Below are 52,762 nucleotides of genomic sequence, written 5' to 3' on the forward strand. Positions count from 1 at the left end.
TTGATAGGCATCAGTTTTAGCAGTCGCTCGACGTACCGGATTAGTCGATTGGTCTGGCGAGCATGAGGCTCCAGCCAGGAGAGACTCTCAGTGACCACGCCACAATTAGGACAGCGGAGTCGGCGCAGTGGTACAGACAGCAAAGTCTGGAAACCGAAAGCCTCACGCTCCTGAATCGTGCGGGGAGTGACATCGTGAATCTGACTGACAACTTGGCCACAGCGACATCGACCAGGGCTCGTGGGGGTTAAATGGATAGTAAGGGTATCGTGGTGGAGCTCGGTGTGGGTGGGGGAAAACCCTTCCCACGGTGAGATAGGCAAGGTAAGCTTCGGCATTGAGAACGGCTGGTGGTTATGGTGTTTGTTTGGCGACTACACAATAACCTTTCCAGCCGTTTTCGTATCTAGTTCCCGCTAATGTGCGAAGAACCAAAAAAGAGCCCTGCTGAAAAGCAGGGCTCTTGCGCTAGCAAAAACGGGTCAGGCTTACGCCTTTTCCACTCTTACTGGAATGCCTTGACGGCAGTTGGTGCCGGCGTAGTAGTCATTGAGCATGGAGACCTTGCCGGGACGGGTCGGATCGGCGGGGATCATCTGATTCACCGCAGTACCGCCGCCACGGCGGGCGATGCCTTCGATGACCTTGCCGTCGATTATGCGGGTGTCTGCACCATAGGCTTTCTTGTGACCGAAGCAGTGGGACACACACACGGAGCCTTTGGCCACGCCGGAGTCCGCCTGCAGCACGCCTTCGGCTGGGGTGCCGTTGCCGGAGACCACCCGAACCTTGTCACCATCGGTCAGCCCCATCTCGGCGGCGGTGTCGATGTTCATGTAGACGAAGTTCTGCGGTGTTACCTCGGCGCAGCGATCAAACGCGGCGGAGTAGTTGGAGCGCAGGGTCGGCTTGTAGTTGGAGAACAGCAGCGGGAACTCCTTCTCAGGCCAGTGCTGCTCCCAGGTGTCGCCGTTCCAGAAGCGTTTGGCTTCGTAGGAGGGCACGCCAGGATAACGCTCGCCAGAGTGGCAGTGGCGCAGCTGAGCCATGTCGGCGTTGTAGATCTGCAGGAACTTGCCGCCGCCGCCATTGATGAAGTCGCCGTCGTATCGCTCGGCCTCCTCATAGTAGCCACCGCGGGAGAGCAGGGCTTCCACCTTGGCCACTTCCTCGCCGGTCAGGCGGGGACGCAGAGGCGCCATGGAGTACTCCAGGGCCGCCCACTCACGGTCCTCATCGGATACCTCAGGCAGCTTGCTGCACTGGCCGGCGATGTTGGCCAGGTAGCGCGAATGCCAGTCTTCGAAGGTCAGCAGGTCCACCTTGCGACCGTCGGCGGCGGGGATGGCCCCCTTACCGAAGCCGGGCAAGTCCATGGCCATGGCCATATCGATCATGAACTGCTCCATGCAGATATGCTGGCCCTTGGCGTTCTTGGGGGTACGCGGGGTCACCAGAGGCGCACCGGCGACCACACCCAGCTTGAACGCACCCCACATGCGGTCGGCGGCGTACTCTTCGTACATCACGCGATCCGGGATGAAGTAGTCGGCGTAGCGGTTGGTTTCGTTCATGTAGCAGTCGATGGCGACAAACAGCGGCAGTTTGTCGGTGTCCACCAGTGCCTTCTCCACATCGTTGCTGATGGAGGCGGCGCTGTACAGGGCGTTGCTGCGCCAGTTGAACAGGGCCTTGGCGGTGTAGGGGTTGGCGTTGGTGTGGGCGGTCAGTGCCTCGGCGGCGTTGAAAGAGGCATAGCCTGCCACCAGGTTGTGCCACATGTCGCTGGCGGGGTAGGGGTTTTCACCCTTGGCCACCTTCTGCTTGTACTCGGTGGAGTCCTCATAGGCACCGGAGCGGCAGATGTTGATGTCTGCGCTGACATCCAGCTCACCATCGAAACCGCCCAGGTTGTAGTTGCCTTCGAAGCCCCAGTAGGCGCCGTTGGCATACAGGGTTCCGCCCTTGGCGTCGTGGGAGCCGATCAGGGTGTTCATGGTGGACACCAGCCAGCCGACCATGATGGCGTCGCCACTGTTGGCACCGGAGTTGGTGACCACGGTGGCTTTGCGGCCATGGTGAGTCAGGTCCCTGGCGGCCTGCTTGATCTGGGACTGCTGGATACCGCAGTCGGCAGACAGCGAGGCCAGAGGCGCCTGGTTGGCCTGGGCCTTGAGCAGGGCCAGGGAGGAGGTGAGCTGAACCTGATTGCCGTTGACGTCGGTGAACAGGCCGTCGACGAACAGATCGGCTTTCTTCGCCAGGTTGGCGGAAACCAGTTTGCCGTTCTCAACCACCATGGCTTCGTCGCCGCCCACGCCGAAGTCGGAGGCTTTGGCGAACAGGGTGTGGTCCTTGTGCTTGGCGTCGGTGACCACCAGGTGGCTGGCGTTGCTGTGGTTCACTTCACCGGCAGCCTTGGCGGCGTCGGCGTTGGGAATCGCCAGGAACTCGGCGTTAAACCAGTTCTCGGCGAACATCACCTGCATCAGCGCCATCATAAAGGCGGCGTCGCGGCCGGGGCGAATGGGCAGCCACTGGGCACGGGTGTCGTTGGCCACCTCGGTGCGCAGCAGGGGATCGACGCTGGTGTACTTGAGGTTACGCTCGACACGGGCGTCTGCCAGGTTGCGGCCCAGCAGGTTGAGACTGGCGCCGGAGGCGCTTGGGGCGGTACCCAGGAACATGGCGTATTCGACGTTATCCCAGTCGATGTCACCCAGTCCGGGCTCCAGGCCGGGAGCCAGGCCAATGCCATAGCCGATGCCGGTTGGCGCACCACAGTAGGCGTGCTTGGTCACCAGGTTCACGGTGCCGTAGGCCTGACGCATGAAGCGGGCGTAGAGGCTGCCACGCAGGGTATCCTCTTCACCGAAGGTGGCCAGCAGGCGGTTGGCGGCGGAGCCGAACTCCGGATAGCCGGGCACTGCGGGCTTATCCAGCTGACGAATTGCCTTGAGGCCATCCACGTGGCCTTCACCGAACAGGTCGCCCCCTTCGAGGATCTCGGTCAGGGCCTGCTCATAGCTGATGCTTTTCCATTTGCCTTCGCCGCGCTTGCCCACACGCTTGAGCACCTGGGTGACACGGCGTGGATCGTCCACACAGCCAACGCCACTGGCGCCTTTACCACAGGTGGTGGCGCGGTTTTCCAGGCCGGTGTTGCCTGCCAGAGCGGCATAGCTGTCACGAACCGGCATGCTCAGGGGCAGGGGAGAGCCAGAGTTCATCTCGCAGTAGGGGTTACCGCCTACCTTGAGCACCTTGTCGCTGGCTTCGTCGATGCGCACCCGCAGGCCACACATGTTGTTGCAGGTGAAGCAACGGGTGTACATGGTGCGGATGCCTGGGGTCTTGTGCAGCTTGCCGTTGGCACCCAACTGGGCTTCCGTAGGCAGGGGGTTACCAAAGCGGGTGTTGCTCTTGGCCACGTTCAATGGCGCTGGCTCGCCTCCCTTGGGGGTGGAGCTGCAGGCGGTGCCGGTGGCGGCCGCAGCGGTGACGATGCCGGCGCGGGTGATAAAGCTTCTTCTGTCCATCGTCATCTCCTATCGTTGCCATTCCAGGTGGTTGAGTTTCAGGATCTTCTTGTCATCGCTGGGCTGTGGCAGGCCGATGTAGAGGATGCTGGGCAGGTTGCCGGACTCGGGCAGCATGCCGTAAACCTTGTTGTCGCGAACCAGCTTGGCTACTTCGCTGTTGGGATCGTTCAGATCGCCAAATACCCGGGCTTCGCCGATGCAGGTCTCCACACAGGCGGGCAGCAGGCCCTGTTCCAGACGGTGCACACAGAAGTTACATTTCTCGGGAGCGGTCTTGTATTTGGGATCCTTGCGGCGGGCGCCGTAGGGACAGGCTTTAACACAGCGCTGACAGTGGATGCACTTGTCGTAGTCGATGACCACGATGCCATCTTCGGGGCGCTTGTAGGTGGCGTTCTTGGGACACACCTCGACGCAGGAGGGTTTCTCACAGTGGTTACACTGGTTGGGCACCGCCAGGGTGGCCACGCCGTCAGCGGTCTCCACAGAGGATTGGGTCACCCGGGTACGGGCTCGGCCTTCGGGTACCTGGTTTTCGATGGAGCAGGATACGCTGCAGGAGAGGCAACCGGTACAACGGCGAACGTCGAACACCATGGCCATGCGCTTACCCTGGGTCTGGGCCAGCAGGCTGGTGCTGGGGATCAGGGTCAGAGCCGCACTCCCTGCCGCCATCTTGAGTAATGAACGTCTGTCTAACATAAGAGGTCCTTTAATATGCCCGGCCAACTTGGCAAGGCGGAATAAAGAGAAACTGGGCAGGGAATAAAATAGTTGAAACGGAATTAAGAGGGGAGCATTAGCTATATTTTAAGCGTTGTATTGTAGGGGTGCTCCCATCTTTCCAATAGTGAAAATCGTGTCTTGCGGATAGTGCAATGTAATCTATTTCCGTTTGGTGTTAATGAAAGGTTGCCTTGCTCGGCCCCGGCTTATGCGGTTTTGCGCGTGTCTTGGCGGAAACCCCACCAGTTTGAGCACTTGACTTAAGGTGAGTTAATTTTCACAAGGGAGAAAATTTAACTTCTGAAACTCAATATATAGCTTGGCTGATATTATCCATAATAGAAAAAACTAAATCTGGATATAAATACCGTGACTGGACTCAATAAAATCTTTCTGCGAGACAAATATAAATTCTATTAATTTCGTCGTTTTCATCGGTTTGGTGTACGTAGTGAGACCGGGTGAGACACAGCACCTTAAATTCTGAAACACTTTTATAACAACTCCCGGGGGCGGTGCCAGTATACTTGAGCGAAAAATTTTCGGACCATGGCGATGAACCTCTCCCGCTCCTCACTGAAAAATCCTGCCGCCGTGCTGGTTATCGTGGCGCTGATCTCCCTGTTTGGCATCCTGGCGATGTTGAAGCTGCCGATTCAGCTGACCCCGGATATTGAGCAGCCGCAGATCACCATCTCCACCGGCTGGCGCAGCGCCGCCCCGGAGGAGTTGGAATCGGTGATCATCGAGCCCCAGGAGAATGTGGTTAAGAACACCCGCGGGGTGGTGGATGTGACCACCACCATCAACAGTGGTTTTGGCAACATCACCCTCACCTTCGACGTCGGCACCGACATGCAGCAGGCAATGCTGGATGTGATCAACAACCTCAATCAGGCACCGCCCCTACCGCTGGACGCGTTCGAGCCCAGGGTGGCGGTGGGCGGTGGTCGCGATGGCCCCAATGCCGCGTCCCTGCTGGTGAAGATCCTGCCGGACAATCCGGTGCAGGAGATTGACCATTATCAGAAGCTGATTGAGGATGTGGTTGAGCCCAGGCTGGCCCGCATCCAGGGGATCAGCCAGGTTAACCTCAACTCCCAACGTCCCAGGGAGCTGAGGATCAGTTTCGACCCCTTCGCGGCCGCCGCCATGGGGATTCAGGTTGGCCAGATCAGCCAGACCATCGCCCGGGCCTCGGACGTATCCGGCGGCTTTGCCGATGTGGGGCGTCGTCAGTACACGGTGCGTTTTGCCGGTCAGTATGACGTACAAAACCTCAGTGAGATGATTGTCGGTTATCAGAACGACCGGCCCATCTACCTGCAGGACATCGCCACCGTTGAAGATACTCTGGTGGACCGCTTTGGCTTTACCCTGAGAAACGGCTCGCCAGCCTACTACATCACCCTGAGCCGGGCCAACGACGCCAACACCGTTACCCTGCTGGATGAGGTGAACCGGGCCATCGATGAACTCAATGCCGGCCCCCTGGCCGAGGCGGGACTGGCCATCGATCTTAGTTTCGATTCCTCGGTGCACATTCGTAACGCCCTGATCCTGGTGAAGAGCAACCTGGGCCTGGGGGTGTTGCTTGCCCTGGGGATCCTGTGGCTGTTCTTAAGGGGCATCAGGACCACACTGATCATCGCCACCACCATTCCCATCTCCATCATGGTGGCTTTCCTGGGGCTCAGCCTGTTTGATCGCAGCCTCAATGTGATCTCTCTGGCCGGTCTGGCGTTCTCAGTGGGACTGGTGTTGGATGCGGCGATCATCGTTCAGGAGAACATCGTCCGCCTGCGCAACGAGGGGATGGCCAGCCATAAGGCGGTACTCAGGGGGGCGGTGCAGGTGACCGGTGCCCTGTTTGCCTCCACCGCCACCAGCGTGGCCATCTTCCTGCCCATACTCTTCATGGAGGGGATAGAGGGGCAGCTGTTCTCCGATCTGGCTCTGACCCTCTCCATTGCGGTGTTGGCCTCCCTGATTACCGCCATCACCGTTTTGCCCATTGCCAGCAAATACTGGCTGGCGGGGGTCAGTGACAACGACCCCTTCCAGGGTTACTGGCACAGGCTCACCGCTCTGGTGATGACCCTGACCCGCACACCGCTGCGACGCACCCTGTGGATTGCCGGCCTGCTGGGCGGCTCGGCGGCAGTGACCCTGCTGTTGATACCCAGGACCGACTTTATGCCCAGGGCCCCCATCGACGGCTTCTTCTTCAACATCAGCCTGCCACCGGGAGGCAACCTGGAGTATGTAGACCGGGAGATGGCCCAGTTGGTGCGTGAGCGGATTCAGCCCCACCTCAGCGGTGAGCGCCAGCCCGCCATCAAGAGCTACAACTTCTACTCCTTCGGGGCCGGGTTCAGCGGCGGCTTTATCTATTCGGCGGACCCCACCCATGTGGAGGAGCTGATGGCGGTGGTGCAGGAGGAGATCCTGGCAGGGCTGCCCGACACCCAGGTGTTCCTATTCCGTGGCTCGATGATCAACGTCAGTGGCGGCGGCAATGGCCGCTCCATCAGCGTCAATATTCAGGGACCGGAGCTGGAGCAACTGATTGATACGGCCCAGGCGGGGCTGGCAGCGATTCAGGCCAACATGCCCGGGGTCAGCGCCCGACCGGTGCCCGGACTGGCCATTGCCGAGCCAGAGTTGCAGTTGATCCCCAACGATCGGCGCATCACCCAGGCGGGTCTGAGCCGGGCCGATGTGGCCAACACGGTGCGCGCTTACACCGATGGCCTGTTTATCAGTGAGTATTTCGATGGTAACGACAGGATGAACGTCATCCTGCGGGGCAGCGAATGGCGTACCCCGGAGGAACTGGCGGCGCTGCCGGTGCACACTCCATTGGCAGGTTTGCAGACCCTCGGAGAGCTGGCGGACGTTCGGCGTACCGTGGGGCCGACCCAGCTCAGAAGGGTGGACGGTAAGCGCACCATCAGTCTGGAGATCTCCCCACCGGAGGATATGTCCATAGAGGAGGCCCTGGCCAAGCTCAATGACAGTGTGCTACCCGAGATGCGTCAGATTCTGCCGGCCAATGCCACCATCAAACTCAGCGGCAACGCCAACAAAATGGCCGAAGCCATCGATGAGATGCTGATGAACTTTGCCCTGGCGCTGGTGATTCTGTTCCTGTTGATGACCGCGCTGTTCAAATCTGCCAAGGATAGCCTGCTGGTGCTGCTGGTGATGCCCCTGGCTACCGGCGGAGGGGTGATCGCCCTGGCTCTGCTTAATCTGGTGACCTTCCAGTCTCTGGATCTGCTGACCATGATCGGCTTTATCATCCTGTTGGGATTGGTGGTCAACAACGCCATTTTGCTGGTGGACCAGACCCGCCGGGGTGAGGCCGAGGGGCTTACCCGTCAAGAAGCGGTGGCCCAGGCTGTACGTATCCGGGCTCGCCCTGTCTATATGAGCACCCTGACCAGCCTGTTTGGCATGTTGCCACTGATGCTGATGCCAGGAGTTGGATCGGAGATCTACCGGGGCCTGGCCACGGTCATCGTCGGAGGCATGGCCATCAGTGCCCTGTTTACCCTGATTTTGCTTCCCGCCCTGCTGAGAATGGGGGAGGGACACTCTAAACAAGAAAGTGACGAGGGCCAGCCAGTGGCGGCGCCTCTGGAGGCGAGAGGATGAAACACCTGAAACTACTGCTGCTGGCCCTGCTCAGCTTTGGGGTTGTGGCCAATGAGCCGCCTGCGACACCGGTCGAGGTGGCCGAGGTGCGCCATACCGACCTGTCTCCCACCGCCAAGTTGCTGGGAACGGTACACAGTCGCCATAACATCGCCATTACCGCCGGAGTCAGTGGCCAGCTGACCTGGGTGGTGGAGCCCGGCACCCTGGTCAGCCAGGGTGAGCTGCTGGTGAAGATGGACACCCTGCCCCTGGAACTGGCCAAGCTGGAGCAGGAGGCGCGTATTCGTCGCGCCCAGATCAACCTGCGTTACCTGAAGCGGGAGCTGGAACGCTTGGTGACCCTGCAAGCTCAGAATAATGCCGCTGAGTTTCAGCTGGATGAAAACCGCAGCCGCTATGAGTTGGCCAATGCGGATCTGGAGATTGCTCAGCTTAAGCTCAAGCAGGTGAATGACCAGCTGGCCCGGGCCAATGTCCGCGCGCCCTTTGATGGGGTGATCACTGAGCGACTGCAGCGGGAGGGCACCGATGTAAACCGCGCCGATCTGTTGCTGAGGATGATGGACACCAGCAACCTGGAGGTGCATCTGCATGTGCCGGTGAAGTACATGAACAACATCGACAAGGGGCGCCCGCTGCAGGTACTGAGTGACAGCAGGCTGACCCAGGCCACCATCCGCGCCATCATTCCGGCGGCGGATCCCCGTTCCCAGACCATTGAGCTGAGAATGACCCTACCGGCAGACAGTGCTCATTATCTGACGGCGGGTGAACTGGTGAAGGTGGCGATTCCGGTGCAGCAGGCCCGCCAGACGCTGGCGGTGCATCGTGATGCCCTGATTCTGCGTCGTCAGGGTTCCTACGTGATGATGATCGATCAGGATAACGTGGCGCATCGCCGACTGGTCGAGGTGGGGCATGGCGATGGTGACTGGGTGGCGGTTGAGGGGGAACTGGCCCCGGGTGATCAGGTGGCCGTGCGCGGCGCCGAGCGCCTGCGTGAGGGGCAGAAGGTGCGGGTACAGGCTAGCCGCAGCTGAGTATCTGGAGGGAAGATACCCTGCAGTTCGCCTTTGTTCTTTCTAAGAATCGAGGTGTTACCTGGGGGAGCACCCGTTCAACGTGCGCCCTGCGCATCTGATTGGCTTAACGGAGGCTCCAAGGGGGCCAGGGATCAGTTCAGGAGAGGAGGACTGTTGGTGTCTTCCTGGGCCTCTTCGCCAATTCTTTCATAGCCTTGTTCACTGAGGTGTTGGGTAACGTCGTCCAACGTCAGTGGTTTTGATAGGTAGTACCCTTGCAGGCGGTTGCAGCCCAGGGCCCTGAGCCTGGTGAATTGAGTCTCTGTTTCCACCCCTTCGGCGACCGTATCCAGATTAAAGATACAGCCGAGTTCAAGCAGTATCTCCGCCAGGGGGCGAGTGTGCCCATCGCCCCTATCCAGTTCGCCGATGAAGCTGCGATCGATCTTGAGGGTACTGACAGAGTGTTTGAAAAGCTGCTTGAAGCCGGTAAAGCCGGTGCCAAAATCATCAAGCGCTACGCCAATACCCATCGCTTTGAGCTCACTCAGTAACTGTTCTGTGGTCTCGTCCCAATCAACCAGCATGGTTTCGGTGATCTCCAACTCCACCCTATTGGGAGCAATGGTGTGTCGAGTGAGGAGCCCATTCAGTTTCAACAGTAACTCCCGGTTTTGAAGCTCAATGGCAGAGAGGTTGATGCTCATGGAACCGTCAAAACCGTAAGACTCCCGAAGCATTGCTAACGTCTTGAGCCCCTCCTCCATGACCCAGTTGTCAATCTGGCGAATCAGCCCATTGGACTCGGCTACCGGGATGTATTCATCCGGCCCAATCTCCTGAAGATCGGGGTGGGAGCAGCGAATCAGGGCTTCAAAGCCGGAAAGCTGCATGTTGCGGCTGAAATAGATCGGCTGGAACATGAGGTAGAACTGTTTCTGTTCCAGCGCCTCCTGCAGAGCCTGCTCGATGCGCAGACGAGTCTGTTGCTGCTGGGCGAGGTTTGGATTGTACACAATGCATTGGCCTTTTCCTTTTGCCTTGGCCTGATACATGGCTGTGTCGGCGCAGTGCATTAAGGCGATAAGATCCTGGCCATCTCTGGGGGCCAGGGCGACACCCAGGCTGACATGAACTCGGTGCTTGACCTGGTCGATCACCAAACCATCTTTGGTCAGCCCCAGAATTCGCCGGGCAATGGCGACGGCATTTCCCGGTTTTCTCAGTCCTCCAAGCACCAGAGCGAACTCATCACCCGCCAGTCGTGCCAGCATCAGTTTCTTGGGCGAAGGGAGAACAAGATCCGAGGTACGAACCACCTCCTGGAGTCGCAGGGCGTACTCCTTGAGCAACTCATCGCCGGTTTCATGGCCGTAGTTGTCGTTGACCCTTTTGAAGTTATCCAGATCGATGAACAGCAATGCCGTCAGTAAACCGGCTTCGCCGTCTTTATCCAGAATCTGTTGAGAGGTTTTTTGAAAGTTGCGGCGATTTGCCAATCCTGTCAAAGGATCATAACTGGCCAGTTGATTCACATTGGAGAGCAGAGAAACGTAGGCATTGTTGAGCTGAGAGATCTCGTCGCGACCCGGCGACATTTGTAAAGGGTGTCCCAGCTTTTTATGCCGCTTTACTTGACCTGCCAGGGTCAGGACAGGAGCGATAACGTAGTGGTGAATCAGACCTCTGAGCAGCGCATAGGTGAGCAGCAGAGAGCAGAAGAAAAGCAGTAATTCGTATTTTACGATCTGCTGGCTGTCCCGCCAGGCTACCCCATCTTCGGTAATCAAATGGACGGTATAGATGGGAGTGCGGCTGAAGGCCGTGTCTTTGTCTTGAGAGATCTCTCCTTGGAAAAGGGTGGAGAGAGGTTGGTCGCCGCTGGTGACCCAGGTGTCAGGGGCTGTAGGGGCAATATCAACCGATAGCGTGGATGAAGGCTCACGGATGGTTCCCTGCAACGTCAGAGATTGATCCAGTTTCAGTGTCATCACCGCATAGAACCGGGATTCTGGAGAAAGCTGGCGGCTGTTTCGGATATTAGTCAGACCGGGCACAAATCCTTTGAGCATCACAAGGTAGTGTTCACTCTCTGATCCTCGGTAGAGGTAGAATGCTGTGTTCTCTTGCGGACTGAGCCCGCTGCCCCGCCACCACTGCAAATGTTCCGGGATTTGAAGTTGATAGGGCTGGGCGAATGGATCCCGGTTGTCTGCCGACACCAACAGTTGCCCCTTGGGTGAGTAGAGCTGAACAACTTCCAGATTAGGCAGTATCTGGCTCAGGCCAGAGTGAAACTGCTGAACCAGGTACTGCAGGGAAAGGCTGCCGGTCCGACTGATGTTGGATTCTCGCAAAGACCTGACAACTTGATAGCTGAGGAGAAGCCTCAGGCTGTTGTCCATCAGGGTGGCTTGCTCAACCAGGCGCTTCTGATAATTTTCCAGCTCCAGCGCCAGACTGCGTTCTATGTAGGCTTCAGAGTTGTTGACCGTCTGATTGACCGTCAACAGCGCGGCCAGCACAAATACCGCGGTGATCACCGGGAGTAGGGTCCAGTTAAGCCTTTGGTTCAGTCGCATACCCGCCTTCCTACTCCTTGATGGTGGCGACCATCTTGGCCCTGAGGTCGATGGCTGCTTTCGGCAGGTTCTGGTACACGTCGCTGCGACTCGTTATGGTTTCCGTCGGGTAGAGCTCCTTGTCTTCTCTGTGCTCCCTGGAGGTTAATGCCTTGGCGCTGGAGATGGGGGTTGGCATCCAGGTGGTCTCTGCGTTTAGGGCGGCGATCTCTGGCTGATTGATAAAGTTAAGAAAAGCCAGAGTCGCAGGTTTGATAGGGTGGCTGGCAGGGGCTGTCCAGCAATCGACCCAGAGCATGGTTCCCTCGTCGGGAACCCGGTACACCCAGTCTTGTTGTCCGGTGCTCTCGATGATCTCCTCGACATCCGCCGAGTAGGCCATGGTCATGGCCATCTGGCTACTCTGTTGTCTGCTGATGGCGTAAGAGAGGCCATAGTCGTATTCCAGGACATACTGTTGCTGCGCTTGCATCAGTGCGTAGGCCGCTTGCAGTTCGCTGCGTTCTGCGCTGTTGGGGTTGAAACCCGCCGCGATCAGGGCCACGGCGGTGAAGTCGTGGATGTCTGCCATCATCACCACCCGCCCTCTGAGGGGAGGGGGCGGTGAAAACAGCTGCTTCCAGCTGTTGATGCCAGGGACCAGGGAGCTGCGGTAGGCAATTCCGAGTGTGCCCCAACTGTATGCCAGGCCATAATCTCCACAGGCCTGTTGCCACCTTTGGTCGATGTGTCCGGCGTTGGGAACCTTATTGCCAAGAGGTTGGATCAGCCCATCCTGGGCGTAGGCTCGGGTTGCATTACTGTCCGTCATCACCAGGTCAAACAGCAAGCCTCCGTCCGTCGCCAGCATGGCGTTGCGCTCAGTATCGCTGCTGATGAAGACCTGATGAATACTGTGTCCTGTGTGTTGGGCAAAGGCGGCAATCACCTCCTTTGACAGGTAGGCTTCCCAGGTGAGCAGTCTCACCTCGTCTGAGATGGCCAAAGGGGGTGCCAGAAACAGGGTTGCACTCAGGGGGAGAGACATTCTATGCATAACCTATCCTTGGTCGCTTAAGAGGAGCCTCTTGCTATCAAAATAAGCAAAAGTCTTTGAAAAATTCGCCCTTTTTGAGCTTAGTTGTTCTGTCGATTTCTGTACACATGTGATTGGTGTTCAAGGTCCGAAAAACGGCGTGTGAAGGGTGCCTGGTAGAGTGGGACACTGTCTGGCGTCATCAGGCGCTGTGCTTAATACAGTGCACAGCTAGAAAACAAGTAATTGATATGTAGCCAATTAATTTCTAGCCAATTGAGGTGGCATCTTTGAGTGCTATATGGGAGCGGAACATCTCAGTGGTTATCATCTCATACAATAAATGAAACAAATTGCTCCAATGATCGCCTCCGTGGCTGACCAAGTCGGCTGAGGCTGTTTATCTGTAGGGGTGAATACCCTCCAGATCGCCCGCCTTTATCTGGTCCATTAAGGTGGTGTCACCCAGGGGGTGCTGCCCCACTTTGAGCAGAATTAGGGAGAAACTCTTAGCCATGGCGCTCTCCTGGGAACGAATGGCATCAGGGTCGCCCATGGCCAGGACGGAGTGGTATTGCCAGGTCAGGCTCTTAGGCAGTTCGGTTTCAAACCTCAGTCCCAAACCATTTCTCAGGTGGTACTGCCCATCTTTGCCGTGACAGGCTACGCACTCCACCTTTTGAAGCCTCAGTTGCTGCTTCATGGCGTCGGCAAACACTGGGTGACCGCTGGCCTTCGCACAGAGCAGCAGGGAAAGCAGCAGAAGGGTAGAGATCCTGTTCATCGCGCCCCCACATTTCAGGGATAACCTGAAGTTATTATATGTATAAGTGATTTAGGGTCGACGACTTTTTAATCAGGGGGTGTGATCAGCCTATCAGAACACTCACCAGGCTGTGCGGAACAGAGGGTCTGAAAGCGGGTTACTGATTCTTGAGGTTGTCGATGACCTCCGAGATACGGCGTTCAGCTTCTTCAGGCCTGTCATGGAGCAGAACGCTTCTCTTCATGACGTCGGTGCCAGGATAGAGTTCGGTATCCCCCTTGTGAGCGTCCGAGGTGAGTTTCCTGGCGGCACCGATAGGTGTGGGGAACCAGGCCTGTTCAGCATTGAGGGCGGCAATCTCGGGGCGGTTTATGAACTCCAGGAAGTCCAGGGTGGCCTTATTGACGGCACGGCCTGAGGGGATCACCCAACAGTCGACCCACAGGAGAGTTCCTTCGTTGGGAACCACATAGGTCCAGTCTTTCTGCCCAGTGGCGCTGATGATCTCTTCCACATCGGCGGAGTAGGCCAGTGCCATGGCCATCTCGCTCTCCTTTTGCCAACTGAGGGCATAGGAGACCCCATAGTCATAGGCCAAAACATGTTGTCTCTGAGCCCGCATCAACTCGAAGGCACGCTGGAGTTCCCGAGGATCCGAACTGTTGGGGCTGAAACTGTGAGCCATCAGGGCGGCGGCAGTAAACTCTTTGGAGTCGGTCATTGTCACCACCTTTCCCTGGAAGGGGGCTGGAGGTACAAACAGTTGTTGCCAGGAGTCAATCTGTATTCCAAAGGATTGGCGGTAGGCTATCCCCAGGGTTCCCCAGCTGTAGGCTGCGCCAAACTCACCACAAGCCTGTTGCCAGTCTGCGTCGATGTGAGCCAGGCTGGGAACCATCCCGGTCATCTTTTGAATGAGCCCTTGTTTGGCGTATGCCTGGGTAGCCCCATTGTCGGCCATGACCAGATCAAACAGGGTGGCACCGCCTGCATCGAACATGGCATTACGCTCTGAGTCGGAGCTGATGAAAAACTGCTCAACCCGGTGGCCGGTTTCCAGGCGAAAGGCATGAACCACCTTATCCGAGAGGTAGGCTTCCCAAGTCAGCAACTTCACTTCACCTGAATAGGCGAGGGCGGGAAGCAGCGCCAGGGTGAGCACTGGAAGAGTTCGATTAAGCATAACCTCGACTTGGTTTTGGTCTGACAGGGACGGTGTCTCTGCATAGGGCGTGTCAAACAGAAAATTATACCTTGAACTAAGAGTATTATCGAAAACTTTGAAATGGATTCAGTGGTGGAAGGAAGTCCCGATGAGAAGCCACCAGGCGGGCGAGGCTCATGCTTACTAAGGTATTGAATCGGAATCTAATAGGCATTAGGTTAACTTCGGCTGTAACGGTAATGTTGAATTCACTAAAGGTCTAATGGCCGGAATCGGTGAATCCGATACACTTTGACTAATCTGTTACGCCATGGATAGGTGCACCGGCGCCTGGGGTATCCAACGTAATCTGCCTGCCTTTGGGCGAGGTGGCATGAGTGCACCCACAAGGACGCCATATGTTTCAACCGGAAAAAATAATCATTGCCGACGATCACCCGCTGTTTCGTCAGGCCCTTCTCTCTGTTCTGGAGAAACAGTTTCCCAATTCCCAAGTGCTGGAGGGGGAGTCGGTGCGCCAGTTGAAGGGGTTGTTGGCGCAGCATGGTGATACAGACCTGCTTTTGCTCGACCTCAACATTCCTGATGCCCATGGTTTCAATACCCTGGTGCAGATTCGCTCTGAATACCCCGAGCTTGGAGTGATCATCATTTCGGGCCAGGAGGATAATCGCACCATCGCCCAGAGCGTTCGCTGCGGAGCCGCTGCCTTCGTGCCTAAATCTCAACCTGTTCCCAGAATGATAGAGGCGGTGGAAGCGGTGATGTCCGGTCAGCAGTGGTTGCCCGAGGGGACGGACCTGAGCGATGGCGCCAGTGATGGCGTCGAGGAGAAGATCGCCAGTCTCTCCCCCCGCCAGCACAAGATTCTGATGATGTTTGCCGATGGTTTGCTCAACAAGCAGATTGCCCAGGAGCTGGGCCTTTCCGAAGCCACCATCAAGGCCCACGCCAGTGCGATCTTTCTCAAGCTGGGGGTGCGAACCCGCACTCAGGCGGTGATTGCCATGAAGCAACTGCAACCGGGGGCGGTCAGCTGACCAGATGCTCGCCCGGGACTTAGCTGTTCTGGGTATCCAGCTCCTGACCATAGTTCTGTTGCAGCTCCCTGACCAGGGTGGCACTCATCAGTGCCCGCAGGGCAACTGGCTTCACCAGCTTGCGCAGGAACCCGAAGCCCGCCTCTTTGGCCCGGTTGACCACCCCTTCGTCTGTGGTGGCACTGATCAGGATGCCGGGCAGGGGCCGGGCACTGAGCTGCTGCATCCGCTGCATCACCGAGATGCCGTCCTCATCGTTGTTCAGCTGGTAATCCACCAGCATGATGTCCATCTCGCCATGGCGGCTCTCAAGCAGGGCCTCGGCGCTGGCTAGACTGTCGGCGACAAAGACGCTGCATTGCCAGCTGTTGAGCAGGTTCTCCATGCCGGCGAGTACCGCCGGATCGTTATCGATGCACAGTACCCGAACCCCTTGCAGGGTGAAGGCGCTGGTCTTGGTGGGAGCGGCCTGAGCCTGAGGGCGGGCGGGCGGCAGTGCCAGGGAGAAGCAGCAGCCCTGGCCAGCTTCAGAGTCCAGAGACAAGGTGTGTCCCAGCAGCTGGCTCAGCCCCTGGGCGATATTGAGTCCCAGTCCCAGGCCATTGGGGCCGCCACTCTCCAGGCGGGTAAATTGCTCGAACACCAGCCGCTGCTTCTCTGCGGGAATGCCGGGACCATTGTCCAGCACCTGGATCTCCAGTTGTTCACCGCGGCGGCAGCCCAGCAGCACCTTGCCGCCACTGGCGTACCTGAGTGCATTGGAGAGCAGGTTTTGCAGAATCCGCCGGAGCAGTTGTTTGTCGCTGTGCACCCAGGCACTGCAGGGCACCGCCCGCAAGGTGACCTGATAGCGGGGGGCCAGGGCGCCGAATTCGCCGACCAGGGAGTCCAGCAGGGATTGTAGGGGGAAGGACTCCAGTTTGGGCACTATGGTGCCACTTTCAATCTTGGTGATGGCGTTAAGATCCAGCAGCAGCTCATTGGCTACCTGCAAGGAGCGGTCGATCTGCTCCAGGCCTGCTCTCTGGTTGGGAGAGAGGCCGCCCTCCTCCATCAGGGTGGAGGAGAACAGCCGGGCTGCGGACAGCGGCTGCAGCAGGTCGTGGCTGCAGGCTTTGAGGTACTGACTTTTCTGGCGATGGGCGGATTCCGCTTGCTCCCGGGCAGCGTCCAGTTTGGCGTTGGAGCGGGCCAACTGCTCATTGGCCATGGCCAGCTTGTTGGTGCGCTCAGACACCAGGGATTCCAGATCCAGATTCTTCTCGGTCAGCAGCGCTTCCGCTTCCCGGTAGACGGTGATGTCGGAGAACAGCATCACAAAGCCGCCGCCTGGCATGGGGTTGCCCTCGATGCGAATCACAGTGCCATCGGGGAGCTGCCGCTCTGAGCTGTGGCGGCTACCCTGACGAAGGTAGCGAAGGCGCCGGGCAACCTGATGTGCAACCTCCTCATCGTCATCTATGAGCTGGCTCAGATTGTAGTGAATCAGGTCTTCCACGGGGCAGCCCGGATAGACCAGGCCTTCCGGGTAGTTGAACAGGCTGAGGTAGCGGCGGTTCCAGGCCACCAGTTTATGGTTGTTGTCGGTGACCGAAATCCCTTCCGAGGCGTTTTCAATGGCGCTCTGCAGCAGCTCCCGGCTCAGGGCAGTGCGCTGGCTGGTGGCTTCATCCATCAACTGGGCCACCTCATCCAGGGCGATATCCCGTCCCTGCAGGGCACAGGAGATCACCAGCCGCGCCGAGGCCGAGCCCATTACCGTGGCCAGCAGGTTTTCCGTGTAGAGCACCAGCTCCTGGTCCGCATTTTGTCGCCCCTCTCTGAACCTGGGGTGGTTGCGGTAGTAAAGGTCGAAACCCTGAGTGGCTTTGTCGTGACCGACAAACCGGGCGGCCAGAAGCTCCAGCTCCTTGGGATCGATGCGCCCCGCCTTGATGGGCAGACGTTCATGGATGTCCGGCCGGGCAAAGAACAGCTCCATCTGCATCTGCTCCTTGACCGTCTGTCGGCTCAGGGCGGAGATCAGCCAGATCATCCCCATGTTCACCACCAGTCCCAACAAGGTAGCCATGGTGGTCGCTCCAAAAGGCGAACCCTCCATGGGGTGAGCATAGAGCCCCAGCTGTGGGGCCAGGTTGAACAGCAGCCAGATGCCGAATCCGGCGCCGATGCCGGAGACCACACCGGCCAGACTCACCTTGCGCCACCAGAAGGCGGCGAACAGCGCAGGGCCAATCTGGGCGATGGCACCAAAGGCGACTTCTCCAAGGGAGGAGAGGGTATGTGGCGGGGCCACCAGGAACATGGCGAACGCCAGGGAGATCACCACCAGCACCAGGCCTTTGCGCACCATCAGCAGTCTGGCCCTGAATCTGAGGAAATCGGTCTCCTCCAGGGCACTGCGGCGGAATAGGGCGGGGAACACCACTTCGTTGCTGAGCATGATGCTCAGCGCCATGGTGGAGATGATCACCATGGCGCTGGCGGCGGAGATGGCCCCGAGGAAACTGAGCAGGCTCAGCCAGAGATGACCGTGATAGGCAGGCAGGAACAACACATAGGCGTCCGGTGCCATGGAGTCGCCGTACAGCAGGGCGCCGGCCTGGCCCAGAGGGGCGGCGAAAAAGGCAAATACCAGTACATAGAGGGGAAACAGCCAGCGGCTGATCTTGGCTTGTTCCGGGTCTTTCAGCTCCACCATGGTGACCTGAAACTGCCGGGGCAGGCAGAGGAAGGCACACACCACGATCACCGTCAGCCCCAACATGGACACCAGGCTGTTGCCGGTGAATGCGGGCTGGGCCGCCGCTGCGGTGGCCCGCTGCCAGATCTCCGCAGGGGAGTCGAAGGCCACAAAGGAAACAAACAGCCCCACCACCAGAAAGGCGATGAGCTTGATCAGTGACTCAAAGGCGATGGCCACCATTACCCCAGGGTGGCGTTCGGTGACGTCGATGGCCCTGACCCCAAAGATGATGGTAAAGCCCGCCAGTACCAGGGTGACCAGCAGCCCCAACTGCCAGGAGGACAGGGTCATGGTCTCCCGCAGGATCTCGTAGGAGTTGACGATCGCTTTAAGCTGCAGGGCGATGTAGGGCAGGGTGCCAAACAGGGCCACCAGGGTCACCAGCACCGCCAGTTTCTGAGACTTGCCGAAGCGGGCCGCCAGCAGATCGGCGATGGAGGTGATGTTCAGTCTCAGACAGACCCGGATGATGCGCTGAATAAAGGGCCAGCCAATGACGAACAGCAGGATAGGGGCGATGTACACCGGCAGGTAGGAGAAGTCGCCGCGGGAGGCCTGACCGGCGGTGCCCAGGAATCCCCAGGAGGTGCAGTAGACCCCGAGCGACAGGGCGTAGATCAGACTGTGCTGATGGGCGGCCAGTTTGTGGCGGTAGCGATCCCCGAGGAAGGCGATGACAAACAGCAGGCCGATGTAGCCCAGGCTGACCAGCACCAGGAGCCAGTTTGGAAACATGTACTATCCCTATTGTTTTTGTGTGCCTGAAACTCCGCAGGCCTGTTTCAGCTTCAGTGTAACGACAGCTTTGAGAAGGACATAGGGCTTGTTGCCCTTTGGTGGTTAGAATTTGGCTGAGAATGATGGCCATCAATCAAGGCGTTCGAATGCAGGCATAGTGGTCCTATGTCAAATTCGAACAACGCAGAGTGGTGGTCGTCAGGTCAGCCCCGCAGGGCGCCTTGAAGTACCCGGACTGACTGCAATCTCAAGCAGACACAAGTTGTTTTTTACTCATCATCGTCAAGTGCTGGCGCAAAAACAATCAGCAAAGGTCAACAAGCCCTAATACTTTCGTATTAATACCTCCGACCTAATACCTATTCCCAATTGTGAGATAGGTCGCCTTTCACGATGTTTAAGGCACCACTACAACAAGGGATGAAGATGATGAAACACTCAGTCAAACTCGCAGTAGCCGGCTCTCTGCTGGCCTTTTCCGGCAGTGCACTGTCCGGTTACGAGATTGAATTGTCAGAGAACGACAAGCTGATTTTCGGCGGATATATCAAGGTGGATGCCCGATACGTCGACGGGGATGTGGCTTATAAGGATTTCTGGACCGGCGGTGGTACTCCACTTGAGGAGAGCGCGTCCCAGTTCCGCATTTTTGCCAACGAGACCCGTTTCAACACCAAGTACATCCATGGAGATGTGACCGGTTTCATCGAGATGGATTTCTTCGGTACCGGTGGCAACCAGGTGATTTCCAACTCCACCAGCCCCCGTATCCGTCACGCCTTCGTGAGCTACAAAGGTATCCTGGCCGGCCAAACCTGGACCACCTTCATGAACACCAGCGCCATTCCTGAGTCTGCCGACTTCGCCGGTGCCCTGGTGGGCCTCTCTTTTGTGCGGCAGGGACAAATTCGCTATTCCGCTGGCGGCTTCCAGGTTTCGGTGGAGAACCCCGAGACCTTCGGTGGCGACACCTCCAACGATTCCATGCCGGACGTGATCGGTAAGTACACCTTCAAAGGTGACTGGGGTAACGTCAACGTCTCCGTGCTGGGTCGTGAGCTGAATACCCTGGGTGGTAGCAGCGAAACCGCTTTCGGCGCTTCTATTGCGGGTAAGATCAACACCTTCGGTAAAGACGACTTCCGCTTCCAGTACCACCAGGGTGAGCTGGGCCGCTACATCTCCGGCGGCGCCGCCATGGACGTGGTGGGTGAAGAGGTGGAAGACACCACCGCCTGGCTGGCGGCCTATCGCCACTACTGGACCGACACCCTGCGCTCTACCGCGCTTTATGGTTGGGTAGAGACCGATGTTACCGAGGTTGAGCGCAGCCAGTGGGGCGTCAACCTGTTCCAGAACCTCACTAAGGAGCTGGCCATCGGTTTCGAGGTGGGCCAGTTCAAGATGGAGGAGGTCGACAAAGACTCCTTCTATGGTCAGTTCTCCATGCGTTACGCCCTGTAACGCCCTCCGGCGGCGGGGCCTCCCGCCGCCGCACTACTGCATTACCCCAATCGGGCAGTGGATGCCCCTACCCAAGAATCAGGAGTTTGGGAATGACAGATTCCATCCTCAAAGTCGAGCACGTCTCTCTCGCCTTCGGCGGAGTGAAGGCGCTGACCGACGTCAGTTTTGAAGTGCCCCGGGGATCGGTGTTTTCCATCATCGGCCCCAACGGTGCGGGCAAGACCTCCATGCTGAACTGCATCTCCGGTCGTTACCGTCCCCAGAAGGGAGCCATCCATTTTGACGGTCGTGAGGTAACCAACTTGCGACCTAACGACCGTGCCGATCTGGGCATAGGGCGCACCTTCCAGAACCTGGCCCTGTTTGGTCACATGACGGTGCTGGAGAACATCATGGTGGGTCGTCACCACCTGATGAAGAACAACTGGGTGACCGGTCCTCTCTACTGGTTCTCTCCGGCAGAGAAGGAGGAGCTGGCCCACCGCCGCGAGGTGGAGCAGATCATCGACTTTCTCGACATCACCCACGTGCGTAAATCGGTGGCGGGCACCCTCTCTTACGGTTTGCGCAAGCGGGTGGAGCTGGCCCGGGCCATGGCTCTCAAACCCAAACTGATTCTTCTGGATGAACCCATGGCGGGGATGAACCTGGAGGAGAAGGAGGATATGGCCCGCTACATACTCGACCTCAACGAGGAGTTCGGCATCACCGTGGTGATGATCGAGCACGACATGGGTGTGGTGATGGACATCTCCCACGAGGTGATGGTGCTGGACTTCGGTAAGAAGCTGATCAGCGGCCTTCCTGAGCAGGTGATGGCGGATGAGCACGTCAAACGCGCCTATCTGGGGCTGGAAGACGGTGACGAGATGCAGGAGGCAGGCTGATGAGTCAGGCATTTAACGCGGCCGATCACGGCTTTGAGATGGGCGAGCTCAATACCTTTCCCAAGATTTTGCGCCACAACGGCCAGCACTGGCCCAACGATGTGGCGATGCGGGAGAAGGAGTTCGGCATCTGGAACGAGTTCACCTGGGCCGACTATCTGGACCGGGTAAAGTGGATGGCCCTGGCTTTGAACAAGCTGGGAATCCAATCCAAGGACACTATCGCCCTGCTGGGGGACAATCGCCCCGAGTGGGTATGGGGTGAGTTGGCGGCACACACCCTGGGCTGTTACTCGGTGGGGATCTACCAGGATTCTCTCCACGAAGAGGTGGCCTATCTCATCAACCTCTCCGGCACCTCCGTGGTGATCGCCGAGGATGAGGAGCAGTGCGACAAGCTGCTGGAGCTGGAGGATCAGATCCCCGGCGTGAAATACATCGTCTACTGCGATCCCAGGGGGATGCGAAAATATGACGACGAGCGCCTGGTGGATGTGGAGGATCTCTACCGCATCGGCCGTGAACAGGAGAACACGGACTCCAAGCGCTTTGACCAGATGGTGGACGCCACCCACCCGGATGAGGTGGCCATCTACTGCACCACCTCGGGCACCACCTCCAAGCCCAAGATTGCCTTGCTCAAGGGGGGCAACTTCATCAAGCACTGCAGCGCCTATCTGAGGGCCGACCCCCGCAGCGCTGGTGACAACTATGTGTCGGTGCTGCCTCTGCCCTGGATCATGGAGCAGGTGTACGCCGTGGGCCAGGCGCTTATCGCCCGTCAGATCGTCAACTTCGTCGAAGAGCAGGAGACCATGATGGCCGACCTGCGGGAGATTGGCCCCAGCTTCGTGTTGCTGGCACCACGGGTGTGGGAACAGATCCTGGCGGACGTGCAGGCACGGATGATGGACTCCACGCCTCTTAAGCAGAAACTGTATGACTTTGCCATGACCCGGGCTGAGAAGGCCCTGGATCAGGGCAAGAAGTCCACCCTGGCGGACTGGTTGCTGATGAAAGCGCTGCGCGATCGCCTGGGCTTCTCCTTCCTCAAGTCCGCCGCCACCGGTGGCGCCGCTATGGGTCCGGATACCTTCCGATTCTTCCAGTCCATCGGTGTGCCTCTGCGTCAGCTCTACGGTCAGACCGAGATGTGTGGTGCCTACACCATCCATCATGCGGATGACGTGGACTACGACAGCGTCGGGGTGGCATTCGACAACGCCGAGGTGAAGGTGATCGACGCCGATGCCGAAGGGCTGGGCGAAGTGGTGGCCAAGACCGAAGGGATGTTCTGCGGCTATCTGGGCAACCAGGCGGCCTTTGATGAGGACGTTCGCGACGGCTGGATGCACACCGGCGACGCCGGCTACTTCAAGGAGTCCGGCCATCTGGTGGTGATTGATCGCATTAAGGACCTGGCCCACACCAGCACCGGCATTCAGTACTCCCCCCAGTACATCGAAAACAAGCTGAAGTTCTCCAGCTTCATCGGTGAGGCGGTGATCCTCGGCAAGAACCGCCCCTACCTGTCCGCCATCCTCTGCATCCGCTTCTCCATTGTGGCCAAGTGGGCAGAGCAGCAGGGCCTGGCGTTCACCAACTACATCAACCTGGCCAGTCTGCCCGAGGTGTACGCCAAGCTGGCCCAAGAGGTGGAGAGGGTCAACGCCACTCTGCCCCCGGCGCAGAAGATCGCCAAGTTCGTGTTGCTTTACAAGGAGCTGGATGCGGACGACGGCGAACTGACCCGGACCCGTAAGGTGCGCCGCGGCGTGGTTGCCGAGAAGTATGGCGACATCATCGACGCCATCTACAACGACGAGCCTCAGGTGGACATCGACACGGTGATCACCTTCCAGGATGGCTCCAAGACCCGGGTTCAGACCCAGTTGGAGGTGGCCACCCTGATTGCGCAGCCCACAGGGCAGGATCAGGACGCCGAGCAAAGGAGAGCATCATGAATTTCGAGCTGTTACTACAACTGGTGGTCAACGGACTGATCGTTGGCCTGTTGTACGGTGTGGTGGGGATGTGTTTCGTACTGGTGTACAAGTCCACCCAGATTGTGAACTTCGCCCAGGGTGAGTTCCTGCTGGTAGGCGCCTGGACCTGCTGGGCTCTGCTGGTCTATCTGCAGCTGCCGTTCTTTGTCGGCTTCCTGCTGAGCCTGGCCTTTATGGCGGTATTCGGGGTGGCGTTGCAGATGATTGTGTTAAGGCCAATGATTGGCGAGCCCATCATCTCGGTGATCATGGTGACCATCGGCCTGTCCATCTTCTTCCAGTCCCTGACTAAGTGGATCTTCGGTGTGGCGCCGGAGAGCTACCCCAAGGTGTTCGATACCCAGAGCATCAACCTGTTTGGCCTGAACATCGAGCTGGCATACCTGATGAGTACTGGCATCGCCATCCTCATCATGGTGGGCTTCTACCTGTTCTTTACCCACTCCAAGCATGGCCTGGCAATGCGCGCCACCGCCTTCGACCAGCAGGTGGCCCAGTCTCTGGGGATCTCGGTCAAGCAGGTGTTCGCCATGAGCTGGGGCATCGCCGCCACGGTGTCGGCCACCGCCGGTGTGGTGATTGGCATGGTGAACGGCGTCTCCGACTCCCTGTCGGTGATGGGGATCAAGGTGTTCCCGGCGGTGATCCTCGGTGGCCTGGACTCCATCGTCGGCGCCATCGTCGGCGGCATTACCATTGGTGTGCTGGAGAACCTGGCGGAGTTCGTCGACAGCCAGTATCTGCACATTGGCAACATGTACGACATTGCACCCTTCTATGTGCTCTTGGTGATTCTGTGGTTCAAGCCCTATGGCCTGTTCGGCACCAAAGACATTGAGCGGATTTAAAAGGAAGTAACCATGAGTTTTATTGTGAAAGGAGTGCGCCATGTCTAGCCCGGCCATGCGTCCATGCGGCGATTTTCGCACCAGCTATAAGCAGGACAACACCATCTTCGAGACCCGCACCATCCATTGGTTGATGGTGGCGGGGATCGCCCTGGCCTGTCTGGCGCCCTTCGTACTGGACGCTTACTATCTGACCCTGTTCATTCAGATCTCCTATCTGGGGATCGCGGCTCTGGGTCTGAACATCCTGGTGGGCTACACCGGGCAGATCTCCCTGGGACACGGCGCCTTCTTCGGCTTCGGCGCTTTTGCCTCCGCCTGGCTCAACACCAGCTTTGGCATTCCGGTGTTCCTCTGCATTCCTCTGGCGGGTTACCTGACCATGGGCGTGGGCATGTTGTTCGGCATGCCGGCGGCGCGGATTAAGGGGCTGTATCTGGCCATCGCCACCCTGGCGGCCCAGTTCATCATCGAGGATTTCTTCGGCCGCGCCGAGTGGTTTTCCGGTGGCAGCGCCGGATCCATGGCGGAGCCGGTGAACCTGTTTGGTTTCGTGTTCGACACCGATGAGACCTTCTTCTACATCGCCCTGTTCGCCCTGGTGTTCATGTACCTGTGGGGCTGCAACCTGATGCGCAGTCGAGATGGTCGCGCCTTCGTGGCGGTGCGGGATCACTATCTGTCCGCGGAGATCATGGGGGTCAAGCTGAACAAGTATCGCCTGCTCTCCTTTGGCATCTCCTCTTTCTATGCGGGCATCGGCGGTGCCCTGTACGCCCATTATCTGGGCTATGTGTCCGCAGAGGGCTTTACCATTTTCATGTCGGTGCAGTTCCTGGCCATGGTGATCATCGGTGGCCTGGGTTCGGTGAAGGGTACCTTGCTGGGCTGCATCTTCATGGTGCTGCTGCCCGAAGCCCTGGAGGGAGGCGTTGGCCTGCTGAAGATGACCGATTGGGGCAACATTCCCATGGTGGTGGACGGACTGGCCTACATCAAGGAGATGGCCATCGGCCTGGTGATCATCCTGTTCCTGATTTTCGAACCTCAGGGACTGGCCCACCGCTGGCAGCAGGTGAAGAACTACTGGAAATTCTACCCCTTCGCTTATTAAGGGGAGTGTAATCCTTCCCCCCGCTAGGCCGGGGGGAGCGCGGGGATGCCGGGCGGTCGGGCACCCCCAACAACGGAAAACGGGCCTGTGGCGCCCGCAAACAAGGGATGAAAACTATGTACAAGAAATCTGCGATCTTCGCCGCCACCGCGGCCATGATGATGGGCGCCAATGCCCAGGCCCAGGACTCGGTGTTCGTTGGCCATCTGGCGGACATGTCCGGCCCCACCGCCTTTGTGGGCAAGGTGTACGCCGACGGTGTGCGCGATGCCATGACTTACATCAATGCCAATGGCGGCATCAGCGGCACCAAGCTGGAGTTTGAGACCATCGATTACGCCTACAAGGTGCCCCAGGCGATCGCTTCTTACAAGAAGTGGAAGTCCCGCAAAGGCATGGTGGCCATGCAGGGGTGGGGCACCGCCGACACTGAAGCGCTGATCTCCTTCGTGGCCAAGGACGAGATTCCGGTCTACTCAGCGTCCTATTCCGGCCACTTGACCGATCCCATGGGCAAGAACCCCAAGACCTCCAAGCCGGCCCCCTACAACTTCTTCTACGGCGCGTCTTACTCCGACGCCTGCCGTGGCTTGGTGCAGTGGGCCGCCGAGGACTGGAAGGCCAAGGGCAATGCTGGCAAGCCCAAGTTCACCCACATCGGTGCTAATCACCCCTATCCCAATGCCCCCAAGGAGGCCTGCGCCATTTACGCCAAAGAGCTGGGTTTTGAGGTGATGCCGCCTGTAGTGATCTCCATGAAGCCCGGTGACTTCAAGGCCCAGTGCCTGAGCCTGAAGAGTTCCGGCACTAATTATGGCTACATCGGTAACCTGGGTGGGTCGGTGCTCTCTCTGGTGAAGTCCTGCAACACCGTAGGCACTGACATCCAGTTCATGTCCAACATCTGGGGCGGTGACAAGAAGGTGTTCGAGGCCGCCGGTGAGGGGATCAAGGATTACATCTTCCCCACCATGACCCCCTTCTGGACCGACGAAGTACCCGGCATGAAGCTGGTGCATGAAATCTCCAAGGTCTCCGACCCTTCAGGTAAGGAGGAGCGCCTGCACCACTACATCCGTGGGGTGTGCTCTGCCTACTACATGAAGGAAGCGATGGAGTGGGCCAAGGCCAATGGCGGCATCACCGGCGAGAACATCAAGAAGGGGATGTACGCCCGCGAAAACTGGGTGCCTGCCGGCTTGGAAGGGGTTTGCCTGGCGGCCAACTGGAGTGCTGAGGATCACCGCGGCATCAACCAGGTGAACATCTACAAGGGCAACTACAACGACGGCAACGTTCAGATTGAGCGTGTCAGCCAGATGACTCTGGAGCGCCGTGACGACTGGCTGGGCTTCTGATCCCAGCGAAGCAAGAGATAAAGGGGGCACCCCGGTGCCCCCGGTCAAGGAATAAAGGAGTCCCCATGACAGAAGCTGCAGTTCAGATTCAGACCGAGGAGCCGGTACTGGCGGTCAACAATATCGAGGTGGTGTACGACGAAGTGATTCAGGTTCTTCGCGGTGTCAGCATCGAAGTACCCAAGGGTAAGATCGTCACCCTGCTGGGGCCTAACGGTGCCGGTAAGTCCACCACCCTCAAGGCGATCTCCGGCCTGCTGAAGACCGAGGATGGCGAGGTGACCCGGGGGGACATCCACTTTATGGGCAAGCGCATCGATACCGCCCATGCGGAGGAGATTGTCCGTGCCGGCATCTTCCAGGTGATGGAGGGACGCCGTATCGTCGAAGATATGACGGTGATTGAGAATCTTAAGCTGGGGGCTTACACCCGCAGCGACAACGAGGTGGCCGACGACATCGAGATGGTGTTCGAATACTTCCCCCGCCTCAAGGAACGTACCGGCCTGGCCGGTTACCTCTCCGGTGGTGAACAGCAGATGCTGGCCATCGGCCGGGCCCTGATGGCCCGACCCAAGATGATTCTGTTGGATGAGCCCTCCATGGGCTTGTCACCCCTGCTGGTAAAAGAGGTGTTCGGCATCATCGAGAAGATCAACCGCGAGCAGGGGATCACCATGCTGCTGGTGGAACAGAACGCCAACTACGCCCTCAAGGCAGCCCATTACGGCTATATCATGGAGTCGGGCAAGATTGTGCTCGACGGCACCCGGGAACAACTGCTGAACAACGAGGATGTGAAGGAGTTCTATCTGGGCGGGGGCAACGAAGAGCGCAAGAGCTTTAAGAACCTCAAGTCCTATAAGCGGCGGAAGCGCTGGCTCTAAGGAGACTGGTATGTGCGAGTTTTTCGACGACAAGGAGTGCCTGGACCCGCAGGAGCGGGAAGCTGGGCTGCTGGCGCAACTGGATGGTTTTATCGAATTCGCCCGAGGCAACTGCCCCTATTTCGGGGCGCTGTTGGCGGAGCTTGGTGGCCCTGTGGCCAGCCGGGAGGCCCTCGCCAGCCTGCCGGTGACCCGTAAATCTCAGTTGATTGAGCTGCAGGAGGAGCGAGGTCCCTTCGGTGGGCTCAACCCGGAAGGGGGCAGGGTGGAGCGACTGTTCCAATCTCCCGGTCCCATCAACGAACCGGAGAACACCGGCAACGACTGGTGGCGCATGGGCCGGGCATTCTATGCCGCCGGTTTTCGTCCCGGCCAACTGGTGCAGAACTGCCTCTCTTATCACCTGAGCCCCGGCGGCTTCATCCTGGATTCCGGTGCCCGCGCCTGCGGTTGTACTGTGATTCCTGCTGGCCCGGGTCAGACCGAGTTGCAGCTGGAGATCAACGCCAGCCTGAAGCCTCAGGGCTACTGTGGTACGCCGTCGTTTTTGAAGATTCTATTGGACAGGGCGGCGGAGAGGGGTCAAACCCTCTCCTTCACCCATGCCCTGGTGACCGGCGAGGCCCTGCCCGGCGCGTTGCGCCAGGTGTTCCAGGACGCGGGCATCGAGGTGCGTCAGGCCTATGCCACCGCCGACATCGGCCTGATTGCCTTTGAGAGTGAGCCGGATCAGGGGCTGGTGCTGGCGGAAGACATACTGGTGGAAATCGTCCGCCCCGGCAGCGGCGAACCCGTGGCTCAAGGGGAGGTGGGTGAGGTGGTGGTCACAAGCTTCAACCGCGACTATCCGCTGATTCGGTTCGCCACCGGTGATCTCTCCGCCATGATGGATGGCCCCAGTGCCTGTGGCCGCAGCAACGGCCGCATCAAGGGTTGGATGGGCCGGGCGGATCAGACCACCAAGGTGAAGGGGATGTTTGTCCACCCGGTACAGCTGGAGCGCCTGCGCAGCCGGGTGGCGGGCATGAGCCGCATCCGCGCCCTGGTGGAGCGTCAGGCCCACAATGACCAGCTCACTCTGCTGTGTGAGCCTCAGGCGGAGCCGCCTTTGCCAGAGTCGGAAGTGGCCACCCTGGCTCGCGCCCTGCTCAAGCTGGGCGCCGAGGTGAACTGGGTGGAGCCCGGCAGCCTGCCCAGAGACGGCATCGTCATCGAGGATCGCCGACCCTCGCCTTCATAGTTTCCCTAGTAACCTTTGACTGTAGTGGTTTGCCGGTGCATCTGCACCGGCTTTTTTATGAGTTAAAAGAGGTACCGCTCTATGGAATATCTGCTGATCAATTGTTGGATGGTTTGAAATTCCATAAAGCGCCGAGAAACCCGATAAAGGAACCCAAGGCTAAAAACAGCACACAAAAGAGCTTGGCGGACTCTTCAAAGATGGCAGAAACAACGGTTCTGGGTTCATGGGTTGCATCTATGAAGGTATGGGCCACATAGAAGGCGAAACCTATAATAAAAAGCTCAAGCAGCATTTTACATCGGACTATGCTCGGAAGAATTGAGGCCATGATAAGCAGGGCCACAACGCCATAGAGAATGACAATGACATCGTTCCAGTTTCTGAATATGCCCGAGTCTACATATTGACCCAGTACAGTTCCGAAGCGTTCATGAAACTGAAGTAACTCATCCAGCGCGAGAATGCCAAATCCCAGAGTCATGATCACCCAGGGCCAGACATTGGGATCTTTGGCGCGAACGGTGATCGCAACTGAGCCGATGGAGAAGGCACTTGCCATGGCAAGATAGATGGCAGACAGGGCGGTAATGGCGCCATCTTCGTTGACAAAGTGATAATCTGGCAATTCTCCCGATGGGATGGCAAATATCGCCAATACGATATAGGCGAGGGTAGATAGGGTAACAAAGGCAATAAGAAGGTTGACGTTGGGAAGGTTCGTCTGCTTTCGATAGGCTACCGCGTCCCGTAATCTGTAACTGAAGCTGTTGCTCATATCTGCACCCGCTGATAGAAATGAATTAGTCTTGTTTGCTTGTTACACCGCTTTGATTTCGCTTGATTTAGTATTTTAGAACAGAAAAAAACTGCTGCTGGAATCAGGCAGTTGTCTCAGGCTGATATGAATAAGCGAAAGGAAGCTTTGCCTGCATTTTTTGAGATAACTTGCTATAAATCAGCATATTAATCGCATGTTGAAGAAGGACATGGCTCTGGTTGTTTGGTGTCACTTTCTGTTGAGAAACGACTGCTTGGGGGCCGCCTGGGATCGCGGCCTGCCTTTGTCACAAGAGGGGATGCAAAACAATAAGCTTCTGATAGAAAAGAGTAATTTAGATCAACAAAGTCGTAGATGGTGTGTGGCACTTTAAGGGAACAGGGCTAACCCGCCTAATCAGGAGATCGCCAAGCTTCATGACTTCCCTATCTTTCGACGAGTTAAAACGAAGGCATCGCAGTGAGCGAGAGGCTTACCCGGAAGGATTGAATCTGAGAGTCCATCGGGCGCTCAGTTGGCTAAAGCGTGCGGAAAGCTGTGAGGACGACGACAGCAAGCTGATCTTTCTATGGATCGCCTTTAACGCGGCCTATGCGTGTGACATCCCCATTGAGTACCGGCCCGGTGAGCAGCACGTCTTCGGCGACTTCATCAGCCGCTTGAACGCTCATGATAGGCAGGAGCGTCTGTCGCAGCTGGTGTGGCAGAGCTTTACCGGGCCCATCCGAGTTTTGCTGGATAATCAGTTTGTGTTTCAGCCTTACTGGGACCACCTGAACGGCAAGGTCAGCGAAGAGGCGTGGAAAGCCAGCTTTATTCGTGCCAAAGGGGCGGCGTCGAAGGCGCTGAGCAACAATGACACCCCCAAGCTGCTTTCCATCGTATTGGCACGAGTCTATACCTTACGAAATCAGCTGGTCCATGGCGGAGCGACCTGGAACAGCGCCGTCAATCGGAATCAGGTCAGGGACTGCACACACCTGATGCAGGAGCTGGTGCCCAGCATCATCACCATAATGATGGACGCGGCGCAGTCCCATTGGGGGGACCCCTACTATCCCGTCATTAGTGACTCCTAGGCGGGGGCTTGTGCCCGTTCCGCCTGAGAGTAGTCTCTGACGACATTGGCTACGCGGATGTGGTAGGAGTCGAACAGCTCGTTCCTCCCGAGTTGTTGCGCCAGCATATGGTCCATCTGATTGCGCCATCGGGTGATGGCCTCTTCGCTCTCCCAGAATGAGAGGCTGAGCAACTTGTTGTCCTGGGTCAGGCTCTGAAAGCGTTCGATGGAGATGAAACCCTCAAGCCCACCGAGCTTTTCCTTAAGTCCAGCGGCTAAGTCCAAATATTGGTGTTGACCCGCCGCCCGCGGCGTCACTTCAAAAATTACTGCGTACATGTTTCTTTCCTTAAGCGCTTAGGCTGTATGGCCCGAGGTGTCTGTGATGTAATTCAGGCTAATTCAATTCAAAGATGCACACTTCGTTGCTGGTCTAACTATGGAATCCGATGATCTTCACTTGTGGTTGGCTCAATTGGCCGGACTCTTTGGCGACCCAACCCGAGCCAAGATGTTGACCGCCCTGATGGCGGGTAAGGCGTTGACTGCCACCGAACTGGCGGCCCTGGCCGATGTGACGCCGCCAACAGCCAGTAGTCACCTGACAAAGCTGGAAAGAGGGTAGCTGATTGTTGTGCGTAAGCAGGGTCGGCATAAGTATTTCCAACTGAGAGGCCAGGAGGTCGCTCAGTTGATGGAACAGATGTTCAATCTGACTGCCCGGCAAAGGGTGGCCGTCAATACTGGCCCAGCCAACTCGGATCTGTGTCGCTCCCGGATCTGCTACGACCACCTGGCGGGGGAGTTGGGGGTTGCCCTCTATGATGCCTTGGTCGATAGGGGGCACATCGAAGACCGGGGCGAGGAGACAGTGTTGACCACGTCGGGCGCCGAGTTCTTCGAAGGGTTGGGTGCGAACCTGGGTCAGGGCCGAAGTCGCCGTCCCCTGTGCCGCTCCTGTCTTGATTGGAGTGAACGTCGCAATCATCTGGCCGGCCGTCTGGGGCAATGGGTGCTGGAGGATCTGCTGGAGCGAGGTTGGGCTTCGCGGGATCTGGACTCACGTATCCTGCGGTTTAGTGACCCGGGGCTGGTTAGGTTTCGCCGGCGTTATGGCTTGAAATAATGGAGGATGGCTTAAGCCATCCTCTTACTTTCTTCTTCAGACTTTTCTATCTGTAGAGCAACTCAGACTCCGGACCTTGGCGAGTGCCGCGGATCGGATAGTGGTTATCCGGGTCTCGAATCCAGCGCAGACCGTTGACCAGTGCTTGCAGTTCCGGGCGGACGAAGGGGTTGTTGGAGATGTCCACCACATGCAGGTTGCCCTCTTCGTTCACCACAAACAGGCCGGGTTCGGCAAAATTATGATCGGTTTCCTGTTCTGATCGCGGCAGGGAGACGTAGACGCCGAGCTGGTCCATCTGTGCCTGAGTCAGGCCATAGGCGATTGGAAACTCCACATTCAGCCGGGAGCGATGCTCTCTGAGCTGCGCTTCGGAGTCAGCGGATACCGCCAGAATGTCCACGCCAATCTCTTTAAGCTCTTCGCGAAACTCTTCCAGCTGGTTTAAATAACGGGTGCAGAGGGGGCAGTGACGACCGCGATAGACGACGACCATTTGCCAATTAGCGCCTGTCTCTGGGCGCGGCTGTCCCAGGCGCACCTGTTGGCCGTCTGAGGTGATTGCGGTCAATTCTGGAAAGGTTTGGCCTGCGGCCAGTTTGGGGCTATGGATGGTGCTCATGGTTATCTCTTCCTTTAAAGAACCTGGTCAATGTGTTGTTGGAACCGAATCAAATCGGATTCAATCTGGGGGTTTTTCATCACATCAAATGCGGCGAACGTGGGAAGAGGCTCCATACCGAAGAACTTGAAGTTCATGTGCATTGGGAAGATCAGGTCGTCCACACTCTTACCTTGAAACAGCTGTTGATTTGGGTCATCAAACGCGTCGGCAGGCGCGTTAAATGTCAGGGAAAGCAGATAACGGCTGGTGAGTTTGCCTCCGCTGCCGTACTGAAGCGTAGCATCTTTGCGACTGCGGCCATCTCCATCACATAAAGCACCCATCATTCCAGTGGTGTACACCTCATCCATGTATTTCTTAAAGCTCCAAGGGACGCCCATCCAATTGACCGGGATCTGCACTATGACCAGATCGGCCCAAAGATGCTTGTCGATCTCTTCCTGAATGTCATAGGGCTCCGTCATGGCGGTGGTCTTCACGCTATGACCTTTTCCTTGAGCGATCTCTTGTGCGAGATAGACCATGGCCGAGCTCAGTTTGCCCTCGGAAAACGGGTAGGGCTGATGGGTGTTGATGATGAGTAGGTTCATGCCTTTTGGCTCCGGGTGGACAATGGTTTAAGGCCATTTTGGTACCCGGGGGTAACCAGAGTCAATCAGTATACTTTTGGTAACCTTGGTGTGGTTGCAGGCGGCGCTGTGCGACCAAAGCTGAGCAAATCCTAAGAGATCTTGAGGGACCTATTCGGTTTTGTGCGGTAACGAGTGTTTTAGCCATCTAGTTGATAATTAGCAATTTATATCTGGGTAACCCTGGGGTAGAGTGAGTCCCCTATTGCAGGTGAGAGAGCAATGATTGCGTCGGGCAACAGAGGAGAGCTGAATCGGATCCGATAAATGCATAACATCTCTATTCGTAACAAGATAGCCATTTTGGCTGCCATCTGTCTGATCCTGGCCCTTGGGACCATGGTCAGTTTTTTCCTGTACGACTCCAGCCAGTCCCAGGCGCTGATTCGTCAGCAGACCTCGGACAACCTTCGCCAGTCGGCCCGTGACTATGTGGGTGCCCTGGCCTCCGATCAGGCATCTCAGGTTCGCAGTGTCATCGAGCGCCACCTGTTCCGGGTTGAGGTCATCGCCGAGTCTGTGCTGAGCATGCGTGCCGATGCTCTGGAACAAAACGGTGATGTGGCCAACCTGCGCCGGCATCTGAAGGAGTATGTTCACCATCTGGTGGAAGCGCACAGTGACATCAAAGGCATCTTCCTGGTGATGCGCCCAGGCGGCCTGGATGAGCAGGATTACCTGTTCCACGACAACTTTGCCCTGGCCTCAAATGAGCAGGGGCGGTTTGCTCCCTATTGGTATCGAGATGCCAGCGGCAAGCCGGTGTTGCAGGTGGTCAGTGAGCATGATGTCAGCAACAGCAACCCGACCAAGCAAGGCATGCCGCAAAACCAGTGGTTCAGTTGCCCGGTAGAGCGTGGTCGCGCCTGTGTACTGAACCCCTATGTGGATGAGGTGGGCAGCGATCGGGAGCTGATCACTTCGGTTACCGTGCCCCTTATCTCCCAGGGGCAGATTATCGGGGTGGTGGGTATCGATCTGTCCGTCGCAGCCATGCAACCACTGATTGAGCAGGTCGACAGCCAGCTGGTGTCCGGTGAGGGGCTGGTGGCACTGGTCAGTCAGGATGGGTTTGTGGTGGCGAATGACACCGATGCCACCCTGCTGGGGCAAGCTAAAACCACCTTGCCTTCGGCCATTCAGGCGGCCCTGGAACAGTTGCCGGGAAGCTGTGAGTGGAGCGATGATCTGGCGACTCTGTATGCGGTGCAGAGCATACCTTTCAGTGGAACAGACAACAGCTGGATTATGGCTTTCAGCGCCCCAGCCGAGCAGGTGCTGGCCAGTGCGCTAGCCCTGGATAAGGCCATTGAAGAGCACAATGACACCGCCACCTGGCAGGCCCTGGTGGTCGCTGTCGTCATCACCCTGGCCTCTCTGGGGATCATCTGGGTAAGCTCCCGGTATCTGGTGCGCCCCATCTGGAACATGACCCACAGGCTGCAAACCATCGCCTCCGGTGAGTGGGACCTGACTCAGCGCCTGACCGTCGAGCACAGGGATGAGGTGGGTACCTTGGTGCATTGGTTCAATCAGTTCCTTGAGAAGCTGCAAACTACGGTTCAGCTGATTGATGAATCGGTAAACCAGGGTCAGGCCACCTCACAGAGAGCATCTGAGATTGCCGCCCGCACCAGTGACAGCAGCCAGCAGCAACTGTTGGAGATGGAGCAGGTAGCTACGGCTCTGGAGCAGATGACCGCCACCGCCAACAGTGTGTCTGAGAACGCGGCTCAGGCGGCGGATGCGGCAGGAGATGCCGGTGAGGCGGCCTCTGAAGGCCAGCAGGTGGCCGGCGACACCAGTGTGGCGGTACAGTCTCTGGTGCAGGATGTGTCTGAGGCGATGCCCATGGCGCGTCAATTGGAGCAGGAGAGTCAAAACATCGAGTCCATCCTCAAGGTGATTCAGGAGATCGCCGAGCAGACCAACCTGTTGGCACTCAATGCCGCCATCGAAGCGGCCCGGGCGGGGGAGCAGGGACGCGGTTTTGCCGTAGTCGCTTCTGAGGTTCGTGCCCTGGCGGAACGCACCCAGCAGTCGGTGGGGGAGATTCGCCGGTTGATTGAGCTGTTGCAGGGCGGGACCCGCAATGTGGTCCAGGCGATCAGCAGTGGCAACGACAAGGCTCTGGCCGCGGTCAGTCAGGTACAGGCGATGGATAGCGCCCTCAAGGTGATTGTGGAGCACATTCGCCACATTACCGACAATGGCGCCATGATTGCCAACCTGGCCTCGGAGCAGAGCAGTGTGGCGAATGAGGTAAGTCATAACGTCAGCAACATTCGTGAAGCCAGCCGTTCCATCGCCACGGAAGCGGAAGCGTCGGCGGGGCTGAGTGAGGAGCTTCAGCAGCTGTCGGTGGAGCAGAGGCAGATCGTCACCCAGTTCAAAGTGTAGCGACAAGCATTCCACTGAGGGGCTCTGTGGGTCAGAGCCCCATTCCGCGTATCTTTGATATGCCCCATTGTTAAGAGCCAGCAAATTTGTATCCAGATTGCAACTTAGGGTGTTGCTTTTTTGGTTAAGTCTTTTGACCCGGTGTTCCAGACTGTGACTCACCTAATGCCCTGACATAAGAACACAAACGCGTCCTTTACACCGTATATACACATAGATAGATTTGAATCCATTTCGTTAGTTAGTCACAGTGCCTGGCGGCTGTAGTACGATGGAACAAACAAACTTTATTCACCGCAAGATCTCTTATATCTCAGGAAGTTGCCTGATTTTGGCCTTGGTCATTCTGGTCGCTTTCTCCCTTTTCCATGCCGGTCAACTGCAAACGCTGTCACGGCAACAGACGACCGACAACCTCAAGGCTTCCGCTGAGAATCATCTTCAGGCCCTGGCGGCGGAGCAATCCCAGGTGGTCAAGGCGATCATCGACAAGAACCTGGTAAGGGCTCGCGCGATGGCGCAGGCCGCGCTGTTTATCCACGCTCAATCTGACGACGGTGCCGATGTCCGGGCGCAGATGAACGCGTTTTTGAAAAGCAGTCTGCTTGAGTACAAGGATCTCCTCGGTGTTTACATGGTGTGGAACCAAGATGCCTTGGGGGCCGACGCGGACTTTGTCGATGACGAGGAACTGGCTTCCAACAGCATTGGCCGCTTTACCCCTTACTGGTACAGAGAGGATGAGAATCAGGTCGGGCTGGAGGTGATGCTCGAAGAGGAGCTGCATGATACTGCCCTGAATGACTACGGCATCCCCGAGGTGGAGTGGTATCAGTGTGCCGTTCGCCAGAGGAAGGCGTGCGTGCTTGATCCTTACCTGGATGACGTCGGCGATAAAGAGATGTTGATGACCTCTGTCACCTATCCCCTGATGGAAGGGGAGAAACTGGTGGGAATGTTGGGCATAGACATCTCCCTGGCAGGGTTGCAGCCTCTGATTGAATCCGTGGATTCCCGCTTGGTAGAGGGTGAGGGTGAAGTCGCGTTGGTCAGCCAGGCAGGCATCCTGGTGGCACGTGATAATGGCGGGCATGGTCTGGGAGCGCCGCTGCCCGCCGATGGCCAGATCGGCCGAGACCAGGTGATGGCCTGGCTGGGCTCTAATCAGGCTTTGATTCAATGGAGTGATGATGGAGAACAGCTTAGGACTTGGTCCCCGGTTCGTTTCGAGAACGCTGCCACCAGTTGGGGACTGATCTTAATTGCCCCCTCTAACAAGGTTCTGGCGGCGGCTGTAGAGCTGGAGCAGAAGCTGACTCAGATGACGAGTGTGGCTTTCCGCCAGGAGATCATCGCCGCAGCGGTTATTGCTCTATCGGCCCTGCTGCTGGTGTGGTTCACCACGCGTCAGTCGCTCAAGCCGATCCGAACCATCACTGAGAGAATTGAAACCATTGCCTCTGGCGAGTGGGATTTGACCCAGAGGTTGTCGCTGAAGAGCAATGACGAGATTGGAATTCTGGCCCACCGGTTTAACCAGTTTTTGGAAAAGCTCCACGAAACTGTCAGTGCCATTGATCAATCCGTCAACAGCGGAGAAGCCACCTCCCGGCGAGCGTCTGAGATTGCCGTGCGAAGCAGTGACAGCAGTCAACAGCAGATGATGGAGATGGAACAGGTGGCCACGGCGCTTGAGCAGATGACCGCCACCGCCAACAGCGTATCAGAAAACGCCGCTCAGGCCGCGGATGCCGCCGGGGAGGCCGGGGAAGCAGCCGCCGAAGGGCAGCAGGTGGCGACCGATACCAGTGTGGCGGTGCAGTCTCTGGTGCAGGATGTCTCTGAGGCGATGCCCATGGCCCAGCAGCTGGAGCAGGAGAGCCAGAACATCGAGTCCATACTCAAGGTGATTCAGGAGATCGCCGAGCAGACCAACCTGCTGGCGCTCAATGCCGCCATCGAAGCGGCGCGGGCCGGGGAGCAGGGTCGCGGCTTCGCCGTGGTTGCCTCTGAGGTTCGCGCCTTGGCAGAGCGCACTCAGGAATCGGTGGGCGAGATCCGCCGGTTGATAGAGCTGTTGCAGGGGGGAACCCGCAACGTGGTCCAGGCGATCAGCAGTGGCAACGACAAAGCCCTGACCGCGGTCAGCCAGGTGCAGTCGATGGATGATGCCCTTAAGGTGATCGTGGAGCACATTCGCCATATCACCGACAATGGCGCCATCATAGCCAACCTGGCCTCGGAGCAGAGCAGTGTGGCGAATGAGGTAAGCCAGAACGTCAGCAACATTCGTGAAGCCAGCCGCTTGATTGCCTCGGAGGCAGAAGCCTCGGCGGGGCTGAGTGAGGAGCTGCAGCAACTGTCGGTGGAACAGCGTCAGATCGTCACTCAGTTCAAGGTATAGTGACTCGGATACAGACAGCACGAGGGGCCCCAAAGGGCCCCTTTTTTACATGATAACGACGCTGCTATAGCCCTGAGTCTGGTATCCGATAAGGGAGATAAAGGTGTTACCCACCAGCTCGATGCCAGGCAGAAGCTGGCTGTTGTCTACCCTAAACAGCTCGGTAGCGATGGAGCAGGCCTCAATGCGAACCCCTTTGGCGTGAAGCCTTTTGACCTGTTCGGCTATTTTCTGGCTGGCGGGGTTCTCGCTATTCTGACCGGCAATAAATTGCACCGACGCTCCCCGAAACGCGATGACGAAGTCAGGCGTGACCCCTTGCGCTGTCAGTCCATCATGAGTCATCTCAATGACCTGCAGGTAAAGAGGGAGCTTGTCGAGTTCGGACAGGTTGATGTCAAACATCGCTTTGCCCTGGGTAACCCCTTTTAGCGCTTGGGTATCGAGGGGACGCTCTATCGCTTGAGCCGACACCAGATTGAGGCAGGCCAAAAGGGGCAGTCCGATGAGAAGCAGTTTTTTAAAGAAGGGCATGGTGTTTCCTTGCGCCGGGTGGATGTGAGGCAAGGATAGGGGCAGGGGATAACTTTGTATATAAGAAAATTCTAAATTAGGTATAATTCATGTATTGATCACGAAGTTGATTTCTCAAGGGCACGAGGGCAAGCCGCTGTTGCGGCTTGCCGGACACTGGCCTCAGTCAATCAGGCCATACTCCTCTTTCAGAATCTGGATGATCTCCGCCTTGGGATTGTCGGAAAGCACCAGCTTGCGGCCGGTGATCTTCTCGGCAATATCCACATAGGTGCGGGAGACCTCCATCAGAACCGCTTCCGGTAGGTCGTTATCGCGGGCCAGGGCCTGACGTTCGTCCATGCGGTCCTTATTGAGCAGGATGTCTGGATCGGGGAAGTGATTCAGCAGCATCTGGCGGAAGCCCTCTTTGGAGTTCTCCACCACAATGCCATCCCGGTAGCTGGGACCGTCCCAGATGCGGGAGGAGTCGGGGGTGCCGACCTCGTCCATGTAGATCAGTTTTTCCTGGCCCTGACTGTCAGTGACGTAACCGAACTCAAACTTGGTGTCGACAAACACCTGGTCCAGCTTGCCCAGGGCGTCGCTGATGACATCGAATCCCTCTTTGAGCAATTTCTCGTACAGGTCGATGTCTTCCAGAGTGCGGAAATTGAAGGCCTGGTAGTTGTCGACGATGTTCTGGCGGGTGATGTTCACATCGTCCGCTTCAGGAACCCCAGGAATGCCCTTGAGGATCCCCTTGGTGGAGGGAGTGATCAGCAGTTCTGGCAGCTTCTGATCCTTCTCCAGTCCTTCGGGGATCTGGATGCCGCAAAACTCGCGCTCACCCTTGGTGTAGCTGCGCCACATGGAGCCGGTGATGTATTGGCGACAGATAGCCTCAATCATCACCGGGCGTGCTTTTTGCACGATCCAGACGAAGGGGTGGGGAATGTCCAGGATATGGCTGTCCGCCAGGCCCTGTTCGCGGAACAGCTTGAACCAGTGGTTGGAGATGGCGTTCAGGGCGGCGCCTTTACCGGGCACGCCGGACAGACCATTCTCGCCATGCCAGATGCAGTCAAAGGCACTGATGCGGTCACTGATCACCATGATGGCCAGCGGGGCATCGGCGGCGACGTCATAGCCTTTTTCCTTGATCAGGCGAGCGCTGTCTTCGGCAGTGAGCCAGTAGACGCTGCGCACTTTGCCGCTGTGAACCGGCTGATCGGTACGGATAGGAAGATCGTTGTTAACGGCCAAAACTTTATCGGCGAGACTCATGACAACTGTCCTGTTTCTATGAGGTTGTAGGGTTGTGCCAGAGGCAGTGGGAGCGCAGCGTTCAGGGTGCGAATCCGGGGTATGGACCCGGAAAATTTAAGAGTTTTCCTGTTGTAGTTAAATTATGAAAACTCACTGTCCTTAAATTCGCACAATGATGAAGGTGAACAACCTGTTGTTTTTGCTGTTTTAGGCTGAGCCTTCCCCTACTTCAGTGGTAGAGATAGGGTTCATTTTCTGGGGTTTGCACTCCAAGTCACTTATGTAACTGGCAAATTCTGATGCGTGCCTGCTGTTTTTATCTCTGTTGGCTTGGCGTTAGCCGTCGCATTCAGTGGCGGGAATCATACCAGATATTATTGGCTGCTCCACGGCGAACGCTTGAAAAACCACCGGTTTGGGTCGAACACATTGTTCGCAAAAGTGAGCTAATGGCTGTCGCCTGTGACCTGCTTGCACAGGATTCCTTGGCAGTGTGCCAGATTCGCTTCTAGTCTTAGTGGTTATCGCTGAGGTGGAAACCTTTTATAGCTCAGGCTTCTGCCCGGCGCCGTTCTCTACGCGGTAAGTGGGATGTCGCCTATGACCATAGCCATCGTCCTGATCGCCCTGTTGCTTGCTTCCCTCTGGTTTCACTTCGCCGGTGGGTGGCAATTGCCCGAGCTGGCCTCCAATTGGGGCGACATTGACCTGACCATTGCCATCACCCTGGTGATCACCGGTTTGGTGTTCATCGCCGTGGTGGTGTTCATGGCCTGGGCGGTGTACCGATTCCGTTATCAAAAGGATCGAAAGGCGGAGTATCAGCCGGAAAACTCCCGGCTGGAGTGGTGGTTGACCGGCCTGACTGCCGTGGGGATCACCGCCATGCTGGTGCCTGGCCTCTATGTCTACTCCGACGTGGTCAGTGTGCCCGATGACGCCCATCAGGTTGAGGTGCTGGCCGAGCAGTGGAGCTGGAAGTTCCGTTTGCCGGGAGAAGATGGCCTGCTGGGACGGACCGACATCAAGCGCATTGCGCCGGACAACCCCTTTGGTATCGACCCGGCCGACCCCGCGGGTCAGGATGACCGCCTGGTAACCTCCAATCGGCTTCATCTGCCACTGAACCGCCCGGTTCAAGTATTACTGCGCTCTAAGGATGTGCTCCACGATTTCTACGTCCCCCAGATGCGCAACAAGATAGATGCCGTGCCTGGCATAGTCTCCTCCATGTGGTTCACTCCTACCCGGGAGGGGGAGTTTGAGATCCTCTGTGCCGAGCTGTGTGGGGTGGGGCACTTCAACATGAGAGGCAGCTTGCTGGTGGAGCCGTCAGACTCTTTTCAGGCCTGGGTGGCAGGGCTGCCCACCTTCGCCTCCAGCCTGACCGACTCTGCATCCAGTGGTCTCAGCCCCCAGGCCAGGGAGGGGGAAACTCTGGCGACCTCCCAGGGGTGTCTGGCCTGTCATGGTTTTGAGTCCAGCCCGCTGGCGCCCAGTTGGTCGGGACTCTACGGCAAACAGGAGACTCTGTCTGACGGCAGCACCGTTCTGGTGGATGACGCCTACCTGATTGAGGCGATCCGTGAGCCTGCAGCCAGCCTGGTCAAGGGGTACACCAATGTGATGCCCCCCTATCCGGCACTGACGGATCTGCAACTTGAGGCCATCATCGCTTACATCCGCGAGCGGGGTGGGGAGTCCGGTGGGTCTCAGCTGCCTCAAAGTGGGGGTAAAGCCGAGCCATCTCAGCCAGTGGCCCCGTCCGCAGAGAGTGCTGCCAAGCCGGTGTCTGGCGAGGAACTGGCGCGTAGCAAGGGATGCATCGCCTGCCACAGCATCGATGGCAGGCCTGGAGTGGGCCCCAGTTGGCTGGGCCTGGCGGGCAGTGAGCGGACACTGACTGACGGTCGCACCTTGGTGGCCGACGAACAATACCTGCGCCGGGCCATCGCGGAGCCGGCCGCGGAGCTGGTGGAGGGGTATCAGCCACTGATGCCCCCCATGCCTTTGACCGAGGAAGAGACCCAGGCACTAATTCTGTATATCCAGGAGCTGGCGGACAGCCCCTGACGGGAGGCGAATATGAGCCAGGAGTTTGATCATCCGGCGCCCACGGGGTTCTGGCAAAAATACGTATTCAGCCAGGACCATAAGGTGATCGCCATTCAGTACACCCTGACCGCGGTGGCCGTGGGTCTGGTGGCCTTGGTGCTGTCTCTGTTTATGCGCCTGCAGTTGGGCTTTCCTGACCAGTTCGACTTTATCGATCCCGCATCTTACTACCAGATGATCACCATGCACGGCATGATCATGGTGGTTTACCTGTTAACCGCCCTGTTCCTGGGGGGCTTTGGAAATTACCTGATCCCCCTGATGGTCGGCGCCCGGGATATGGTGTTCCCCTTCCTGAATATGCTCAGCTACTGGGCCTATCTGGTGGCGGTGCTGATCCTGATGGCCAGCTTTTTTGTCACCGGAGGCCCCACCGGGGCGGGCTGGACCCTGTATCCGCCTCAAGCGATCCTCCAGGGAACACCCGGAGTGGACGGCGGCATCGTATTGATGCTGGTGTCCCTGGCGGTGTTTATAGTGGCGGCTACCATGGGCGGCCTTAACTACGTGACCACAGTTCTCCAGGCTCGCACCCGTGGGATGACCCTGATGCGCATGCCTCTGACGGTGTGGGGGATCTTTATGGCCACCATCATGGCGCTGCTGGCCTTTCCCGCCCTGTTCGTCAGTGCGGTGATGATGCTGTTTGACAAGCTGCTGGGCACCAGCTTTTTTATGCCCGAGCTAATCTCCCTGGGGCAGGCCACAGAGTACGGTGGCGGCAGCCCCATACTGTTCCAGCACCTGTTCTGGTTCTTCGGTCATCCTGAGGTGTACATCGTGGCGCTGCCAGCCTTCGGCATAGTCTCCGACCTCATCAGCGTCAATGCTCGCAAGACCATCTTCGGTTATCGGATGATGGTGTGGGCCATTGTCATTATCGGGGTGCTCAGCTTCGTGGTCTGGGCGCACCACATGTATGTCTCGGGCATGAACCCCTACTTTGGCTTCTTCTTCGCAGTTTCCACCCTGATCATCGCCGTGCCCACCGCCATCAAGGTGTACAACTGGGTGCTGACCATGTGGCGGGGCAATGTGAGGATGACGGTGCCCATGCTTTACTCTGTGGCCTTCGTGCTGACTTTTGTTTTCGGCGGCATGACCGGGCTGTTCCTGGGCAACGTGGTGGTGGATCTGCCCCTGTCCGACACCTACTTCGTGGTGGCGCACTTCCATATGGTGATGGGGGTGGCACCAATCCTGGTGATCTTCGGCGGCATCTACCACTGGTACCCGAGTGTCACCGGCCGCATGCTCCATGACGGCCTGGGCAAGCTGCACTTCTGGATCACCTTCCTCGGCACCTGGGCCATCTACTTTCCCATGCACTACCTAGGGGTCTTGGGCCTGCCGAGGCGTTACTACGCCTATGACGATTACGCTTTCATTCCCCCTGAGGCCCACAGCATCAACGCCTTTATCACCGTGGCGGCTCTTATCGTTGGTGTGGCCCAACTGCTGTTTCTGTTTAACCTGGCCTGGAGTTACGTCAGAGGTCTCAAGGCCAAGGCCAATCCCTGGCAATCCGCCTCACTGGAGTGGCAAACGCCAACCTTGCCCCCCGGTCATGGCAACTGGGGGCCTGAATTGCCCGTGGTCTATCGCTGGGCTTATGACTACAGTGTGCCCGGCCATCCTGATGACATGGTGGTGCAGACCGATCCCTGGCGGGGTGGCGACGCCCTGCATGGTGAAGCCCAGACGGAGGTGAGCCGATGAAACTGATCGATACACTGATGCAAAAGCCCTGGCAGGACTCCGGTTACCTGCCTGAGTCAGGGAAGGGGAGAGATGCGGGTTCCGTCGGTCTGTGGGTGGGCCTGGCGGTGATCACCTCGTTGTTTGTGCTCTTCATGCTCTCCGCCATCATGCGCTCCCAGTCCCCGGACTGGCAGCCGTTGACCGAGCAACCCTGGCAGCCCCTGTTCGACCTGACGCCGTTGTGGATCAACACCCTGGTGCTGCTGTGCTCCTCCCTGGTGATGCAGCTGGCTTGCCTGCAGCGGCGCGAAGGGGGCGGCATGTTGGCCATGGCCGCAGGTCTCTCATTGGCGCTGGTATTTCTGGTGGGGCAGTGGTCGGTTTGGCAGGCCTTCGCCGAGCGTGGCTTTGGCCTGCAGAGTGGTCCGGCGGCGGGATTCTATTTTCTGCTGACCGGTCTTCACGCAGTGCATCTGGTGGCCGCACTCTTGGTGGTGAGTGTCATCCTGCCTGAGCTGTGGCGGGACAGTGGCCTGGCGCGCCTGCGATTGCTGACCCGCTATTGGCACTATCTGTTCCTGCTCTGGTGTGTGCTGTTTGCCCTCATCAGCCGGCCGCCGGCAACCTACAAGTTGTTGGCAGCATTATGCGGCATTGATACTGGAGGCTAAGATGAACGCTCTGCAACAGTTTGTCAGTGACTGGTCCGGGGATCGACGCACCTTTCAGATCTCCTGGGGCAAGGCGATGATGTGGATCTTCCTGCTCAGTGACACCTTCGTCTTCGGGTCATTCCTGGTGGGCTACATGGTGGCGCGGATGTCCACCACTGTGCCCTGGCCCATCCCTTCCGAGGTGTTTGCCCTGACCGTCGGCGGCGTGACCGTCCCCTTGCTGCTCATTGCCATCATGACCTTCATCCTGATCACCTCCAGCGGCACCATGGCGATGGCGGTGAACTATGGTTACCGCAAAAGCCGCAAGGTGGCGGCAACCCTGATGTTGGTCACCGCAGTATTGGGGGCCAGTTTCGTGGGGATGCAGGCGTTCGAGTGGAGCAAGCTGATTGAGGATGGCGTTCGTCCCTGGGCCAATCCCATGGGGGCCTCCCAGTTTGGGGCGGCGTTTTTCATGATCACCGGTTTTCACGGCCTGCACGTCTCCATTGGCGTCATCCTGCTGTTGGTGGTGGCCAACAAGGTGCGCAGAGGCGACTACGAGGCCAGCGGTGATTACGGCATTGTGGAGACCACGGGTCTCTATTGGCACTTCGTGGACCTGGTCTGGGTCTTCATCTTCGCCTTCTTCTATCTGTGGTAGGAGGGAGTATGCACACGAGTGACGGAGGACAGCAGCACCCCATAGGGCTCTACTTCAAGATCTGGGGGCTGCTGTTTGTACTGAGCGCCCTGAGTTACATGGTGGATTACGCCGGTCTGGAAGGGATGCTTCGATGGACGCTGATCATCCTGTTTATGCTGCTCAAAGCGGGGCTGATTGTGGCGGTGTTCATGCATATGATGTGGGAGCGACTGGCGCTGATCTACGCCATTTTGTTACCGCCCCTGGCTCTGCTGGTGTTGGTGGCATTGATGGCCATGGAGTCAGACTACACTCAACTGCTGCGCCTGACCCACTTCGTCACCGGCAATTAGTCGAATTCAAGATGGGTGAACCCTCGCCAGCCAGAAACGGTAGAGGCCTTCGATGTTGCTGCTGCACAGCAGCGGCATCGCTTCGGCCACAAGGGGGTCATCCCACTCCCACCAGCACATCTGCTGCAGCCAGGCAACCTGCTGCTCATCAAAGCGCATCTTCAGCACCTTGGCCGGATTGCCTCCGACGACCGCATAGGGCGCCACATCCTTGGTGACCAGGGCGCGGCTGGCGATGATCGCGCCGTTCCCTATTTTGACCCCGGGCATGATCATCGCCTCGCTTCCCACCCAGACATCATGGCCAAGCACGGTATCGCCGACGGTAGCGAAACCGTCGGCGGCGCCTCCAAAGGCGGGATTATCCTGGTAGAAAAAAGGGAAGGTCGCTGCCCAGTCACTGCGGTGTCCCTGATTGCCCGCCATCATAAAGACCGCCCCTGAGCCGATGGAGCAGTAGCTGCCGATGATCAGTTTATCCACATCGGTGCGATCCGGCGCCAGGTAGCGGGCGCAGTCATCGAAGCTGTGATTGTGGTAGTAACCGGAGTAGTAGCTGTGCTTGCCAGCGATAATATTGGGATTGGTGATCTGCTCACTAATTGGCGAGCCAGAAAAGGGCGAGTCGAAATAGTTGTTCATGCTGATATCGAAAACAGGGGCAGGATTCCGGGAGTCTACTCCTGCCCCACCGGGAGTGCCAGGGGGCTGGCCCTGGCTGAGTGTTATTGGTGTCAGCAGGTCCCCATTACCACAGGGGGTGTTTCAGCCACCAATGCTGCATGCGCACCGCACCGGACTCGACCCCCTGTTCGTGCCCCATATCCAGGACCATCGGGTGCTTGGACAGAACCTGACAGAGGTCGGCTTCCTGAGCCGTTTCAACGTCCACTAGCATCAGGTGCTGACCGCGCTCAATGCATCTGTGGTAACGCTGTCTTATCTCATGGGGAGCACTGATGCCAATAAGGCCGCCTTCCCAGACACAGAACCCCAGCAGGATTACGGCAAACATCAGGAAGGGGGCCCAGCCATAAGCGCTGTTGCCCACATCAAATAGGCTGGCCAGCGCCAGGCAGAGCAGGGCAAGCTGGGCACCAATTTTGGCGCCTTGCAGGGTGGAGTGAGCCAGTTCCAGGAACAGCAGTGAACTGCCGTTCTGTAGATGAAAGCGTTTGGCCAGAGAGCCCTTGTCGCTCACCACATGGATCTGGGCGGGGCTCAACCCCTGCCGCTCCAGTTGGGTTTCAATCTGACCCAGTTCCCATAGGCTGTTGGCGAGGTACAGATGTCTGGTCATGATCCTCTCCCAGTTGCACAGGCGTCTTTTCAGACGGGCAATGAAAAGCCGTGGAGTAAAGTATAATCAGCCTGCGGCAGTCTGGTTTAAGTTGGTGCAGATTTGTGTCCCTGAGTGCCGGGCAAGTTGATATACTGCGCCGATTGCAATTTATATGAGCCTTTAACACCATGCTGAGCTATCGACATAGCTTCCACGCCGGCAACCATGCCGATGTGCTGAAACACGCGGTTCAGGCGCTGATTCTTGAGTCGCTGAAGCGAAAGGATAAGCCCTTTGTTGCCCATGATACCCACTCAGGTGCCGGACGTTATGATCTGACCTCCGATCATGCCGAGAAGACCGGTGAATACGTGGATGGCGTCGCCCGGCTCTGGGGTGAAGACTGTCCTGAAGAGCTCCACCCCTACCTGAAAGCGGTCAAGGCACTCAACCCCAGTGGTAACCTGCGCTACTATCCTGGCAGCCCCCTGTTGACCCGGACATTGATGCGCGAGCAGGACCGCATGGTACTGACCGAACTGCATCCGACGGACTTCCCCCGCTTGAAGCAGGAGTTTGCCCGCGATCGCCAGGTGAAGGTGTACCAGGAGGACGGCTACGCCCGCCTGAAGGCTTCGTTGCCGCCGAAGGAGCGTCGCGGTGTCGTGCTGATCGATCCCCCATACGAGCTTAAGGGCGAGTACAAGGACCTGGTCAAAGGGATCAAAGAGGGGGTTCAGCGCTGGGCCACTGGCACCTACGCCATCTGGTACCCTGTGGTGAGCCGACAGGAGATCAATCGCCTGGAGCGTGCCCTGGAATCCACCGGCATCCGCAAGATCCTGCAGATTGAGTTGAATGTCACCGAAGACACCCGTGAGCATGGTATGACCGGCTCCGGGATGATTGTCATCAATCCGCCCTGGACCCTGGAACAGCAGATGCAAAAGGTGTTGCCCTGGCTCAGGGATAAACTGGCTCAGGATGAGATGGCCAATTTCCGCCTGCGCTGGATTGTGCCGGAGTAATTAAGCCAGACAGGGTCCCGAAAGGGGCCCTGTTTCGTTCTGGGGCAGTTGCGCTTTGTTGAGGAGTTTCCAGGTTCAGGCGGGAATGGGAGATTCGGCGAAGTCATTGCCCAGGCCAGCTTCACAGACCCGGTTTCTGCCTTGTCTCTTTGCCTGATAGAGGGCGGTGTCAGCCTGTTGGTAGATCTGTCTGGAGGACTCAAACTGCCCGGGGTCAACGGTCTTGATGCCGATGGACGCGGTGATGTGCAGGCTGCCTGATTCCAGGGGCATAGGGGTCTGGGCCAGCTTGTGACGAATCATCTCGCACTGGGCCACCAGGCCTGGCTGATCCGGAGCCGTCAGCATGGCGGCAAACTCCTCTCCGCCGACCCGGAAGCACTGACCGTGAACCAGAGATACCGACTGGTCGATGATCTTGGCGGCGTGCTTCAGGGCGCGATCGCCCACCTGGTGACCGAACCTGTCGTTGATGGACTTGAAGTGGTCCAGGTCAATCAGCACCAGGGCACGAGTCTGGCCGCTGACCTCAATCTCAAGTTTATCCAGGGCGTAGCGGAAACTGCGGCGGTTCTTAAGCCCGGTCATGGCGTCGCAGTAGGCTTGCTCTTTGAGTTTCTGGTTCAGCACTTCCAGCTCTTTATTTCTGGCCATCACCTCCAGGTTCATCTGTCTGGAGGAGTCGCTGCGGGCACTGACCAGATCATTTCTGAGCTGGTAGAACTGTTTGGAGATCAGAATGCCCAGCAGTTGCATCTCTACGGTGAACAGGCCACTGAGCAGGTACTTGGTGTCCAGGGCGATGGGCACCCAGCCCAGAGCGTTGGCGAAACTCAGGCCGATGCAGATCAGCAGGCAGGGCCAGGCCAACAGAAACAGTAAGTTGGTCCAGCCAGGCAGTCGCCAGGCGGTAACCACTGCGCAGCCGCTCAAAAGGGCCAGAATCTGCATCGACAGTGGAATCAGCATCGCCATGGTGGCCAGGTGAACACCGCTGAGCGTCAAAACCAGAGAAACCAGCATCAGGCCGATTAGCAGCTGCAAAACACTTCTTAACACGGGGAAGTGTTGGCGAATATTGAGGAAGCGCTCAGCAAACAGGGAGGAGGCCAGGATCAGGGCGGTATAGCTTATCTGCAGGGCCCAGAAGTTGAGTGTGGGCCACTCGGGCCATAACCAGCGGAAACCGAACCCGTAATAGAAGAAGGTGCACAGCAACGCCGTAAACAGATAGGCGCTGTAGGTGATGAAGTTGGTGTTTTTCAGCACTATGGACAGGGTCAGCCCATACACCAGCATGATCGCCAGAGAGCCGAAGAACATGCCAAACAGGAAGTTACGCTCCAACTGGTGCTGAGCCCACTCCTCTTTGGTGTGCAATTTGACCGGCAGCAGTTCGAAGAATCCGCCTTCGGTATTCAGTTTGACCCAGACATCGGTGCTGGAGAGTGGGGGCAGGGTCAGCTCAATGGTGGGGGTGATGCTCTGCAGCGGGCGTTCATCGAAGGGGACCCGATCACCCATTTTGTAGTGGCCAGCCAGTTCTGAGTAGACCTCGATGTAATCCTGGGTGGTGGAGCTGAACTCAAGCAGCCTGCTGCGCGAGTGTTCCGACTGGTTGGTGACAACCACCTTTAACCAGTAGGTGGAGTTTGAGATGCCGAAGCGAGCGGTGTCATCGGGCAGGAGCTGCCATTGAGCCAGGTTCATTCGGGCGATGTCATAAACGGCGAGGTCGCGACCGCTGTCCTCGAAATAGAAGACCTCCATCTCCACCGTTCTGGCCTGAGTCCAAAACGGCAGGAGTATAAGGACGATAAGAGCTAAAAGACTCTGACCCCGCTTCCTGTTCACCCACCCAAATCCATTGGCGAATATTATTTGGCGCAATCTATCACCGTCAATTTTTCGTTGCACCGTCAAAGATATGTTGTGTGATCGGCGTCAAAGAAAATGGCGGCTTTGGCTCTGTGATTCGCTTACCTAACATATTGAATATGAGTTAGAAAGTCTTTGCTGGAAATGAATAAACCGGATGAGTCAGGCACAAAAAAGGCCGACTTTTGGGCCGGCCTTTAGCGACTATCGAGTCGCGCTGATTACCACATCAGATCGTCTGGAATCTGGTAGTCGGCGTAGGGGTCGTCCTCGACCGGAGCGCTCTCCTCGCTCTTGGCCAGGGGAATCACCATGGCAGGATCGCGCTGCTCAATCTTCTCGACCACCTTGGAGGGCACCAGTTCATAGCGCTCCTCCTGGATGACGATGCCAAGCTGGCCGGCAATCAACTGCTGTTGCTGAGCCTTGGTCACGTAGACCTTGGTGATCTTGCCATCGTGGCTGAAGTTGTAGGCGATGTCGCCCTTGCTGCGATCCTGCTTACTGGTGTCGATCAACTGCTTGATCTGGGCCAGAATCGCTTTTGCCTGAGCCTCTTCCTGCTTCTGGCGATTCAGCTCACGGTCACGTTCCTGCTGCTCGCGCTTGCGTTGCTCGGCCAGCTGTTTGGACTCATCGGTCACCACTTGCTTGGCTTTACGCTGCTTGTGCTTCTCTTTTTTGGCCTTCTGTACCGACTTCTTATCGGCCAGGCCCGCTTTTAAAAGTTGGTCCGCTAACGACATGGTCGCTCCGTCCTTAATCAATAAATACCGCAGTGGCCAAGTGTATCAGCTTGTCAGCCAAACCCAAATGGCCCCTTTGGCTCTGGATTTTCACCAGGCTCTGCCCTAGTGTGGTGGTTTTCCCTTTAGACGGTAGCAGGCAATGACAGTCACCACCCACTCACTGGTTGTGGGCCAACAGGCGACGGGCACAGACATCACTGTGCCAGTGATTCGATTTTCAGGGCAGGGGTTGGGCCCCAGTACCTATATACAAGCCAATGTCCATGGTGCCGAGGTTCAGGGAAACGCGGTCATCCATCACCTGGTACAGCTCTTCAAAGAGTACCCGCCTCTGGGGGAAGTGGTGCTGGTGCCCATGGCCAACCCACTGGGAATAAACCAGAAGAGTGGTGAGTTTACTCTGGGTCGCTTTGACCCGGTAAGCGGAGAGAACTGGAACCGTCAGTATCACTTTGATCCCAGCCTGGTACAGCATCTGGCTCAGACCATGACTCATGCCAGCGAGAAGCAGCTGGCCCAGGCGATGCGAGAGGGGATTCAGGCTCAACTGGATGCCAAGTTGGCGTCGCCCTTTGGCGTGAAAAGTGGCCAGCACCTGGCATTGAGGTTGCAAAAGATGGCTCTGGAGGCGGACATTGTTCTGGATTTGCACACAGGTCCTATCTCTGCCCGCCACCTCTATGTGCCTCAGTACGCACGAGAGCGGGCACACCTGTTCAACATTCCTCTCAATATTCTGATTCCCAGCGATTTTGCCGGGGCTATGGATGAGGCCAGTTTCAGCCCCTGGTGGCAATTGTCAGAGGCGATGGCTCAGCAGGGCAGAGAGCTGCCGGTTCTGGTGGATGCCTTTACCCTCGAACTGGGATCTCAGGAGTACCTCAATGTCGACGATGCATATTGGGACGCGCTGGGTATTGCCCGCTACCTCCAGCATCAGGGTGTACTGCCTCAGTTCGACACACCTCTGCCTAATATCACCCAGTATGCCTGCCAGCTGGATGACTATCGTGCGGTCTACAGTCCCTGTGGTGGTCAGATTGAATACCTGGCTAACCTAGGACAGCCGGTTGACCCAGGGCAGCCCTTGGCCCGTATCTGGCACTTCGATGCGTTGATGACGGGAAAACGGGAAAGCAGAGATCTGACGCTCCCGGAAACCGTGATTCCTGTGCTTAACTTTGCGTCGGCCAGTGTTCGCCAGGGAACTGAACTGTTCAAGGTGTTGAGCAACACCTTCTTACTATAGGAACTTGCATTGTGCCTGTTCTCAACTCGTTAATTTTTAGGCATTTAGCCACATAGTGAACAGGATTTGACGCGAAATGCAGCGGACAGTCATGGGGCTGGGCAAAGATAGACCATTTGCATCGCTGGCCCTTGCAAATCTGCCGGGAGGGAGTATCATGCGTCCTCGTTGTCGGCCAGTAGCGCAGCCTGGTAGCGCACCGTCATGGGGTGTCGGGGGTCGGAGGTTCAAATCCTCTCTGGCCGACCACTTTTTCTTAAGGTTATAGAACGAATTTTTCTTTCTGTAACTGTCGACCCTGGAAAGTGCTTCGCACTTTGGGTCGGACCGGGACGCCGGCCGGGTTAAATCCCTCTGGCGACCACTTTTTCTTTAGGTTCTAGAATGGATTATTCCTTCTGTAACCTTCGACCCAGGAAAGTGCTTCGCACTTTGGGTCCAACATTTCAGATGCAACTGCGAGCTCTGAAGTGACAATCAGTTTTGTCGGCCAGTAGCGCAGCCTGGTAGCGCACCGTCATGGGGTGTCGGGGGTCGGAGGTTCAAATCCTCTCTGGCCGACCACTATTCAAATGAACCGATTCACGAAAGTGAGTCGGTTTTTTTGTGCCGCCTCCCCGGAAAGCGCTGCGCACTTTGGGTCGGACCCTGGCCGGGCGCGGTCAAATCCTCTCTGGCCGACCACTATTTGAGAGAGGGCTCTAACGTCAAGTTAGAGCCTTTTTTCGTTTCTCCGGTTCTAAACGGCAGGTTGACTCGTACCGAGTCTATTCAATCCACTGCGTATTCCCCTAGCACGGTCATGCCGTATATGGACTCCTCCCGTATATGGACTCCTCCCGAGTTTCAACCTCCAGCGCAAACAGACAAAGTAAGATGCAGGCGTATATTCGGGCTCTTGATGGGTTGCGATCCCTGGCCACTGATGTTTTCGCACCACCATGCCTCTACGCGAACGCGGAATTGAATTCTCGCCGGCAAGATCAGGCTCTTGGTGGTCGGTCTCACCTGTTTGTTACGCGCTCTTGGTTGTCACTCTTAACTCTTGAATCGATGGTTAGATAGCTTGAGATTGTTGATAATCCTGATCTCGGTGCAACATAGCCCAGGCAGTGCGAATGGTTTTGTTAACTAGCGCCACTGCCGCGCGTCGAAGCCCGCGTCGCTCAATAATTGCCAACAGCCATCTTTCTTTGAGTGTCTTAGGTGGCCTACGGCCTAATTGCATGGCCACAGCTAATGCCCCCTGAATCAGGTTGGCGCGCAGCCGCTTATGGCCTATCCGCTTGCCAATACCACCTAAAGAAGTGACGCCCCCGGTACTGAATTGCTTAGGCGTCACTCCAATGCAGGCCGCGGCTTCCCGGCCATTCTTAAACCCTTCACCACGCTCACCTAAGATGAGATACAAGGCCAAGGCATTAACCTCGCCAACGCCTTCAAGCTTCATGAGCCTCTTGCAGGGCGACTGCTGCTTTATCAATTC

Annotated in this window: 42 protein-coding genes and 2 tRNA genes; 25 read left to right on the forward strand and 19 right to left on the reverse strand. The window is 57.5% G+C overall.

What is annotated here, in order from left to right:
- The 3 genes from ACN0RV_RS15480 to ACN0RV_RS15490 all read right to left on the reverse strand — a co-directional run.
- On the reverse strand, window positions 1-338 hold a 338-nt coding region (locus ACN0RV_RS15480), incomplete at its 3' end, for a transposase family protein (protein ID WP_417349026.1).
- 150 nt (window positions 339-488) lie between these two features.
- A complete protein-coding gene (locus ACN0RV_RS15485; protein ID WP_417348946.1) occupies window positions 489-3,539 on the reverse strand; it encodes a molybdopterin-dependent oxidoreductase in 3,051 nt (1,016 codons plus the stop codon).
- Between the two features lie 9 nt (window positions 3,540-3,548).
- Window positions 3,549-4,244 carry a 4Fe-4S dicluster domain-containing protein gene (locus ACN0RV_RS15490; RefSeq protein WP_417348947.1) on the reverse strand — a complete coding sequence of 232 codons (696 nt, stop codon included), beginning with the start codon at window positions 4,242-4,244 and terminating at the stop codon, window positions 3,549-3,551.
- A 579-nt stretch (window positions 4,245-4,823) separates the two neighbouring features.
- Here ACN0RV_RS15490 and ACN0RV_RS15495 point away from each other — a divergent pair.
- Together ACN0RV_RS15495 and ACN0RV_RS15500 are read left to right on the forward strand one after the other, a co-directional pair.
- Window positions 4,824-7,928 carry an efflux RND transporter permease subunit gene (locus ACN0RV_RS15495; protein WP_417348949.1) on the forward strand — a complete coding sequence of 1,035 codons (3,105 nt, stop codon included), beginning with the start codon at window positions 4,824-4,826 and terminating at the stop codon, window positions 7,926-7,928.
- The gene (locus ACN0RV_RS15500; RefSeq protein WP_417348951.1) at window positions 7,925-8,971 is read left to right on the forward strand and encodes an efflux RND transporter periplasmic adaptor subunit; all 1,047 of its coding nucleotides are present in this window, start codon (window positions 7,925-7,927) and stop codon (window positions 8,969-8,971) included. Before ACN0RV_RS15495 ends, ACN0RV_RS15500 begins: the two co-directional genes overlap by 4 nt.
- A 134-nt stretch (window positions 8,972-9,105) precedes the next feature.
- Here the strand turns inward: ACN0RV_RS15500 and ACN0RV_RS15505 are convergent, their stop codons facing one another.
- From ACN0RV_RS15505 to ACN0RV_RS15520, 4 genes are all read right to left on the reverse strand, one after another.
- Complete coding sequence (locus ACN0RV_RS15505; protein WP_417348953.1) at window positions 9,106-11,535, reverse strand: putative bifunctional diguanylate cyclase/phosphodiesterase; 2,430 nt, start codon at window positions 11,533-11,535, stop codon at window positions 9,106-9,108.
- Between the two features lie 10 nt (window positions 11,536-11,545).
- The gene (locus tag ACN0RV_RS15510; protein WP_417348955.1) at window positions 11,546-12,571 is read right to left on the reverse strand and encodes a polyamine ABC transporter substrate-binding protein; all 1,026 of its coding nucleotides are present in this window, start codon (window positions 12,569-12,571) and stop codon (window positions 11,546-11,548) included.
- 379 nt (window positions 12,572-12,950) lie between these two features.
- Window positions 12,951-13,334: a hypothetical protein gene (locus ACN0RV_RS15515; protein WP_417348957.1), complete on the reverse strand. Its 384-nt coding sequence runs from the start codon at window positions 13,332-13,334 to the stop codon at window positions 12,951-12,953.
- Window positions 13,335-13,473: 139 nt separating this feature from the next.
- Window positions 13,474-14,499: a polyamine ABC transporter substrate-binding protein gene (locus tag ACN0RV_RS15520; RefSeq protein WP_417348959.1), complete on the reverse strand. Its 1,026-nt coding sequence runs from the start codon at window positions 14,497-14,499 to the stop codon at window positions 13,474-13,476.
- Between the two features lie 380 nt (window positions 14,500-14,879).
- Between ACN0RV_RS15520 and ACN0RV_RS15525 the strand changes: the two genes are divergently transcribed.
- Window positions 14,880-15,521 carry a response regulator gene (locus ACN0RV_RS15525; protein ID WP_417348961.1) on the forward strand — a complete coding sequence of 214 codons (642 nt, stop codon included), beginning with the start codon at window positions 14,880-14,882 and terminating at the stop codon, window positions 15,519-15,521.
- Window positions 15,522-15,540: 19 nt separating this feature from the next.
- Here ACN0RV_RS15525 and ACN0RV_RS15530 read toward each other — a convergent pair whose 3' ends face one another.
- Window positions 15,541-19,002 (reverse strand): PAS-domain containing protein, encoded by a 3,462-nt coding sequence (locus ACN0RV_RS15530; protein WP_417348963.1) that lies wholly within the window; start codon window positions 19,000-19,002, stop codon window positions 15,541-15,543.
- 432 nt (window positions 19,003-19,434) lie between these two features.
- Between ACN0RV_RS15530 and ACN0RV_RS15535 the strand changes: the two genes are divergently transcribed.
- The 8 genes from ACN0RV_RS15535 to ACN0RV_RS15570 all read left to right on the forward strand — a co-directional run bounded on the left by ACN0RV_RS15535 (window position 19,435) and on the right by ACN0RV_RS15570 (window position 28,812).
- Window positions 19,435-20,469 carry a DcaP family trimeric outer membrane transporter gene (locus ACN0RV_RS15535; protein WP_417349028.1) on the forward strand — a complete coding sequence of 345 codons (1,035 nt, stop codon included), beginning with the start codon at window positions 19,435-19,437 and terminating at the stop codon, window positions 20,467-20,469.
- A gap of 92 nt (window positions 20,470-20,561) precedes the next feature.
- Complete coding sequence (locus tag ACN0RV_RS15540) at window positions 20,562-21,359, forward strand: ABC transporter ATP-binding protein (RefSeq protein ID WP_286339532.1); 798 nt, start codon at window positions 20,562-20,564, stop codon at window positions 21,357-21,359.
- Window positions 21,359-23,323, forward strand: coding sequence for a long-chain fatty acid--CoA ligase (locus tag ACN0RV_RS15545; protein ID WP_417348965.1), 1,965 nt, complete (start codon window positions 21,359-21,361; stop codon window positions 23,321-23,323). Before ACN0RV_RS15540 ends, ACN0RV_RS15545 begins: the two co-directional genes overlap by 1 nt.
- The gene (locus ACN0RV_RS15550; RefSeq protein WP_286339530.1) at window positions 23,320-24,213 is read left to right on the forward strand and encodes a branched-chain amino acid ABC transporter permease; all 894 of its coding nucleotides are present in this window, start codon (window positions 23,320-23,322) and stop codon (window positions 24,211-24,213) included. Before ACN0RV_RS15545 ends, ACN0RV_RS15550 begins: the two co-directional genes overlap by 4 nt.
- A gap of 40 nt (window positions 24,214-24,253) precedes the next feature.
- Window positions 24,254-25,327, forward strand: a complete 1,074-nt coding sequence (locus ACN0RV_RS15555; protein ID WP_286339529.1) for a branched-chain amino acid ABC transporter permease — start codon at window positions 24,254-24,256, stop codon at window positions 25,325-25,327.
- A 116-nt stretch (window positions 25,328-25,443) separates the two neighbouring features.
- Window positions 25,444-26,685: an ABC transporter substrate-binding protein gene (locus ACN0RV_RS15560; protein WP_417348967.1), complete on the forward strand. Its 1,242-nt coding sequence runs from the start codon at window positions 25,444-25,446 to the stop codon at window positions 26,683-26,685.
- Between the two features lie 65 nt (window positions 26,686-26,750).
- On the forward strand, window positions 26,751-27,572 hold the full coding sequence (locus tag ACN0RV_RS15565; protein ID WP_417348969.1) for an ABC transporter ATP-binding protein: 822 nt from the start codon (window positions 26,751-26,753) through the stop codon (window positions 27,570-27,572).
- Window positions 27,573-27,582: 10 nt separating this feature from the next.
- A complete protein-coding gene (locus ACN0RV_RS15570; protein ID WP_417348971.1) occupies window positions 27,583-28,812 on the forward strand; it encodes a phenylacetate--CoA ligase family protein in 1,230 nt (409 codons plus the stop codon).
- A 97-nt stretch (window positions 28,813-28,909) separates the two neighbouring features.
- On the opposite strand, the gene ACN0RV_RS15575 is transcribed toward ACN0RV_RS15570, so the two are convergent.
- A complete protein-coding gene (locus tag ACN0RV_RS15575) occupies window positions 28,910-29,590 on the reverse strand; it encodes a hypothetical protein (RefSeq protein ID WP_417348973.1) in 681 nt (226 codons plus the stop codon).
- A gap of 419 nt (window positions 29,591-30,009) precedes the next feature.
- Between ACN0RV_RS15575 and ACN0RV_RS15580 the strand changes: the two genes are divergently transcribed.
- Complete coding sequence (locus tag ACN0RV_RS15580) at window positions 30,010-30,672, forward strand: hypothetical protein (RefSeq protein ID WP_417348975.1); 663 nt, start codon at window positions 30,010-30,012, stop codon at window positions 30,670-30,672.
- Here ACN0RV_RS15580 and ACN0RV_RS15585 read toward each other — a convergent pair.
- Entirely contained in the window at window positions 30,669-30,992 is a 324-nt protein-coding gene (locus ACN0RV_RS15585) for an antibiotic biosynthesis monooxygenase family protein (protein ID WP_417348977.1), read from the reverse strand. The genes ACN0RV_RS15580 and ACN0RV_RS15585 overlap by 4 nt on opposite strands.
- Before the next feature lie 100 nt (window positions 30,993-31,092).
- Here ACN0RV_RS15585 and ACN0RV_RS15590 point away from each other — a divergent pair, with 100 nt between their 5' ends.
- Together ACN0RV_RS15590 and ACN0RV_RS15595 are read left to right on the forward strand one after the other, a co-directional pair.
- Window positions 31,093-31,278: an ArsR/SmtB family transcription factor gene (locus tag ACN0RV_RS15590; RefSeq protein ID WP_417348979.1), complete on the forward strand. Its 186-nt coding sequence runs from the start codon at window positions 31,093-31,095 to the stop codon at window positions 31,276-31,278.
- 69 nt (window positions 31,279-31,347) lie between these two features.
- Window positions 31,348-31,779, forward strand: coding sequence for a hypothetical protein (locus ACN0RV_RS15595; protein WP_417348981.1), 432 nt, complete (start codon window positions 31,348-31,350; stop codon window positions 31,777-31,779).
- Between the two features lie 46 nt (window positions 31,780-31,825).
- On the opposite strand, the gene ACN0RV_RS15600 is transcribed toward ACN0RV_RS15595, so the two are convergent.
- Window positions 31,826-32,401 (reverse strand): peroxiredoxin family protein, encoded by a 576-nt coding sequence (locus ACN0RV_RS15600; RefSeq protein WP_417348983.1) that lies wholly within the window; start codon window positions 32,399-32,401, stop codon window positions 31,826-31,828.
- 14 nt (window positions 32,402-32,415) lie between these two features.
- Window positions 32,416-32,994, reverse strand: a complete 579-nt coding sequence (locus tag ACN0RV_RS15605) for an NAD(P)H-dependent oxidoreductase (RefSeq protein ID WP_417348986.1) — start codon at window positions 32,992-32,994, stop codon at window positions 32,416-32,418.
- A 306-nt stretch (window positions 32,995-33,300) separates the two neighbouring features.
- On the opposite strand from ACN0RV_RS15605, the gene ACN0RV_RS15610 reads away from it, so the two are divergent.
- The gene (locus ACN0RV_RS15610) at window positions 33,301-35,433 is read left to right on the forward strand and encodes a methyl-accepting chemotaxis protein (protein WP_417348992.1); all 2,133 of its coding nucleotides are present in this window, start codon (window positions 33,301-33,303) and stop codon (window positions 35,431-35,433) included.
- 331 nt (window positions 35,434-35,764) lie between these two features.
- A complete protein-coding gene (locus tag ACN0RV_RS15615) occupies window positions 35,765-37,837 on the forward strand; it encodes a methyl-accepting chemotaxis protein (RefSeq protein WP_417348994.1) in 2,073 nt (690 codons plus the stop codon).
- A gap of 45 nt (window positions 37,838-37,882) precedes the next feature.
- Here ACN0RV_RS15615 and ACN0RV_RS15620 read toward each other — a convergent pair whose 3' ends face one another.
- On the reverse strand, window positions 37,883-38,371 hold the full coding sequence (locus tag ACN0RV_RS15620) for a DsrE family protein (protein ID WP_417349002.1): 489 nt from the start codon (window positions 38,369-38,371) through the stop codon (window positions 37,883-37,885).
- 162 nt (window positions 38,372-38,533) lie between these two features.
- Window positions 38,534-39,637: a phosphoribosylaminoimidazolesuccinocarboxamide synthase gene (locus ACN0RV_RS15625; RefSeq protein WP_417349004.1), complete on the reverse strand. Its 1,104-nt coding sequence runs from the start codon at window positions 39,635-39,637 to the stop codon at window positions 38,534-38,536.
- A 582-nt stretch (window positions 39,638-40,219) separates the two neighbouring features.
- On the opposite strand from ACN0RV_RS15625, the gene ACN0RV_RS15630 reads away from it, so the two are divergent.
- From ACN0RV_RS15630 to ACN0RV_RS15650, 5 genes are read left to right on the forward strand one after another with little or no spacing between them, the layout of a single operon-like run.
- On the forward strand, window positions 40,220-41,692 hold the full coding sequence (locus ACN0RV_RS15630) for a c-type cytochrome (RefSeq protein ID WP_417349005.1): 1,473 nt from the start codon (window positions 40,220-40,222) through the stop codon (window positions 41,690-41,692).
- Between the two features lie 12 nt (window positions 41,693-41,704).
- Window positions 41,705-43,453 carry a cytochrome c oxidase subunit I gene (locus ACN0RV_RS15635; protein WP_417349007.1) on the forward strand — a complete coding sequence of 583 codons (1,749 nt, stop codon included), beginning with the start codon at window positions 41,705-41,707 and terminating at the stop codon, window positions 43,451-43,453.
- Complete coding sequence (locus ACN0RV_RS15640; protein WP_417349009.1) at window positions 43,450-44,106, forward strand: cytochrome c oxidase subunit 3; 657 nt, start codon at window positions 43,450-43,452, stop codon at window positions 44,104-44,106. The genes ACN0RV_RS15635 and ACN0RV_RS15640 overlap by 4 nt, the downstream gene beginning before the upstream one ends.
- 1 nt (window position 44,107) lies before the next feature.
- Complete coding sequence (locus ACN0RV_RS15645) at window positions 44,108-44,755, forward strand: heme-copper oxidase subunit III family protein (RefSeq protein ID WP_417349010.1); 648 nt, start codon at window positions 44,108-44,110, stop codon at window positions 44,753-44,755.
- Window positions 44,756-44,763: 8 nt separating this feature from the next.
- Window positions 44,764-45,090 carry a cytochrome C oxidase subunit IV family protein gene (locus ACN0RV_RS15650; protein WP_417349012.1) on the forward strand — a complete coding sequence of 109 codons (327 nt, stop codon included), beginning with the start codon at window positions 44,764-44,766 and terminating at the stop codon, window positions 45,088-45,090.
- 6 nt (window positions 45,091-45,096) lie between these two features.
- Here the strand turns inward: ACN0RV_RS15650 and catB are convergent, their stop codons facing one another.
- A complete protein-coding gene (catB, locus tag ACN0RV_RS15655; RefSeq protein ID WP_417349014.1) occupies window positions 45,097-45,732 on the reverse strand; it encodes a type B chloramphenicol O-acetyltransferase in 636 nt (211 codons plus the stop codon).
- Between the two features lie 106 nt (window positions 45,733-45,838).
- Window positions 45,839-46,390 (reverse strand): hypothetical protein, encoded by a 552-nt coding sequence (locus tag ACN0RV_RS15660; protein ID WP_417349016.1) that lies wholly within the window; start codon window positions 46,388-46,390, stop codon window positions 45,839-45,841.
- A gap of 170 nt (window positions 46,391-46,560) precedes the next feature.
- Between ACN0RV_RS15660 and ACN0RV_RS15665 the strand changes: the two genes are divergently transcribed.
- The gene (locus tag ACN0RV_RS15665; RefSeq protein WP_417349017.1) at window positions 46,561-47,400 is read left to right on the forward strand and encodes a 23S rRNA (adenine(2030)-N(6))-methyltransferase RlmJ; all 840 of its coding nucleotides are present in this window, start codon (window positions 46,561-46,563) and stop codon (window positions 47,398-47,400) included.
- 75 nt (window positions 47,401-47,475) lie between these two features.
- Here the strand turns inward: ACN0RV_RS15665 and ACN0RV_RS15670 are convergent, their stop codons facing one another.
- Complete coding sequence (locus ACN0RV_RS15670; RefSeq protein WP_417349019.1) at window positions 47,476-49,170, reverse strand: diguanylate cyclase; 1,695 nt, start codon at window positions 49,168-49,170, stop codon at window positions 47,476-47,478.
- Between the two features lie 329 nt (window positions 49,171-49,499).
- The gene (locus ACN0RV_RS15675; RefSeq protein WP_417349021.1) at window positions 49,500-50,024 is read right to left on the reverse strand and encodes a DUF2058 domain-containing protein; all 525 of its coding nucleotides are present in this window, start codon (window positions 50,022-50,024) and stop codon (window positions 49,500-49,502) included.
- A 142-nt stretch (window positions 50,025-50,166) separates the two neighbouring features.
- On the opposite strand from ACN0RV_RS15675, the gene ACN0RV_RS15680 reads away from it, so the two are divergent.
- The 3 genes from ACN0RV_RS15680 (at window position 50,167) to ACN0RV_RS15690 (ending at window position 51,840) form a co-directional block, all read left to right on the forward strand.
- Window positions 50,167-51,276 carry a succinylglutamate desuccinylase/aspartoacylase domain-containing protein gene (locus ACN0RV_RS15680; protein WP_417349023.1) on the forward strand — a complete coding sequence of 370 codons (1,110 nt, stop codon included), beginning with the start codon at window positions 50,167-50,169 and terminating at the stop codon, window positions 51,274-51,276.
- 172 nt (window positions 51,277-51,448) lie between these two features.
- A tRNA-Pro gene (locus tag ACN0RV_RS15685) sits at window positions 51,449-51,525 on the forward strand.
- A gap of 238 nt (window positions 51,526-51,763) precedes the next feature.
- Window positions 51,764-51,840, forward strand: a tRNA-Pro gene (locus ACN0RV_RS15690).
- Window positions 51,841-52,333: 493 nt separating this feature from the next.
- Here the strand turns inward: ACN0RV_RS15690 and ACN0RV_RS15695 are convergent.
- A partial coding sequence (locus ACN0RV_RS15695) for a transposase (protein WP_417349025.1) occupies window positions 52,334-52,762 on the reverse strand: 429 nt, incomplete at its 5' end.

The organism is Ferrimonas sp. (assembly GCF_048263965.1).
GTDB lineage: Bacteria > Pseudomonadota > Gammaproteobacteria > Enterobacterales > Shewanellaceae > Ferrimonas.

Coding starts and splice junctions, on each gene's coding strand:
- ACN0RV_RS15485 (WP_417348946.1), bottom strand. CDS start 3,539: ATGGACAGAAGAAGCTTTATCACCCGCGCCGGCATCGTCACCGCTGCG.
- ACN0RV_RS15490 (WP_417348947.1), bottom strand. CDS start 4,244: ATGTTAGACAGACGTTCATTACTCAAGATGGCGGCAGGGAGTGCGGCT.
- ACN0RV_RS15495 (WP_417348949.1), top strand. CDS start 4,824: ATGAACCTCTCCCGCTCCTCACTGAAAAATCCTGCCGCCGTGCTGGTT.
- ACN0RV_RS15500 (WP_417348951.1), top strand. CDS start 7,925: ATGAAACACCTGAAACTACTGCTGCTGGCCCTGCTCAGCTTTGGGGTT.
- ACN0RV_RS15505 (WP_417348953.1), bottom strand. CDS start 11,535: ATGCGACTGAACCAAAGGCTTAACTGGACCCTACTCCCGGTGATCACC.
- ACN0RV_RS15510 (WP_417348955.1), bottom strand. CDS start 12,571: ATGCATAGAATGTCTCTCCCCCTGAGTGCAACCCTGTTTCTGGCACCC.
- ACN0RV_RS15515 (WP_417348957.1), bottom strand. CDS start 13,334: ATGAACAGGATCTCTACCCTTCTGCTGCTTTCCCTGCTGCTCTGTGCG.
- ACN0RV_RS15520 (WP_417348959.1), bottom strand. CDS start 14,499: ATGCTTAATCGAACTCTTCCAGTGCTCACCCTGGCGCTGCTTCCCGCC.
- ACN0RV_RS15525 (WP_417348961.1), top strand. CDS start 14,880: ATGTTTCAACCGGAAAAAATAATCATTGCCGACGATCACCCGCTGTTT.
- ACN0RV_RS15530 (WP_417348963.1), bottom strand. CDS start 19,002: ATGTTTCCAAACTGGCTCCTGGTGCTGGTCAGCCTGGGCTACATCGGC.
- ACN0RV_RS15535 (WP_417349028.1), top strand. CDS start 19,435: ATGAAACACTCAGTCAAACTCGCAGTAGCCGGCTCTCTGCTGGCCTTT.
- ACN0RV_RS15540 (WP_286339532.1), top strand. CDS start 20,562: ATGACAGATTCCATCCTCAAAGTCGAGCACGTCTCTCTCGCCTTCGGC.
- ACN0RV_RS15545 (WP_417348965.1), top strand. CDS start 21,359: ATGAGTCAGGCATTTAACGCGGCCGATCACGGCTTTGAGATGGGCGAG.
- ACN0RV_RS15550 (WP_286339530.1), top strand. CDS start 23,320: ATGAATTTCGAGCTGTTACTACAACTGGTGGTCAACGGACTGATCGTT.
- ACN0RV_RS15555 (WP_286339529.1), top strand. CDS start 24,254: ATGTCTAGCCCGGCCATGCGTCCATGCGGCGATTTTCGCACCAGCTAT.
- ACN0RV_RS15560 (WP_417348967.1), top strand. CDS start 25,444: ATGTACAAGAAATCTGCGATCTTCGCCGCCACCGCGGCCATGATGATG.
- ACN0RV_RS15565 (WP_417348969.1), top strand. CDS start 26,751: ATGACAGAAGCTGCAGTTCAGATTCAGACCGAGGAGCCGGTACTGGCG.
- ACN0RV_RS15570 (WP_417348971.1), top strand. CDS start 27,583: ATGTGCGAGTTTTTCGACGACAAGGAGTGCCTGGACCCGCAGGAGCGG.
- ACN0RV_RS15575 (WP_417348973.1), bottom strand. CDS start 29,590: ATGAGCAACAGCTTCAGTTACAGATTACGGGACGCGGTAGCCTATCGA.
- ACN0RV_RS15580 (WP_417348975.1), top strand. CDS start 30,010: ATGACTTCCCTATCTTTCGACGAGTTAAAACGAAGGCATCGCAGTGAG.
- ACN0RV_RS15585 (WP_417348977.1), bottom strand. CDS start 30,992: ATGTACGCAGTAATTTTTGAAGTGACGCCGCGGGCGGCGGGTCAACAC.
- ACN0RV_RS15590 (WP_417348979.1), top strand. CDS start 31,093: ATGGAATCCGATGATCTTCACTTGTGGTTGGCTCAATTGGCCGGACTC.
- ACN0RV_RS15595 (WP_417348981.1), top strand. CDS start 31,348: ATGGAACAGATGTTCAATCTGACTGCCCGGCAAAGGGTGGCCGTCAAT.
- ACN0RV_RS15600 (WP_417348983.1), bottom strand. CDS start 32,401: ATGAGCACCATCCATAGCCCCAAACTGGCCGCAGGCCAAACCTTTCCA.
- ACN0RV_RS15605 (WP_417348986.1), bottom strand. CDS start 32,994: ATGAACCTACTCATCATCAACACCCATCAGCCCTACCCGTTTTCCGAG.
- ACN0RV_RS15610 (WP_417348992.1), top strand. CDS start 33,301: ATGCATAACATCTCTATTCGTAACAAGATAGCCATTTTGGCTGCCATC.
- ACN0RV_RS15620 (WP_417349002.1), bottom strand. CDS start 38,371: ATGCCCTTCTTTAAAAAACTGCTTCTCATCGGACTGCCCCTTTTGGCC.
- ACN0RV_RS15625 (WP_417349004.1), bottom strand. CDS start 39,637: ATGAGTCTCGCCGATAAAGTTTTGGCCGTTAACAACGATCTTCCTATC.
- ACN0RV_RS15630 (WP_417349005.1), top strand. CDS start 40,220: ATGACCATAGCCATCGTCCTGATCGCCCTGTTGCTTGCTTCCCTCTGG.
- ACN0RV_RS15635 (WP_417349007.1), top strand. CDS start 41,705: ATGAGCCAGGAGTTTGATCATCCGGCGCCCACGGGGTTCTGGCAAAAA.
- ACN0RV_RS15640 (WP_417349009.1), top strand. CDS start 43,450: ATGAAACTGATCGATACACTGATGCAAAAGCCCTGGCAGGACTCCGGT.
- ACN0RV_RS15645 (WP_417349010.1), top strand. CDS start 44,108: ATGAACGCTCTGCAACAGTTTGTCAGTGACTGGTCCGGGGATCGACGC.
- ACN0RV_RS15650 (WP_417349012.1), top strand. CDS start 44,764: ATGCACACGAGTGACGGAGGACAGCAGCACCCCATAGGGCTCTACTTC.
- catB (WP_417349014.1), bottom strand. CDS start 45,732: ATGAACAACTATTTCGACTCGCCCTTTTCTGGCTCGCCAATTAGTGAG.
- ACN0RV_RS15660 (WP_417349016.1), bottom strand. CDS start 46,390: ATGACCAGACATCTGTACCTCGCCAACAGCCTATGGGAACTGGGTCAG.
- ACN0RV_RS15665 (WP_417349017.1), top strand. CDS start 46,561: ATGCTGAGCTATCGACATAGCTTCCACGCCGGCAACCATGCCGATGTG.
- ACN0RV_RS15670 (WP_417349019.1), bottom strand. CDS start 49,170: ATGGAGGTCTTCTATTTCGAGGACAGCGGTCGCGACCTCGCCGTTTAT.
- ACN0RV_RS15675 (WP_417349021.1), bottom strand. CDS start 50,024: ATGTCGTTAGCGGACCAACTTTTAAAAGCGGGCCTGGCCGATAAGAAG.
- ACN0RV_RS15680 (WP_417349023.1), top strand. CDS start 50,167: ATGACAGTCACCACCCACTCACTGGTTGTGGGCCAACAGGCGACGGGC.